The sequence below is a fragment of the Streptomyces sp. NPDC030222 genome, from assembly GCF_055573115.1.
Genome location: NZ_JBVICA010000023.1, coordinates 74,019 through 127,861 on the forward strand (window position 1 = coordinate 74,019; position 53,843 = coordinate 127,861).

General features: G+C 72.0%; 49 protein-coding genes and 1 pseudogene (1 of these 50 only partly in view). 32 read left to right on the forward strand and 18 right to left on the reverse strand.

The annotated features are described in order from the left end of the window. The 3 genes in view from ACZ4Z5_RS27620 to ACZ4Z5_RS27630 are tightly spaced (at most 29 nt apart) and all read right to left on the reverse strand, a layout consistent with a single transcriptional unit that may run on beyond the window. Window positions 1-190: the start of a nuclear transport factor 2 family protein gene (locus ACZ4Z5_RS27620; RefSeq protein ID WP_468267388.1), read on the reverse strand. It extends 281 nt beyond the left edge of the window; the window shows 190 of its 471 coding nt (coding positions 1-190); the start codon lies at window positions 188-190; its stop codon lies beyond the left edge, outside the window. Continuing rightward, on the reverse strand, window positions 187-1,047 hold the full coding sequence (gene folP / locus ACZ4Z5_RS27625) for a dihydropteroate synthase (protein ID WP_468267390.1): 861 nt from the start codon (window positions 1,045-1,047) through the stop codon (window positions 187-189). The genes ACZ4Z5_RS27620 and folP overlap by 4 nt, the downstream gene beginning before the upstream one ends. 29 nt (window positions 1,048-1,076) lie before the next feature. After that, window positions 1,077-2,915 carry a phosphatidylglycerol lysyltransferase domain-containing protein gene (locus ACZ4Z5_RS27630; protein ID WP_468267392.1) on the reverse strand — a complete coding sequence of 613 codons (1,839 nt, stop codon included), beginning with the start codon at window positions 2,913-2,915 and terminating at the stop codon, window positions 1,077-1,079. A 147-nt stretch (window positions 2,916-3,062) separates the two neighbouring features. On the opposite strand from ACZ4Z5_RS27630, the gene ACZ4Z5_RS27635 reads away from it, so the two are divergent. Then, window positions 3,063-4,184: an alpha/beta hydrolase gene (locus ACZ4Z5_RS27635; protein WP_468267394.1), complete on the forward strand. Its 1,122-nt coding sequence runs from the start codon at window positions 3,063-3,065 to the stop codon at window positions 4,182-4,184. Here ACZ4Z5_RS27635 and ACZ4Z5_RS27640 read toward each other — a convergent pair. Next, the gene (locus tag ACZ4Z5_RS27640) at window positions 4,171-5,310 is read right to left on the reverse strand and encodes an ABC transporter ATP-binding protein (protein ID WP_468267396.1); all 1,140 of its coding nucleotides are present in this window, start codon (window positions 5,308-5,310) and stop codon (window positions 4,171-4,173) included. The genes ACZ4Z5_RS27635 and ACZ4Z5_RS27640 overlap by 14 nt on opposite strands. Before the next feature lie 109 nt (window positions 5,311-5,419). Here ACZ4Z5_RS27640 and ACZ4Z5_RS27645 point away from each other — a divergent pair, with 109 nt between their 5' ends. From ACZ4Z5_RS27645 to ACZ4Z5_RS27660, 4 genes are all read left to right on the forward strand, one after another. Next, on the forward strand, window positions 5,420-6,115 hold the full coding sequence (locus ACZ4Z5_RS27645) for an ABC transporter permease (RefSeq protein WP_468267398.1): 696 nt from the start codon (window positions 5,420-5,422) through the stop codon (window positions 6,113-6,115). Window positions 6,116-6,118: 3 nt separating this feature from the next. After that, window positions 6,119-6,787 carry an ABC transporter permease gene (locus tag ACZ4Z5_RS27650; RefSeq protein WP_468267400.1) on the forward strand — a complete coding sequence of 223 codons (669 nt, stop codon included), beginning with the start codon at window positions 6,119-6,121 and terminating at the stop codon, window positions 6,785-6,787. Window positions 6,788-6,921: 134 nt separating this feature from the next. After that, complete coding sequence (locus ACZ4Z5_RS27655; RefSeq protein ID WP_468267402.1) at window positions 6,922-7,905, forward strand: ABC transporter substrate-binding protein; 984 nt, start codon at window positions 6,922-6,924, stop codon at window positions 7,903-7,905. Window positions 7,906-8,314: 409 nt separating this feature from the next. Continuing rightward, window positions 8,315-9,349: a hypothetical protein gene (locus tag ACZ4Z5_RS27660; RefSeq protein WP_468267404.1), complete on the forward strand. Its 1,035-nt coding sequence runs from the start codon at window positions 8,315-8,317 to the stop codon at window positions 9,347-9,349. Between the two features lie 99 nt (window positions 9,350-9,448). Here the strand turns inward: ACZ4Z5_RS27660 and ACZ4Z5_RS27665 are convergent, their stop codons facing one another. Both ACZ4Z5_RS27665 and ACZ4Z5_RS27670 read right to left on the reverse strand, forming a co-directional pair. Further along, window positions 9,449-10,591 carry an NADH-quinone oxidoreductase subunit D gene (locus ACZ4Z5_RS27665; RefSeq protein ID WP_468267406.1) on the reverse strand — a complete coding sequence of 381 codons (1,143 nt, stop codon included), beginning with the start codon at window positions 10,589-10,591 and terminating at the stop codon, window positions 9,449-9,451. 307 nt (window positions 10,592-10,898) lie between these two features. Next, window positions 10,899-11,891, reverse strand: coding sequence for an SAM-dependent methyltransferase (locus ACZ4Z5_RS27670; RefSeq protein ID WP_468267408.1), 993 nt, complete (start codon window positions 11,889-11,891; stop codon window positions 10,899-10,901). Between the two features lie 164 nt (window positions 11,892-12,055). On the opposite strand from ACZ4Z5_RS27670, the gene ACZ4Z5_RS27675 reads away from it, so the two are divergent. Both ACZ4Z5_RS27675 and ACZ4Z5_RS27680 read left to right on the forward strand, forming a co-directional pair. After that, entirely contained in the window at window positions 12,056-13,255 is a 1,200-nt protein-coding gene (locus tag ACZ4Z5_RS27675) for a sensor histidine kinase (protein WP_468267410.1), read from the forward strand. 33 nt (window positions 13,256-13,288) lie between these two features. Then, window positions 13,289-13,966, forward strand: a complete 678-nt coding sequence (locus ACZ4Z5_RS27680; RefSeq protein WP_468267412.1) for a response regulator — start codon at window positions 13,289-13,291, stop codon at window positions 13,964-13,966. 21 nt (window positions 13,967-13,987) lie between these two features. Here ACZ4Z5_RS27680 and ACZ4Z5_RS27685 read toward each other — a convergent pair. Further along, a pseudogene (locus tag ACZ4Z5_RS27685) lies at window positions 13,988-14,565 on the reverse strand (Uma2 family endonuclease). 155 nt (window positions 14,566-14,720) lie between these two features. Beyond that, window positions 14,721-15,884, reverse strand: a complete 1,164-nt coding sequence (locus ACZ4Z5_RS27690; protein WP_468267414.1) for a threonine aldolase family protein — start codon at window positions 15,882-15,884, stop codon at window positions 14,721-14,723. A gap of 116 nt (window positions 15,885-16,000) precedes the next feature. Between ACZ4Z5_RS27690 and ACZ4Z5_RS27695 the strand changes: the two genes are divergently transcribed. The 11 genes from ACZ4Z5_RS27695 (at window position 16,001) to ACZ4Z5_RS27745 (ending at window position 24,620) form a co-directional block, all read left to right on the forward strand. Beyond that, complete coding sequence (locus tag ACZ4Z5_RS27695; protein ID WP_468267416.1) at window positions 16,001-17,170, forward strand: Rossmann-like and DUF2520 domain-containing protein; 1,170 nt, start codon at window positions 16,001-16,003, stop codon at window positions 17,168-17,170. After that, window positions 17,167-18,180, forward strand: coding sequence for a pantoate--beta-alanine ligase (panC, locus tag ACZ4Z5_RS27700; RefSeq protein WP_468267418.1), 1,014 nt, complete (start codon window positions 17,167-17,169; stop codon window positions 18,178-18,180). The genes ACZ4Z5_RS27695 and panC overlap by 4 nt, the downstream gene beginning before the upstream one ends. Further along, window positions 18,177-19,991: an L-aspartate oxidase gene (locus ACZ4Z5_RS27705; protein ID WP_468267420.1), complete on the forward strand. Its 1,815-nt coding sequence runs from the start codon at window positions 18,177-18,179 to the stop codon at window positions 19,989-19,991. The genes panC and ACZ4Z5_RS27705 overlap by 4 nt, the downstream gene beginning before the upstream one ends. Before the next feature lie 2 nt (window positions 19,992-19,993). After that, a complete protein-coding gene (gene nadC, locus ACZ4Z5_RS27710; RefSeq protein ID WP_468267422.1) occupies window positions 19,994-21,025 on the forward strand; it encodes a carboxylating nicotinate-nucleotide diphosphorylase in 1,032 nt (343 codons plus the stop codon). Then, entirely contained in the window at window positions 21,025-21,822 is a 798-nt protein-coding gene (locus ACZ4Z5_RS27715; RefSeq protein ID WP_468267424.1) for a type III pantothenate kinase, read from the forward strand. Before nadC ends, ACZ4Z5_RS27715 begins: the two co-directional genes overlap by 1 nt. Before the next feature lie 28 nt (window positions 21,823-21,850). Next, window positions 21,851-22,051, forward strand: coding sequence for a hypothetical protein (locus tag ACZ4Z5_RS27720; protein ID WP_468267426.1), 201 nt, complete (start codon window positions 21,851-21,853; stop codon window positions 22,049-22,051). A 100-nt stretch (window positions 22,052-22,151) separates the two neighbouring features. Continuing rightward, the gene (locus ACZ4Z5_RS27725) at window positions 22,152-22,775 is read left to right on the forward strand and encodes a hypothetical protein (RefSeq protein WP_468267488.1); all 624 of its coding nucleotides are present in this window, start codon (window positions 22,152-22,154) and stop codon (window positions 22,773-22,775) included. A 14-nt stretch (window positions 22,776-22,789) separates the two neighbouring features. After that, the gene (locus tag ACZ4Z5_RS27730) at window positions 22,790-22,966 is read left to right on the forward strand and encodes a hypothetical protein (protein ID WP_468267428.1); all 177 of its coding nucleotides are present in this window, start codon (window positions 22,790-22,792) and stop codon (window positions 22,964-22,966) included. A gap of 131 nt (window positions 22,967-23,097) precedes the next feature. Then, entirely contained in the window at window positions 23,098-23,577 is a 480-nt protein-coding gene (locus ACZ4Z5_RS27735) for a BlaI/MecI/CopY family transcriptional regulator (protein ID WP_468267490.1), read from the forward strand. A 9-nt stretch (window positions 23,578-23,586) separates the two neighbouring features. Continuing rightward, window positions 23,587-24,129: an amino-acid N-acetyltransferase gene (locus ACZ4Z5_RS27740; RefSeq protein ID WP_468267430.1), complete on the forward strand. Its 543-nt coding sequence runs from the start codon at window positions 23,587-23,589 to the stop codon at window positions 24,127-24,129. A gap of 155 nt (window positions 24,130-24,284) precedes the next feature. Continuing rightward, window positions 24,285-24,620 (forward strand): histone-like nucleoid-structuring protein Lsr2, encoded by a 336-nt coding sequence (locus tag ACZ4Z5_RS27745; protein WP_468267432.1) that lies wholly within the window; start codon window positions 24,285-24,287, stop codon window positions 24,618-24,620. On the opposite strand, the gene ACZ4Z5_RS27750 is transcribed toward ACZ4Z5_RS27745, so the two are convergent. Continuing rightward, window positions 24,599-25,249 carry an SCO3374 family protein gene (locus tag ACZ4Z5_RS27750; protein ID WP_468267434.1) on the reverse strand — a complete coding sequence of 217 codons (651 nt, stop codon included), beginning with the start codon at window positions 25,247-25,249 and terminating at the stop codon, window positions 24,599-24,601. The genes ACZ4Z5_RS27745 and ACZ4Z5_RS27750 overlap by 22 nt on opposite strands. Before the next feature lie 452 nt (window positions 25,250-25,701). Here ACZ4Z5_RS27750 and ACZ4Z5_RS27755 point away from each other — a divergent pair, with 452 nt between their 5' ends. Then, entirely contained in the window at window positions 25,702-28,233 is a 2,532-nt protein-coding gene (locus ACZ4Z5_RS27755) for an ATP-dependent Clp protease ATP-binding subunit (protein ID WP_468267436.1), read from the forward strand. 855 nt (window positions 28,234-29,088) lie between these two features. Beyond that, complete coding sequence (locus ACZ4Z5_RS27760) at window positions 29,089-29,703, forward strand: M23 family metallopeptidase (RefSeq protein WP_468267438.1); 615 nt, start codon at window positions 29,089-29,091, stop codon at window positions 29,701-29,703. Here ACZ4Z5_RS27760 and ACZ4Z5_RS27765 read toward each other — a convergent pair. Then, window positions 29,673-30,275 carry a TetR/AcrR family transcriptional regulator gene (locus ACZ4Z5_RS27765; protein ID WP_468267440.1) on the reverse strand — a complete coding sequence of 201 codons (603 nt, stop codon included), beginning with the start codon at window positions 30,273-30,275 and terminating at the stop codon, window positions 29,673-29,675. The two genes, ACZ4Z5_RS27760 and ACZ4Z5_RS27765, sit on opposite strands and share 31 nt — an antisense overlap. 103 nt (window positions 30,276-30,378) lie before the next feature. On the opposite strand from ACZ4Z5_RS27765, the gene ACZ4Z5_RS27770 reads away from it, so the two are divergent. Beyond that, window positions 30,379-32,058 (forward strand): MDR family MFS transporter, encoded by a 1,680-nt coding sequence (locus ACZ4Z5_RS27770; protein WP_468267442.1) that lies wholly within the window; start codon window positions 30,379-30,381, stop codon window positions 32,056-32,058. Between the two features lie 222 nt (window positions 32,059-32,280). Here the strand turns inward: ACZ4Z5_RS27770 and cseC are convergent, their stop codons facing one another. From cseC to ACZ4Z5_RS27795, 5 genes are all read right to left on the reverse strand, one after another. After that, window positions 32,281-33,588 (reverse strand): two-component system sensor histidine kinase CseC, encoded by a 1,308-nt coding sequence (gene cseC / locus ACZ4Z5_RS27775; protein ID WP_468267444.1) that lies wholly within the window; start codon window positions 33,586-33,588, stop codon window positions 32,281-32,283. Then, on the reverse strand, window positions 33,585-34,283 hold the full coding sequence (cseB, locus tag ACZ4Z5_RS27780) for a two-component system response regulator CseB (protein ID WP_468267446.1): 699 nt from the start codon (window positions 34,281-34,283) through the stop codon (window positions 33,585-33,587). Before cseB ends, cseC begins: the two co-directional genes overlap by 4 nt. 10 nt (window positions 34,284-34,293) lie before the next feature. After that, entirely contained in the window at window positions 34,294-34,965 is a 672-nt protein-coding gene (locus tag ACZ4Z5_RS27785) for a hypothetical protein (protein ID WP_468267448.1), read from the reverse strand. Continuing rightward, window positions 34,953-35,501 (reverse strand): SigE family RNA polymerase sigma factor, encoded by a 549-nt coding sequence (locus tag ACZ4Z5_RS27790; protein WP_468267450.1) that lies wholly within the window; start codon window positions 35,499-35,501, stop codon window positions 34,953-34,955. The genes ACZ4Z5_RS27785 and ACZ4Z5_RS27790 overlap by 13 nt, the downstream gene beginning before the upstream one ends. A 144-nt stretch (window positions 35,502-35,645) precedes the next feature. Then, window positions 35,646-36,560: an HhH-GPD family protein gene (locus tag ACZ4Z5_RS27795; protein WP_468267452.1), complete on the reverse strand. Its 915-nt coding sequence runs from the start codon at window positions 36,558-36,560 to the stop codon at window positions 35,646-35,648. Window positions 36,561-37,130: 570 nt separating this feature from the next. On the opposite strand from ACZ4Z5_RS27795, the gene ACZ4Z5_RS27800 reads away from it, so the two are divergent. Further along, a complete protein-coding gene (locus ACZ4Z5_RS27800; protein ID WP_468267454.1) occupies window positions 37,131-37,937 on the forward strand; it encodes a hypothetical protein in 807 nt (268 codons plus the stop codon). A gap of 76 nt (window positions 37,938-38,013) precedes the next feature. On the opposite strand, the gene disA is transcribed toward ACZ4Z5_RS27800, so the two are convergent. After that, window positions 38,014-39,138, reverse strand: coding sequence for a DNA integrity scanning diadenylate cyclase DisA (gene disA, locus ACZ4Z5_RS27805; RefSeq protein ID WP_468267456.1), 1,125 nt, complete (start codon window positions 39,136-39,138; stop codon window positions 38,014-38,016). A gap of 112 nt (window positions 39,139-39,250) precedes the next feature. Then, the gene (gene radA / locus ACZ4Z5_RS27810; protein WP_468267458.1) at window positions 39,251-40,660 is read right to left on the reverse strand and encodes a DNA repair protein RadA; all 1,410 of its coding nucleotides are present in this window, start codon (window positions 40,658-40,660) and stop codon (window positions 39,251-39,253) included. A 216-nt stretch (window positions 40,661-40,876) separates the two neighbouring features. On the opposite strand from radA, the gene ACZ4Z5_RS27815 reads away from it, so the two are divergent. Then, entirely contained in the window at window positions 40,877-42,565 is a 1,689-nt protein-coding gene (locus ACZ4Z5_RS27815) for a BACON domain-containing protein (RefSeq protein ID WP_468267460.1), read from the forward strand. 367 nt (window positions 42,566-42,932) lie between these two features. Here ACZ4Z5_RS27815 and ACZ4Z5_RS27820 read toward each other — a convergent pair whose 3' ends face one another. Beyond that, complete coding sequence (locus tag ACZ4Z5_RS27820) at window positions 42,933-43,730, reverse strand: DUF3109 family protein (protein WP_468267492.1); 798 nt, start codon at window positions 43,728-43,730, stop codon at window positions 42,933-42,935. A 124-nt stretch (window positions 43,731-43,854) separates the two neighbouring features. Here ACZ4Z5_RS27820 and ACZ4Z5_RS27825 point away from each other — a divergent pair, with 124 nt between their 5' ends. The 9 genes from ACZ4Z5_RS27825 (at window position 43,855) to proC (ending at window position 53,468) form a co-directional block, all read left to right on the forward strand. Beyond that, complete coding sequence (locus ACZ4Z5_RS27825) at window positions 43,855-44,781, forward strand: Ppx/GppA family phosphatase (protein WP_468267462.1); 927 nt, start codon at window positions 43,855-43,857, stop codon at window positions 44,779-44,781. A gap of 696 nt (window positions 44,782-45,477) precedes the next feature. Further along, window positions 45,478-46,302, forward strand: coding sequence for a sugar phosphate isomerase/epimerase family protein (locus ACZ4Z5_RS27830; RefSeq protein WP_468267464.1), 825 nt, complete (start codon window positions 45,478-45,480; stop codon window positions 46,300-46,302). After that, complete coding sequence (locus tag ACZ4Z5_RS27835) at window positions 46,299-46,910, forward strand: TetR/AcrR family transcriptional regulator (protein WP_468267466.1); 612 nt, start codon at window positions 46,299-46,301, stop codon at window positions 46,908-46,910. The genes ACZ4Z5_RS27830 and ACZ4Z5_RS27835 overlap by 4 nt, the downstream gene beginning before the upstream one ends. A gap of 510 nt (window positions 46,911-47,420) precedes the next feature. Continuing rightward, window positions 47,421-49,271: a dihydroxy-acid dehydratase gene (ilvD, locus tag ACZ4Z5_RS27840; RefSeq protein WP_468267468.1), complete on the forward strand. Its 1,851-nt coding sequence runs from the start codon at window positions 47,421-47,423 to the stop codon at window positions 49,269-49,271. Window positions 49,272-49,413: 142 nt separating this feature from the next. Further along, complete coding sequence (locus tag ACZ4Z5_RS27845) at window positions 49,414-49,962, forward strand: hypothetical protein (protein ID WP_468267470.1); 549 nt, start codon at window positions 49,414-49,416, stop codon at window positions 49,960-49,962. Window positions 49,963-49,983: 21 nt separating this feature from the next. After that, a complete protein-coding gene (locus ACZ4Z5_RS27850; protein ID WP_468267472.1) occupies window positions 49,984-50,745 on the forward strand; it encodes a class I SAM-dependent methyltransferase in 762 nt (253 codons plus the stop codon). Window positions 50,746-50,819: 74 nt separating this feature from the next. Next, window positions 50,820-51,653 carry an ABC transporter ATP-binding protein gene (locus ACZ4Z5_RS27855; protein WP_468267474.1) on the forward strand — a complete coding sequence of 278 codons (834 nt, stop codon included), beginning with the start codon at window positions 50,820-50,822 and terminating at the stop codon, window positions 51,651-51,653. Continuing rightward, entirely contained in the window at window positions 51,650-52,426 is a 777-nt protein-coding gene (locus ACZ4Z5_RS27860) for an ABC transporter permease (protein ID WP_468267476.1), read from the forward strand. The genes ACZ4Z5_RS27855 and ACZ4Z5_RS27860 overlap by 4 nt, the downstream gene beginning before the upstream one ends. Before the next feature lie 232 nt (window positions 52,427-52,658). After that, window positions 52,659-53,468 (forward strand): pyrroline-5-carboxylate reductase, encoded by an 810-nt coding sequence (gene proC, locus ACZ4Z5_RS27865; RefSeq protein WP_468267478.1) that lies wholly within the window; start codon window positions 52,659-52,661, stop codon window positions 53,466-53,468. The last annotated feature ends 375 nt before the right edge of the window (window positions 53,469-53,843 follow it).

Here is a 53,843-nt window from a genome sequence, read left to right on the forward strand (position 1 = left end):
ACCGCAGGACCTCGCCGCGGCCCGAGAGCGCGGGCCAGCCGGGGTGGACGCAGGAGATGCCGTCGTCCAGCCACTGGTCCGAGATGCCTTCGAAGTCGCCCCGCTCCATCGCCTCGTAGAAGGCGGCGTTGGCCTGTTCGACGGCGGCGGCGTCGCCGGTGCCGCCGTGCCTGCCGGGGGTGCCGGTCACCGGGCTCCTTCGACGGCCCGTGCCACGCGCACGGCGTCGGCGGTCGCCCGTACCTCGTGGACGCGGACCGCCCAGGCGCCCGCCTGGGCGGCGAGGGCGGAGACCGCGGCGGTGGCGGCGTCGCGTTCCCGGGCCGGCGGCGGGGTGCCGCCGTCGGAGGCGAGCACGGCGCCGAGGAACCGCTTGCGGGAGGCGGCGACCAGCAGGGGGCGGCCGAACTGCCGCAGTTCGGCGAGGTGGGCGACGAGGGCGAGGTCGTGCTCGGCCTGCTTGGCGAAGCCGAGGCCCGGGTCGATGACGATGCGTTCGGGGGCGACGCCGCCCTCGACGACGGCGTCCATGCGGGCACGGAGTTCCGCGGTGACCTCGGCGACGACGTCGGTGTAGACGGCACGGCTGTTCATGTCCTGGCTGAACCCGCGCCAGTGCATGACCACGAAGGGGACACCCGCCGCGGCGACGACCGGCACCATACGGGGGTCGGCGAGGCCGCCGCTGACGTCGTTGACGAGCGAGGCACCGGCGGCGACGGCCTGCTCGGCGACCGTGGCCCGCATGGTGTCGACGGAGACGGTGACGCCTTCCGAGACGAGCCCGCGGACGACGGGCACGACCCTGCGCAGTTCCTCGTCCTCGTCGACGCGGGTGGCGCCCGGACGGGTGGACTCGCCGCCGACGTCGACGAGATCGGCGCCTTGGGCGACGAGGTCCAGGCCGTGCCCGATGGCGGCCTTGGTGTCGAACCAGCGGCCGCCGTCGGAGAAGGAGTCGGGCGTCACGTTCACCACGCCCATGACCGCACAGCGGTCCCATTCCGGCAGTCCCTCGACCGTGCCCCGTCCGCTCAACGTACTCATGCGTCCAGCCTAGGGGGTGGGCGGGACCGCTACGCCGCGCGGACCTCGTGCTCCGCGGCGGCCGGGCGGATGTGTGCGCAGGGCTGCGGCTGACGGGCCGCGCGGCGGCCGGCGAACGGGCGGGGCAGGGCGAGGTTCACGAAGCCCTCGGCCTGCATCGCGGCCAGGCCGATGCGCGGCAGGTCGCGGGTGTTGCGGAACACGACGAACCGCGGCTCCCAGCGGGGCCGGAACTTGGCGTTGAACTTGTACAGCGACTCGATCTGGAACCAGCGCGAGAGGAAGACCAGCAGCCCGCGCCACATCCGCAGCACCGGTCCCGCACCGAGCTTCTCGCCGCGGGCCAGGGCCGAGCGGAACATGGCGAAGTTCAGCGAGACACGGGTGATGCCGAGCTTGGGCGCCTGCTCGAGCGCGGCCACGATCAGCAGCTCGTTCATGCCGGGGTCGGCGGAGCGGTCGCGGCGCATCAGGTCGAGGGACACGCCGTCGGTGCCCCAGGGTACGAAGTGGAGGATGGCCTTCAGGTCGCCGTAGGGGCCGGGTTCGCCCTCGTCGGTCTTGTGGGCGGTGGCGATCAGCGCATCGCCGTCACCGGCCTCCCCGACCCGGCCGAGCGCCATGGAGAAGCCGCGCTCGGTGTCGGTGCCGCGCCATGCCTCGGCGGCCTGGCGCACCCGCTCCAGTTCGGCGTCGCCGAGGTCACGGACGCGCCGTACGCGGGTTTCGTAGCCATTGCGCTCGATGCGCTTGACCATCTGGCGTACGTTCCGCATCGCGCGTCCGGTCAGCGAGAAATCCGCGACGTCCACCACCGCCTCGTCGCCGAGTTCGAGGGCGTCGAGGCCGGTCTCGCGGGTCCAGACCTCGCCGCCGGTCTCGCTGCAGCCCATGACCGCGGGGGTCCAGGAGTGCGATGTGGCCTCGTCCATGAAACGCTCGATGGCGCCGGGCCAGGCCTCGACGTCGCCGATGGGGTCACCACTGGCGAGCATCACGCCGGAGACGACGCGGTAGCAGACGGCGGCCTTGCCGCTGGGGGAGAAGACGACGCCCTTGTCGCGGCGGAGCGCGAAGTAGCCGAGGGAGTCACGGGCGCCGTGCCGCTCCAGGAGCTCGCGCAGCCGGCGCTCGTCCTCCTCGGTGAGGCGGGCGGCCGGGTGCTCGGGCCGGAAGGCGAAGTAGACCGTGGTGACGGCGGTGAGCAGACCGAGGGCGCCGAGCGAGTAGCCGACGGTCCAGTCCACGCCACCGGTGTAGGCGATCGGGCCCTCGAAGCCGAACAGGCCGTAGAACACGTGCTCCAGACGGTGCGTCAGGCCGGGGCTGCCGACGATCCGGCTCGGGTGCGAGCTGACGACGACCAGGCCGAGGCCGATGGAACCGGCGCCCAGGACCACGAAGTTGGCCAGCGCCCGCCAGCGGCTGCGCGGGTCAGGCAGGGCCGCGAACTCCTTGCGGTGGTGCAGCAGGAGCGCGAACAGACCGAGGGAGATGAGCACGCCGATGACGGAGTGCCGGTAGGCGAACTGGGCGAGGGCGCCCGCCGGCAGCAGTACGACCGCAGCCCGCCAGGCCCGGCGCTTGCGGCGCTTGAGTCCGTGGGCGAGGAGCAGCAGCAGTACACCGGCGCTCAGCGACATCGCGGCCGCGAAGGGACCCAGGGTCCCGGGCAGCACCTCGGCCAGGGCGTGCATCCGGCTGTGCCGGAAGCGCGGGTAGACCGAGGCGGCGATGTCGAGGAGGCCCACGATCGTGCAGGCCGTGCCGACCAGGGCGGGAACCGTCTCGGGGCGAGGGCCGCGAAGGATGCGGCGTACCCGATCCGGAACCGATCGTGATTTGTCCCCATCTATCCTGTCAGACATCGCTTCCCATGGCTCCGCGAGAGATCCTTCGTCCGACGGCCGGTCCGGCCGCCGCGTCGGTCGATTTGCGTCTTCTAGGACGGCACTTCCGGGGGGCGGGTTCACTCGCTCTCAGGAAAATCTCACTGAATAGGTCTTGAACTCCTCATGGGTCTCACCAGTAACGCGGTTCTGGCGCTCTCCGTCGCCTCGGCAGTGGGGCTGTTCGCCGCGACCATCTGGCTCTGGCCGCGCCTCGGGCGGCGCGGCTGGCGAGCGGTGACCGTGCGGGTCGCGCTCATGCTGGCGGTGCAGCTGACGCTGTTCGCCTCGGTCGGTCTGGCTGCGAACCGCTCCTTCCTGTTCTACGGCTCGTGGGCCGATCTCCTCGGACAGCAGGAGGAGATGGGCGTGGTCGTGGACCACTCCGCCGGCAGCCGGCATGTGAAGGTCGTCGGCAAGCAGCAGCTCGACGTCCCGGGCGGCGCGGTGCCCTCGGCGGGCGGCCAGATCCAGAAAGTGGTCGTCGCCGGGGAGAAGTCCCGGATAACCAGCCCCGCCTACGTCTACCTGCCGCCGCAGTACTTCCAGAAGCAGTACGCGGACAGGACGTTCCCGGCGGCGGTGGTGCTCACCGGCTACCCCGGCACCGCGGAGAACCTCATCAAAGGGCTGAGGTACCCGAAGACCGCGTTCCTCCAGGCGAAGGAGGGCAAGATGCAGCCGATGGTGCTGGTCATGCTGCGGCCGACGGTGGCACCGCCCCGGGACACCGAGTGCGTGGACATCCCCGGCGGCCCGCAGACCGAGACCTTCTTCGCCCACGACCTGCCCAAGGCCGTCTCCGCGACCTACCGGGTCGGCACCAAGGCGCGCAACTGGGGCTTCATCGGCAACTCGACCGGCGGCTACTGCGCGCTGAAGATCGCCATGCACCACCCGAAGCAGTTCGCGGCGGGCGCCGGACTGTCCGCGTACTACAAGGCCGCCGAGGACCCGACGACCGGTGACCTCTTCCACGACAGGAAGGAGCTGCGCCAGCGGGCGAACCTGCTGTGGAGCCTGGATCACGGGCGGGCGGGCGCGACCTCGTTCCTGGTGACCAGCAGCAAGCAGGGCGAGCCCAATCTGCGCGGCACCGAGCAGTTCATCGAGAAGGTGAAGAAGGCGAAGGCGCCCACCCGGGTCTCGTCGATCATGCTGAACAGCGGCGGCCACAACTTCAACACCTGGCGCCGGGAGATCCCGCCGGCGCTGGTGTGGCTGAGCGGCCGGCTCAGCGCGAGCTGACCGATTCCACCTCGACCTGGTCGCGCGGCACCTCCAGGGCCTCGGCACCGACGGAGCGCCGCAGCGCCTCGTGGAGCCGGGCCGGGGTGAGGACCCCGCAGTACGCCCCGTCCCCGTCGGTCACCGCGATCCAGCCCGCGTCGTGCTGGAGCATGACGGCGAAGGCCTCCTTGAGGGAGGCGCCGAGCGTCAGCCGGGCACCCATCGGGCGGGCCTGCGCGCGTACCGGCCCTTTGCCTGCGGCCCGTTCGGCGGGGATCCAGCCGTGCGGGGTGCCGTCGGCGTCCAGGACCACCGCCCAGCGCCCGTCCGTCGCGGCGGGCAGGGTGCCGTCGAGGCACACGACGGGCGGGTGTTCCAGGTCACCGGTCTCGACGGGGGTGACGGCGAGCCGCCTCAGGCCGCGGTCGGCACCGACGAAATCGGCCACGTACGGGGTCGCGGGGGCGCCGAGCACGGCCGCGGGTGCGTCGAACTGCTCGATGGTGCCCTGGCCGTAGACCGCGATCCGGTCGCCGAGCCGGACCGCCTCCTCGATGTCGTGGGTGACGAACAGGACCGTCTTGCGGACCTGGGTCTGGAGCCGCAGGAACTCGCTCTGCAGCCGGTCCCGTACGACCGGGTCGACCGCTCCGAACGGTTCGTCCATCAGCAGCACGGGCGGGTCGGCGGCCAGGGCGCGGGCCACTCCGACGCGCTGCCGCTGGCCGCCCGAGAGCTGGTCCGGGTAGCGGTCGCCGTGGACGCGCGGGTCCAGGCCGACCAGGTCGAGCAGTTCCGCTGCGCGTTCACGTGCCCTGGCCCGCTGCCACCCGAGCAGCCGGGGGACGGTGACCGTGTTCTCCAGCACGGTCCGGTGCGGGAAGAGTCCGACCTGCTGGATGACGTAGCCGATGCGGCGGCGCAGCCGCACGGGGTCGATCTCCGCGATGTCCTGCCCGTCGACGAGGATCCGGCCTCCGGTGGGCTCGATGAGCCGGTTGACCATCTTCATCGTGGTGGTCTTGCCGCATCCCGACGGACCCACGAGGGTGACGAGTTCACCCTCCGCGACCTCGAAGGACAGGTCGTCCACGGCGGTGGTCCCGTCGGCGTACCGCTTGGTGACGTGCTCGAACCGGATCATGACTCCCTATTGTGAAGGGTGTTGTGTGAAGGCGGTGTCGTCGCCTTGCGACGGTTGCGGGCGAGCGCAGGCCGCCGGGTTAGTGTCGTGCGCGGACGGGGGTGAGCCGATGACGGGGCAGAACTGCCTGGTGACGAACGACTGGATCTGCGGGGAGTACCTGAGCTCCCGCAGCGGGGAGCTGGCCGAGGCGACCGTGCAGCACGTCTGGATCACGGGCGTCTCGGTGCTGATCGGACTGGCCGTCGCCTTCCCGCTGGCGTTGCTCGCGCGGCATCACCGGGTCTTCGCCGGGCCGGTGCTCGGCCTGACGACCGTGCTCTACACCGTTCCGTCGCTGGCCATGTTCTCGCTGCTGCTGCCCGTGTTCGGGCTGTCCGCGGCCCTGGTGATCACGGGACTGGTGCTGTACTCGCTGACGATCCTGGTCCGGAACATCCTGGCGGGGCTCGCGGCCGTCCCGCCGGACGCGCGGGAGGCGGCCCGCGGGATGGGGTACGGCGCGGGCCGCCTGCTGTGGGAGGTGGAGCTGCCGCTCGCGCTGCCCGCCCTGCTGGCCGGGGTGCGGATCGCCACGGTGTCGACGGTCGCGCTGACGACGGTGGGAGCCATCGTGGAGCGCGGCGGGCTCGGCAATCTGATCGCGGACGCGCTGCCGAGCCTGTTCCGGGCGCAGGTGCTGACCGCGTCGGTGCTGTGCGTCCTGCTGGCGCTGGCGGCCGATCTGCTGCTGCTCGGGCTGCAACGCCTGCTGACGCCGTGGACCCGGACCCGGGCCGCCCGGAGCCCGAAGGCGGTGGGCTGACCCATGGGTGCGATGACCGGCGCCTGGACGTGGCTGTCGACGGAGTCCAACTGGTCGGGGGAGAGCGGGGCGTGGCACCGGCTGGCCGAGCACCTGTACGTCAGCGGGGTGGCGTTCGCGGCGGCCTGCGCGATCGCGCTGCCGGTCGCGCTGTGGCTCGGGCACCTCGGCAAGGGCGGGGCGCTAGCCGTCAACCTCTCCAACACGGGCCGGGCGATACCGACGTTCGCGGTGCTGGCCCTGCTGATGCTGACGCCGCTGCGGACGCTGGGGGAGCTGCCGACGATCATCGCGCTGGTGCTGTTCGCCGTACCGCCGCTGCTGACCAACGCGTACACGGGGATGCGCGAGGTCGACCGGGCGGTGGTGGAGGCGGCCCGGGGCATGGGGATGTCGGGCGGTCAGCTGTTCCTGCGCGTCGAGCTGCCACTGGCGTACCCGCTGGTGATGACGGGGCTCCGGGCGGCGGCGGTGCAGGTCGTGGCGACGGCGACGCTGGCGGCGATGACCGGGGGCGGCGGTCTCGGCCGGATCATCACCGCCGGGTTCAACACCTACGACACCTCTCGGGTGGTGGCCGGGGCGCTGCTCGTCGCGCTGCTCGCGCTGCTGGTGGAGGGCGCGCTGGTGGCGGTGGAGCGGCTCTGCCGCCCACGAACCGGGCGGCCGTGATTCCCGGTGCAGGACGACCCGTATGTCCGCACCTGTTCCCTTTCCTCTGCCTCCTCCCTTCTCTCCCCTCTCCTCCCCTTTCCTTTTCCTCGCTACGGATGGTGAGTCGTATGAGTCCTTGGATGGTGCGTCACATGAGCAGGACCTCGCGGACAGCGGTCGCGGCCCTCGCGACGGTGGCCCTGGCCGGCTCGCTGGGCGGGTGCGGCGGCCAGAGCCTGGAGGCGAAGGAGAAGGAGGGCGGCGCGGCCTCCTCCGGGGGCGTTGGGGCGAAGGGCTCGCTGGTCGTGGGCGCCGCCGGGTTCACCGAATCCAAGGTGCTCGCGGAGCTGTACGCACAGGTGCTGGCCGAAGCCGGATACCGCACGTCCGTCACCACGGTCGCCAACCGCGAACTGTACGAGCCGGCACTGGAGAAGGGCGAGATCGACATCGTCCCCGAGTATGCGGCGACGCTCGCGGAATTCCTGAATGCCAAGGTCAACGGCTCGTCGGCGCCGCAGGACAAGCCCGTGGCGTCCAGTGACGCGACCGCCACGGTGGCCGCATTGTCGAAGCTCGCCGGACCGCGCGGACTGAAGGTGCTTCCCGCCGGAGAGGCCGTCGACCAGAACGCGTTCGCGGTCACGCGGGAATACGCCCGGAAGAACGGCCTGAGGACGCTTTCCGATCTCGGAAAGTCCAAGCTGGGGATCAGGATCGCGGCGGGCGACGAATGCGAGGTCCGCCCGTTCTGCGCGCCGGGTCTCAGGAAGACGTACGGCATCGACGTGACCGGCGTCGACCCCAAGGGGGTCGGCACCCCGCAGGCCAAGCAGGCCGTGAAGGACGGGGCCGACCAGCTGGTGCTGACCACGACCACGGACGCCACACTCGACGCCTTCGGGCTGGTGCTGCTGGAGGACGACAGGAAGCTCCAGAACGCCGACAACGTGCTTCCCGTGCTGAATGCCGAGGACGCCGGCGACCCTGCGGTCGCCGAGGCGCTCGGCAAGGTCACCAAGGTGCTGACCACGGCGGATCTCGTGGAACTGAACCGGAAGGTGGACGCCGAGCGTACGAAGCCGGCCGACGCCGCCGGGGAGTATCTGAGGTCCAAGGGCCTGATCGCGAAGTAGCCGGCCCGGTCGGGGCCTTCTCCGGGAAGTCCTGCTGGGAGTCTCCGGGGCCTTCCCCGGGAGTTCTGCGAGGAGCCCCCGGGCCTTGTCCGGGCCTTCTCCAGGCCTTCTCCAGGCCTTCTCCGGAGTCCTGCGGGGAGCCGTCCCGGGCCTTCTCCGGGCCTTCCCCGAGGCCTTGCGGGGAGAAGTCTTCCGGAGCCTTCTCCGGGAGTCCTCCGGCCGGTCTCCCCGGGCCTGCTCCGCAGTCTTCCCGGCTCCCTCCCGGAAGGTTCCCGGACCTCCCCGGGAACCCTTCCGGGCATGTCCGGGAACCTTTCGGGAAGACAGATGGCGAAAAGCAGGTCACCGGGCAGAAACAGATTGGCGAGGGGTACCCCATCTCGCGCCTACGCACGGTAAATTTCAGGCCATGCCACGTGGACGCCACCGCCATTCGCCCCCTCTGCACCGGCTTCTTCCGCCGTCGGCGGTCGCCGGCGTGTCGATCGTGTGCGCCGGCGGCGCCGTGTTCCTCTCGGAACCGGCGGTGCTCCGCGTCCTGGTCGCCGCCGCAGCAGCCGCAGCCGTCACCGGCGCCGTCCTCATGCGGAGTTGGGACCGCGCCGCAGGCCGCCGCGTCGCGGAGCTGACCCGTGCCCGGGCCAACGACCAGTGGAAGGCCGAGGAGCACCTCGCCGAGGTCGAGGCCGATCTCGAGGAGTCCCGGGAGATCCGTTCCCGGCTCGACACGAAACTCCGGGCCAAGCGCCGCGAACTCGCCGGGCTCCGGAACGAGCACGCCGCCCTGCTGCGCCGCTACGCGAACGCGGAGACCGGCCGGGCCAGCGCCCTCGAAGGCCGTCGCAGGCTCGCGATCGAGGCGTCCGGCCCCAAGGCGCTGCCGCCCGCAGGCGGCATCCCCTCGCCGGCGGCCTTCGCCGCCGCCGCGAAGGCCCTCTCGGACCTGAAGCGGAACGCCGCGGCCCAGCAGGCGCGCAGGACGGTCGAGGAGGCCCGCGCCCGCGATCTCGCGGACCGAGCCGTCGAGACGGAGGAACGTCAGGGCAAGCACACCGAGGCCGGCCGGCGTGCGGCGCACAGCCGCCCCGCGGCGGCGCTCGCGCCCGTTCCGGTGGCGTCGGCGGTGGTGCCGTACACCGCTCCCCGCCGCACCACCCCGCCCACCGGCAGCTTCGACTTCTTCGGCATGGAGAAGAAGGCGCCCGCCGCACTCGAAGCCGCCACCGGCGCGAAGACGGGCAAGCACACCAAGGCGGGTCGGGCGGCCAAGGCCACCGCGGCGCTGGAGGCCGCCCAGAACGAGGACCTCGCGGACGTCGTCGGCGAGGAGGCCCTGGCGCAGCAGACCGCCGGGAAGCACGTGGCGGGCGCGGTCATCGACCTGACCGCGCACGACGAGACCGAGCAGCTCGACGTGGCGGAGCTGCGCACCGCGATCTCGTAGCCCCTTCAGGAACGCACAGGAGCGGCCCCGGAGGTCCGGGCCCGCTCCTGTGCGTCGTGGGCCTGCGCCAGCGCTGCCGGCACGGCGCCGGCCCGCCCGTCACTTGTCGATGTCCCCGACCACGAAGAAGAACGACCCGAGGATCGCCACCATGTCGGCGACCAGCGTGCCGGGCAGCAACTCGGTCAGCGCCTGGATGTTGTTGTACGAGGCCGAGCGGAGCTTGAGCCGGTACGGCGTCTTCTCGCCCTTGGACACCAGGTAGTAGCCGTTGATGCCGAGCGGGTTCTCGGTCCATGCGTAGGTGTGGCCCTCGGGTGCCTTGAGCACCTTGGGCAGCCGCTGGTTGACCGGGCCGGGCGGCAGCTCGGCCAGGCGGTCCAGGCAGGCGTCCGCCAGCTCCAGCGAGTTGTGCGTCTGCTCCAGCAGGCACTCGAAGCGGGCCAGGCAGTCGCCCTCCTCGCGGGTGACGACCTTCAGTACGTCGCCCAGCTCGCCGTACGCGAGGTACGGCTCGTCGCGCCGCAGGTCGAAGTCGACGCCGGAGGCGCGGGCGATCGGCCCCGAAACCCCGAAGCCGTGCACCGTCCGCGCGGTCAGCACGCCGACGCCGCGGGTCCGGCCGCGGAAGATCTCGTTGCCGAGCACCAGCCGGTCGTACACGTCCATCCTGGAGCGGATCTCGGCGACCGCGTGCCGGGCGCGGCCCAGCCAGCCGAGCGGCAGGTCCTCCTTGAGGCCGCCGACCCGGTTGAACATGTAGTGCATCCGGCCGCCGGAGATCTCCTCCATCACGTGCTGGAGGTCCTCCCGCTCCCGGAATGCGTGGAAGATCGGGGTGATCCCGCCGAGCTCCAGGGGGTAGGAGCCGAGGAACATCAGGTGGTTCAGCACCCGGTTCAGCTCGGCGAGGAGCGTGCGCAGCCACACGGCGCGCTCGGGCACCTCCATGCCGAGCATCCGCTCGACGGCCATCACCACGCCCAGCTCGTTCGAGAACGCCGACAGCCAGTCGTGGCGGTTCGCGAGCATCACGATCTGCCGGTAGTCCCGCGCCTCGAAAAGCTTCTCGGCGCCGCGGTGCATGTATCCGATCACCGGTTCGGCGTGCTGGATCCGCTCTCCGTCCAGCACCAGGCGGAGGCGGAGCACGCCGTGCGTCGAGGGGTGCTGGGGGCCGATGTTCAGCACCATGTCGGTGCTCTCCGCCGCGCCGCCGATGCCGACCGTCGTCTCCGTCATGCGGTCAGTGTCCCATCCCGCTTCCCGGTGGTCGCAGCCCGTCCACCTGCCGGGCGGGCAAGCGGATGGGCCAGGTCCGGGTCGGGTCCGGGGGCGGTTCCAGGTCAGATCGGGTCTGGTCCGGGTCTGGTCCGGGTCGGGTCCGGGGCGGGGCTGGGGGGGCCAGGTCAGATCCGGTCGGGTCCGGGTCTGTCCGGGTCGGGTGCGAGTCGGGTCGGGCGGGGTCAGGGTCTGTCCGGGGGCGGTTCCAGGTCAGATCGGGTCAGGTCCGGGTCAGGTTCAGGCCCGGGTGCGGGTCAGGTCCAGGTCAGATCCGTCCCGGTTCCGCCGGGACGCGGTGCAGCAGCCAGCCGAAGTCGCCGAGCCCGCCGCGGGCGGTGAGCTCCGCCGCATCCCCGGCGGTGGCGAGGGCACGGACGTATCCGGCCGGGTCCGTGGAGGCCATGGCGAGGGGCGGGCGCCCACCCGTCACCCCGAGGCGGCGCAGCGCCTCGCGCTGGGTGATCAGCTCGGTTCCGCCGCGTCCGCCCACTCCGGCGCAGGCGGCCGCGCACGCGTCCAGCGCCACATGGGCGGTGATGTCGCAACTGCCGTCGGGCACCGGCGGCACCTCGCGGCCGCCGCGGAAGCCCGTGAGCGTGCCGAAGGGGGGCCGACCGTCCCGGGCGTGGGCGTAGTCCACGGCGACGGCGAGCCCCGCCCGCAGAGTGCCGACCGCCCGGGTCCACGCCTCGTCGCGCGGCAGCCCGATCTCGGCCCGCTCACCGGGGAACCCGGCCGGCGGCCACCAGCGGGCCAGCCAGTCCGCGTCGGCGCCGGTCACCGGGTCACCGAGACGCTCCGTACCGTCGGGGGCGACCAGGACGTAGCGGGGGAGGCCGTCCGCGTCGGTCTCGGCGACGTCGACCGGGACGTTGTCGAGCCATTCGTTCGCGAAGAGCAGCCCGGTGACCCCGGCCGGCGGCTCCGGGACCCAGGCGATGCGCGGATCGAGGCCGTCGGGCCGGGCCGCCCGCTCCACGGCGTACGCCCGTACCGCGAAACCGTCCGGGAGCGCCGCGAGCACCCCCGTCAGCAGTTCACCGCGGCCGGCGCCCATGTCCACCAGGACCGGTTCGTCCGTTCCGGTCTCCGCGGCCACCTCGGTCAGCAGCCGGGCCACGGCCGACGCGAACAACGGCGACGCGTGCACGGACGTGCGGAAGTGCCCGGCCGGCCCCTCCGGCCGCAGGTAGAAGCCGTCCGCCCCGTACAGCGCCGCCTCGGCCGCCTCGCGCCACCGGCGCCACTCACCACTCACGGCGCCCAGGCTAGGGGGTGTCCTGGACCGGCCTCCGGCGGAGGCCCGGCATCCTCGCCCCCCGCGCATCATCCGCCCGTCCACCTTGGGGAGTAGTCGCCCGTCCCATGGATGGGACCTCCGGTTGACCCCTGCACCTATCTGTTTTCCCTACGCTGGGTTACGTGCAGCATCTCTACGACTTCATCCGCAGACACCCGACGGGCGTCGACGGCTTCTGGGCCGTCCTGCTCTTCGGGTTCTCGATGCTGTGGGTGGTCCAATCGGACATCGGCACCGAGCCGCGGCCCGTCGCGGCCCTGCTGGTCCTTCTGCTCTGCCTCGTCGTCGCCCTTCGCCGCCGGTTCCCCCAGTGGATGCTGCTGCTCGCCGGGGCCGTGGGCGCCGCCCAGCTGGTGCTGGACATCAGGGTCAACCCGGCCGACTGGGCGATGCTGGTGATCATCTACACGGTCGCCGCCACCGAGAACCGCCGCTGGGTGTCGCGCCTCGCGCTGATCGGCGGGCTGTTCGCGGCCCCGCTGTCCCAGATCCGCTGGCATGAGCAGCCGATGAGCGTGGCCGGCCGGATCTTCGCCGTGATCATCCTGACCGTGCCGTTCGCGCTCGCCTGGGTGCTCGGCGACTCGATGCGCACCCGTCGCGCCTACTTCGCGGAGCTGGAGGAGCGGGCGGCCCGGCTGGAGAAGGAACGCGAGGCCCAGGCGAAGGTCGCGGTCGCCGCCGAACGCGCCCGCATCGCCCGCGAGCTGCACGACGTCGTCGCGCACAACGTGTCCGTGATGGTGGTCCAGGCGGACGGCGCCGCCTACGTGATGGACGCCGCACCCGAGCAGGCCAAGCAGGCGCTGGAGACGATCTCGACGACCGGCCGGCAGGCCCTGGCCGAGATGCGGCGGCTGCTCGGCGTGCTGCGCACCGGCGAGCACCAGGAGGCCGGGGAGTACGTCCCGCAGCCCGACGTCGAGCAGATCAAGGACCTCGTGGAGCAGGTGCGGTCCGCGGGCCTCACCATCGACTTCAAGATCGAGGGCACCCCCCGTCCGCTGCCCAGCGGCGTCGAGCTCACCGCCTACCGGATCGTGCAGGAAGCCCTCACCAACACCCGCAAGCACGGCGGCCCGGAGGTCGCCGCCAGCGTGCGGCTCGTCTACTTCGACGACGGCCTCGGCCTGCTCGTCGAGGACGACGGCCGCGGTGCCTCGCACGAGATGTACGAGGACGGGGGCGCCGACGGGAAGGGGCACGGCCTGATCGGCATGCGGGAGCGCGTCGGCATGGTCGGTGGAACGCTGGACGCCGGTCCCCGCTCCGGTGGAGGCTTCCGGATCAGTGCCCTGCTGCCGCTCAAGCCCGCCCCGTGACCCCGACCCCCGCTCAGGAAGGACCCACCCCCGATGTCGATCCGCGTGATGCTCGTCGACGACCAGGTGCTGCTGCGCACCGGTTTCCGCATGGTGCTCGCCGCCCAGCCGGACATGGAGGTCGTCGCCGAGGCCGGTGACGGCGTCGAGGCCATCGAGAACCTCCGGTCGGTCCCGGTCGACGTCGTTCTGATGGACGTCCGCATGCCCAAGCTGGACGGGGTCGAGGCGACCCGTCGCATCTGCTCCTCGCCGAGCCCGCCGAAGGTGCTCATCCTGACCACCTTCGACCTGGACGAGTACGCCTTCTCCGGGCTGAAGGCGGGTGCCAGCGGCTTCATGCTGAAGGACGTGCCGCCCGCCGAACTGCTCGCCGCGATCCGGTCCGTGCACAGCGGCGACGCCGTCGTGGCCCCCTCCACGACCCGCCGCCTCCTCGACCGCTTCGCCCCGATGCTGCCGTCCGGCGGCCGCGAGCCGGAGCACAAGCAGATCTCCGCTCTGACCGACCGCGAACGCGAGGTCATGCTCCTGGTCGCCCAGGGACTGTCGAACGGCGAGATCGCGGCCCGCCTGGTGCTGTCAGAGGCCACCGTGAAGACCCACGTGGGCCGGATCCTCACCAAGCTGGGCCTGCGCGACCGGGTACAGGTCGTCGTCCTCGCGTACGAGTCGGGGCTGGTGCGCGCCGGGGGCGGCGGACTCGGCTGACGGCGACCGTGCGGCCGGCGGCTACCGCCCGCCGTCCTCCGCCTCGCGGGCCCACTCGACGAGCGGCGCGGTGTCGAGGGCGAAGCCCACGGGACCGGGCAGCTCGACCGTCTTGCCGAAGGCGACCGTGTGACGCTCCTGGTACGTGCCGTCCTCGGGCTCGCTGTGGACGGTGACCTCGTGGGCCTCCCGGTCGACCAGCAGGTACACGGGGATGCCGGACTCGGCGTAGGCCCGTGGCTTCTCGATGCGGTCGCGCTGGTCGGTGTCGTGGTCCCGCGAGGTGATCTCGACGGTCATGAGGACGCCGTCGGGGTCGGCCCATTCGCCGGCGGCGAGGAAGTGACCGGTGGGAGCGAGGGTGCCGTCCGGGCGGGCCCGGCCCTTCCGGTAGGTCTCCACCCTCAGCCCTGTCCGGTGTGGAGGTCGAGTGAGGGGCGGTGCTGCAAGCGCTGCCGTACGAGCCACATGATGATCGTTTCGTGAAGCCCGTCGGGCACTGCCTTGACCCTCGGCTTTCCGTCGATGAACTCCAGGCGCAGGCCCTCGGTCCCTCGCGCCGTGTCGGCTGCGAGGGTCTCGAACTGCTCCAGGTCCATCTGGGCGTCGGTGCACGGCAGGTGGTCCACGGCAGTCAAGGGTGCCTCCTCAAGCCTCGGAATGCCAGGCTGGCCAGGGGGCCGAGGGCGCCATGCCCCGTTCAACCCCCCGGTCGTCTGTGCGAATCGAAGCGAGTCCGGTCCGCGCGGCCGGCTCAGGAACGCAGCAGGCGGACGAACTCGGCCGTCGCCCCGCGCACGTCGTCGGCGGACCATTCCAGCGCCGGTGCCGCCACCGTCACCTCGGTCGTCGTGAGGCCCGGCGGGAGCGCGCCCCCGGGGGCCCACCAGCGGCGGAACAGCGCCGTCCCGGTCTCCTCGGCCTGACGGACGGCGGTCTCGCTCAGCTTGTCGGGCGGGAACGGCAGCCACACCTGGAACTGATGGGTGTGCGGCGGCTCCGGGTGGACGCGGAACCAGGGCACGCCCGCCTCGGCGAAACCCGCGGCCATCGCCGCCGCGACCGTCTTCGCCTGGGCGACGTACGAGGGGAGGCGGGGCAGCTCCCGCTCCAGGCCGAGCAGGGCCGAGAGCGCGGCCGGGTACTGCTGGAACAGCCGGCCGCCGTACCGGTGGCGCCAGATCCGGGCCTCCTCCACCAGGGACGCGGAACCCGCCAGCGCAGCCCCGGACATGCCGCCCAGCGACTTGTAGAACGAGACGTACACGCTGTCCGCGAGCGCCGCGATCTCGTCGAGCCCCCGGCCGAGGTGCGCGGTGCACTCCCACAGGCGTGCGCCGTCGAAGTGCACCGCCGCGTCCTGCTCCCGCGCGGCTTCCACGACTTCGGTCAGTTCGTCCCAGGTGGGCAGCACGAACCCGGCGTCGCGCAGCGGAAGCTCCAGCATGAGCGTTCCGAACGGTTCGCCGAGCCCGCGCACCTCGTCGGCCGTGGGCGTCCGCGGCTCCTGCGTCGGATGGACCGTGCGCAGTCCGCTCACCGTGCCGAGCGCGCCGCCCTCGTGCACCTCCGGGTGTGCCAGCGGATGCAGGGCCACCACCGGGTTCCCGGTGCGGCCGGCCCAGCAGCGCAGGGCCACCTGCTGGGCCATGGTGCCGCTGGGGAAGAACGCCGCGTCCTCCGTGCCCAGCAGCGCGGCGACCCGTTCCTCCAGTGTGGCCACGACCCCGTCGCCGTACACGTCGGCCGTGCCGTCGAGGTCGTACACGTCCGCGGCGTCCGCGGCCAGGGAGGACAGCAGCCCGCCGACCGTGGCGTCCATCGCGGGCCGGTACAGGATCCGTTCCGCCTTCCGCCAGGCGTCGGTCCTGCGCCGCCGCTCCCGCTGTTCCTGGTCGATTTCCGTGCTTCCGGTCATCGACCGATCATCGCCCACAGCCTGTGGACGGTCACCGGGGAGGACGAAGCGCTGGCGTAGCATGACGAGGAATCGTCCGGTACCCCTGCGGACTGGAACGGGAAGGCCGCCGCCGCGTGAACGCATCAGCACCCAAGGAGCCCCTCGACGCGAGGGACCGCCCCGCCCGCCTCACGGTCGGGGTCGTCGGCGCGGGCCGGGTCGGACCCGCGCTCGCCGCATCGCTGCAGCTCGCCGGGCACCGCCCGGTCGCCGTCTCCGCGGTGTCCGACGCATCCCTGCGCCGCGCCGCCGCCCTGCTGCCCGATGTGCCCGTCGTGACGCCCGCCGAGGTGCTGGAGCGCGCCGAGCTGGTCCTGCTGACCGTCCCGGACGACGTGCTGCCGGGTCTGGTGCAGGGTCTCGCCGAGACGGGCGCGATCCGGCCGGGCACGCTGATCGTGCACACCTCCGGGCGGTACGGTGTGGGCGTCCTGGAGCCCGCCCTGCGGGCCGGGGCCCTGCCGCTGGCGCTGCACCCCGTGATGACGTTCACCGGCACCACCGTCGACGTGCAGCGGCTCGCCGGCTGCTCCTTCGGCGTGACCGCGCCCGAGGAGCTGCGGCTGGCCGCCGAGGCACTGGTCATCGAGATGGGCGGCGAACCGGAGTGGATCGCCGAGGAGGCCCGCCCGCTGTACCACGCGGCCCTCGCCCTCGGCGCGAACCACCTGGTCACGCTGGTCAACCAGTCCATGGAGCTGCTGCGCGCCGCCGGGGTCACGGCACCGGACCGGATGCTCGGCCCCCTCCTCGGCGCCGCGCTCGACAACGCGCTCCGCTCGGGCGACGCCGCCCTGACGGGGCCGGTCGCCCGTGGTGACGCTGGCACGGTCGCCGCGCACGTCGCCGAGCTGCGCAAGCACGCCCCGCACACGGTCGCCGGCTATCTGGCGATGGCCAGGACCACCGCCGACCGCGCGCTGGCGCACGGAATGCTCAGGCCGGAGCTGGCGGAGGACCTGCTGGGCGTCCTCGCCGCCGAGGCCCGCACCGACGGCCTCCCGACCGACGACGACGGCGACGGTCTCCCGACCGACGGCGACGGTGTCCCGACCGACGGCGACGGTGTCCCGACCGACGGCGACGGTGTCCCGACCGCCCCCGGCGGCCGCCCGGAGTCTCCGGCGGACGGCGGCCACGACGGCTCCGCGGCCGGTGGCGAAGACCGGTCCGGTGGCCGGCGCGAGAGCCCGTACGAGGGGCCCGGCGGCGACGGGCGGCGCGACGACGGAGGAGACCGATGAGTCACGGATTCGAACTGGTTCCGACCCGCGACGATCTGCGGTACGTGCTGGACCGCAACGCCGGGACCGGTGCCACCGCCGTCGTCATGACCATGGGCGCGCTGCACGAAGGCCACGCCTCGCTGATCCGCGCCGCACGGTCGCACGTCGGCCGGAAGGGCTTCGTCGTCGTCACGGTGTTCGTCAACCCCCTGCAGTTCGGCGCCGGCGAGGACCTCGACCGCTACCCCCGCACCCTGGACGCCGACCTCGCCGTCGCCGAACGCAGCGGCACGGACGTCGTGTTCGCCCCGGCCGTCGACGAGGTCTACCCCGGCGGCGAGCCCCAGGTCCGCATCACCGCGGGGCCGATGGGCGACGTGCTGGAGGGAGCCTCCCGCCCGGGGCACTTCGACGGCATGCTGACCGTGGTGGCCAAGCTGCTCCACCTCACCCAGCCCGACGTGGCGTTCTTCGGGCAGAAGGACGCCCAGCAGCTCGCGCTGATCCGGCGGATGGTCCGTGACCTGAACTTCCCCGTCGAGATCGTCGGAGTGCCGACCGTACGCGAGGACGACGGCCTGGCCCTGTCCAGCCGCAACCGCTACCTCTCGTCCGCCGAGCGGCGCACCGCGCTCGCCCTGTCCCGGGCACTGTTCGCGGCCCGCGACCGGCTCGCCGCGCAGGAGGCGCTGCACGCCCGTGCCGAGACCATGGCGGCCGCGGGCCCCGGCCGCGCCGCCGCGCTCACCGCCCTCGGCGAGTCCCGCGCAGCGGCCGACGCCCACGCCGTGGCTGCGGCCGGTCCGTGCGGTCCGGAGGCGGTGCGGGCGGCGGCCCGCGCGGTCCTCGACGAGGCGGGCCGGGCCGACCCCCCGCTCGCACTCGACTATCTGGCCCTCGTCGACCCGGCAGACTTCGGTGAGGCCCCCGACGGCTTCACCGGCGAGGCGGTCCTCGCCGTCGCCGCCCGGGTGGGTACCACCCGCCTGATCGACAACATCCCGCTGACCTTCGGAGCTCCCCAGTGACCGGAATACGGCTCAAGGCCCCCGCGCCCGGCTGGGCCGTCGACGCCGACGTGGTGGTCATCGGCTCCGGCGTCGCCGGACTGACCACGGCGCTGCGCTGCACCGCCGCGGGCCTGCGGACCGTCGTGGTCACCAAGGCGCTCCTGGACGACGGATCGACCCGCTGGGCCCAGGGCGGCATCGCCGCCGCCCTGGGCGAGGGCGACAGCCCCGAGCAGCACCTCGACGACACCCTCGTCGCCGGCGCCGGGCTGTGCGACGAGACGGCCGTGCGCACCCTGGTCACCGAGGGACCCGACGCGGTGCGCCGGCTGATCGCGGCGGGCGCGACGTTCGACACCGACGAGGCCGGTGAGATCGAGCTCACCCGTGAGGGCGGGCACCACCGCCGCCGTATCGCCCACGCGGGCGGGGACGCGACGGGTGCCGAGATCTCCCGCGCCCTGGTCGACGCGATCCGTGCCGCCGGGGTCCGCACCGTGGAGCACGCTCTGGTCCTCGACCTGCTCACGGACGCCGAGGGCCGCACCGCGGGTGTGACCCTCCACGTCATGGGCGAGGGGCAGCACGACGGCGTCGGCGCGGTCCACGCCCCGGCGGTCGTGCTCGCGACCGGCGGCATGGGCCAGGTCTTCTCCGCCACCACCAATCCGTCCGTCTCCACGGGTGACGGCGTGGCCCTCGCGCTGCGCGCCGGAGCCGAGGTCTCCGACCTGGAGTTCGTCCAGTTCCACCCGACCGTGCTGTTCCTCGGTCCGGACGCCGAGGGCCAGCAGCCGCTGGTGTCGGAGGCGGTGCGCGGCGAGGGCGCCCACCTCGTCGACGCCGACGGCGTGCGCTTCATGCTCGACCAGCACGAACTGGCCGAGCTCGCGCCCCGTGACATCGTCGCCAAGGGCATCATGCGGCGGATGCGCGAGCAGGGCACCGAGCACATGTACCTGGACGCCCGGCACTTCGGCGCGGAGATGTGGGAGAACCGGTTCCCCACCATCCTGGCCGCCTGCCGAGCCCACGGCATCGACCCGGTGACCCAGCCCGTCCCGGTCGCCCCGGCGGCCCACTACGCCTCCGGCGGCGTCCGTACCGACCTGCACGGCCGGACCACCGTCCCCGGCCTCTACGCGTGCGGCGAGGTGGCCTGCACCGGGGTCCACGGCGCCAACCGGCTCGCCTCCAACTCCCTCCTGGAAGGCCTGGTCTTCGCCGAGCGCATCGCCGGCGACATCGCCGCCCACCGCCCGGCCCCGACCGCACCGGTGGCGCCGGAGGCCACGGTGGAACTGCCTCTGCTGGACCCGGCCGTACGGCTGGAGATCCAGCGGACCATGACCACCGGGGCGGGCGTCCTGCGCTCGGCCGAGAGCCTCGCCGAGGCCGCGGACCGGCTGGAGCACGTCCACGCCACCGCCCGTACCGGCGACGCCGCCGACGACCGGTACGGCAGCAAGGCGGCAGAGCCGGGTGTCGAGGCCTGGGAGACCACCAACCTCCTGTGCGTCGCCCGCGTCCTGGTCGCCGCGGCCCGTGAGCGCGAGGAGACGCGCGGCTGCCACTGGCGCGAGGACCGGCCCGACCGTGACGACACCGCCTGGCGCCGCCACCTCGTCGTCCGGCTGAACCCGGACCGCAGTCTGGACGTGACCGCCACCGAGTCCGCGGACTTCCCGCCGACACTGCTCGGTGCCGCCTCCGTCGCGTGCCCGCCCGTCGTCTCCGCGGCCCCCGCGGCCGTCCCCGCAGTACCCGCCGAAGCCGAAAACCACGAAGCCCGGCCCGCCGAAGCCGCAGAACCCCCCAGGGAGCCGTAACCGTGAGCACGCCCGACGAACAGCGTCCCGAGCCAGTGGACGTCCCGCTGATCCAGATCGGCGCCCCCGCCGCCCCCGGAGGCGGCTGCGGCGACGGCTGCGGCTGCGCCGGCGGCGAGGAGTACCTGGAGTGCGGCCTCGACCCCGCGCTCGCCCAGCTGCTCGTCGACGCCGGCCTCGACCCCGTCCAGGTCGAGGACATCGCACACCTCGCCATCGAGGAGGACCTCGACGGCGGCGTCGACGTGACGACCGTGGCGACGATCCCCGAGGACGCCGTAGCCACCGGCGACTTCACGGCCCGGGACGCGGGCACCGTCGCCGGTCTGCGGATCGCCGAGGCCGTCCTGTCCATCGTGTGCACCCAGGAGTTCGAGGTCGAGCGGCACGTCGAGGACGGCGACCGGGTCGAGCCCGGCCAGAAGCTGCTCTCCGTCACCGCCCGCACCCGGGACCTGCTCACCGGCGAGCGCAGCGCGCTCAACATCCTCTGCCGGCTCTCCGGCATTGCGACCGCCACCCGTGCCTGGGCGGACGTCCTGGAGGGCACCAAGGCCAAGGTGCGCGACACCCGCAAGACCACGGTCGGCCTGCGCGCCCTGGAGAAGTACGCGGTGCGCTGCGGCGGCGGAGTCAACCACCGCATGTCCCTGTCGGACGCCGCGCTGGTCAAGGACAACCACGTGGTCGGCGCCGGAGGCGTCGCGGAGGCCTTCAAGCGGGTGCGGGAGCAGTTCCCGGACGTCCCGATCGAGGTCGAGGTGGACACTCTCCACCAGGCCCGCGAGGTGATGGACGCCGGGGCCGACCTGATCCTGCTGGACAACTTCACGCCGATGGAGACCGCGGAGGCCGTGATCCTCAACCAGGAGCACAACCAGGGCCGCGCGATCCTGGAGTCCTCCGGCCGGCTCACCCTGGAGAACGCCCGGGCCTACGCCGAGACCGGTGTCGACTACCTCGCGGTGGGCGCGCTCACGCACTCCTCCCCGATCCTGGACATCGGCCTCGATCTGCGTGAGGTCGAAGGCTGATGCTGCTCACCATCGACGTCGGCAACACCCACACCGTCCTCGGTCTCTTCGACGGGGGCGAGATCGTCGAGCACTGGCGGATCTCCACCGATCCGCGGCGCACCGCCGACGAGATGGCCGTCCTGCTCCAGGGCCTCATGGGCATGCACCCCCTGCTGGGCGAGGAGCTGGGCGACAACATCGACGGCATCGCGATCTGCTCGACCGTCCCGTCGGTGCTCCACGAGCTGCGCGAGGTGACCCGCCGCTACTACGGCGACGTGCCCGCGGTCCTCGTCGAGCCCGGCATCAAGACGGGTGTGCCGATCCTGATGGACAACCCCAAGGAAGTCGGCGCCGACCGCATCATCAACGCGGTCGCGGCGGTCGAGCTGTACGGCGGGCCGGCGATCGTCGTGGACTTCGGTACGGCGACGACGTTCGACGCGGTCAGCGCGCGCGGCGAGTACACGGGCGGTGTGATCGCCCCCGGCATCGAGATCTCGGTCGAGGCGCTGGGCGTCAAGGGCGCCCAGCTCCGCAAGATCGAGCTGGCCCGCCCCCGCGCGGTGATCGGCAAGAACACCGTGGAGGCGATGCAGGCGGGCATCGTGTTCGGCTTCGCCGGCCAGGTCGACGGCGTGGTCAGCCGTATGGCCCGGGAGCTGGCCGACGACCCCGAGGACGTGACGGTCATCGCCACGGGCGGCCTCGCCCCGATGGTGCTCGGCGAGTCCTCGGTGATCGACGAGCACGAGCCGTGGCTGACCCTGATCGGCCTGCGCCTGGTCTACGAGCGGAACGTCTCCCGTATGTGACGTCCCGTCGGCCCGGTACGCTGCCGCGATGTCCTCCTCCGACGCGCTGTCACGGGCCTTGTCCGACACGGGTGGTGCGGTGGAGCAGCTCGTCGTGAACCGGATGGCGGCGGCCTCCGGCAGGGAGCCGTGGCAGGAGTTCCCGGCGCTCGACGCCGTCTTCGAAGGGATCGCCGCCGACGCCGATACCCGCCTGGCCTTCCAGTCCGCCTGTCCGGTCTCGGGCTGAGCGGGGACGCGGCACGCCCGCATTCTCAGACGTAAACCATTTTTGTCCGATTAGCGCGTATCGTCGGCCCATGCCCACGCCCTACGGACCTCCCGGTGGCATGGCGTTCAGCGCAGACGAGCTGCGTGTGCTCCGACGCGCCCTCGCCATCGCCCTCCATCCCGATTCCGCCCGCGACGAGGACGTCCAGGACCTCCTCCGTCTGTCCGCCTCCGTGGACGAGGCCGCCAGTGAGGCGGGCCGCATGCGCGCCTTCCTGCTGGCCGACCTCGCCCGCTACCGGGCTGCGCTGCCCGGTGCCGCGACCGGTTATCTCGCACTCCTCCGGGAAGCCGTGGCGGCCGGTCACCCGCCGGAGCGCACTGATCTCGCCGCTCTGCACACCCTGCGGGCCCATCCGGTCGCGGTCTCCCTGCTGGACCGCTGCCGGGCGCTCGCGGAGCGGTCCGCGCGGACCGGCGCGGCGGGGGAGGCGGAACGGGGGGCGGACGCACCGGCCCCGGGCCGGGTGCGGCTGACGGCCCTGCCGGGCGGCCTCGCGGCGGCGGACGATCCGGGCAAGGAGCGCCGGGAGCCCAAGGAGCCGCAGCGGCCTGCCGAGCGTCCGAGCCCCGCGGAGCCCGCCCGGTCGCCCCGCCCCGACCGGCCGATCCCGACGCCCGGGGAGGTCTTCCCCCCGCGGCGCCGGCCGGTGCCCCCTTCGGCCCGCCGCGTGGCGGGGTAGCTAGTCTGGTCGGCATGGACTACGTATCCGCGCTGCTTCCCCCGGTGGTGATGGCGGCCTTCTTCACGGCCCTCATCGTGACGATCGTCAAGACCCAGGGCGGGTCGAACAAGGCCAAGGAGGACGCGGCCGTGGACGCGGCGCTCGCCAGGGCCGAAGCCGGCCAGGCGCCGCGGGCCGAGAGCGCCTGACGGACCCGACCGCTCCACTTCAGGGCGTGCGCCGCATTCCGCGTCGTACGCCCTTTTTGCTGCCCGATACGGTGAATAGCCACTATGGTGCTGTTGTGCCGCGCCAATTGGGAGAGCTGGAAGACGCCGTGATGACGCGCGTCTGGCAGTGGAACCGTCCGGTCACGGTCCGGGAAGTGCTGGAAGACCTTCAGCAGGAACGGTCCATCGCTTACACGACCGTGATGACGGTAATGGACAATCTCCATCAGAAGGGCTGGGTGCGCCGGGAAGTCGAGGGGCGCGCCTATCGATATACGGCGGTCTCAACGCGTGCCGCCTACGCCGCGGCCCTGATGAACGAGGCATGGGCCCAGAGCGACAGTCCGGCCGCGGCCCTGGTCGCCTTCTTCGGCATGATGTCGCCCGAGCAGCGGGAGTCCCTCCAGGACGCCATCCGGATCGTTCAGCACGACAGTGCGGAAGCCTCCGCACCCGCCGCCCCCGCAGCAGCGGAAGCCGGGCCGGAAGGGCGGACGGAAGGCAGTGCGGAAGCGCAGGCGGAAGCGCAGGCGGAAGGGCCGGCCGAAGCACGAGAGGGCGATGCGCGCGGTTCCGCACAGGGGCGATAGCGTCCAGACATGCCGTCGCAGCTTCCCGGCCTTCACAATGCCGCCGCAAATGCCGTCACCGTACGCCGCGCCAGGACCACGGATGTCCCCGTGCTGCGCCGTCTGCTCGACGCCTACGTACCCGACGGCATCCTGCTCGACAAAGCGACCGTGACGCTATACGAGGACATCCAGGAGTTCTGGGTCGCGGAACGCGACGGGGATGCCAGGATCGTCGGGTGCGGTGCGCTGCACGTGATGTGGGAGGATCTCGCGGAAGTGCGCACTCTCGCGGTGGACTCCGCCTTCAAGGGCGCCGGGATCGGTCACCTGCTGCTTGAACAGTTGCTGCACACGGCCCGCTGGCTCGGTGTCCGCCGGGTTTTCTGTCTGACCTTCGAAGTCGACTTCTTCGCGAAGCACGGCTTCGTCGAGATCGGGGAGACTCCGGTCGACACCGATGTCTACAGCGAGCTGCTGCGTTCCTATGACGAGGGCGTCGCGGAGTTCCTCGGACTCGAACGAGTGAAGCCGAACACCTTGGGCAACAGCCGGATGCTGCTGCACCTGTGAACGCGGAACAGCCACGGGTAGCGGCCGGAACCCTATGTCCGAATCGCGTACGTTTCCCGCACGGGCCCGCTCCTGAACCTCTACCGAGGGTTTGTGTTTTTCCGAGAAAAGCGGTTTCCTTTCCGCGTACTGCATTTTCGATGAAAGGGAATCCGGTGGCACAGAAGGTTCAGGTCCTTCTTGTCGACGACCTCGACGGCGGCGAGGCGGACGAGACGGTGACGTTCGCTCTGGATGGCAAGACGTACGAGATCGACCTCACCACCGCCAACGCGGACAAGCTGCGCGAGTCCCTCGCGGAGTACGTGAAGGCCGCGCGCCGGACGGGCGGACGTGCCGCTGCCGCCCGGGGCAAGGCCCGGACTTCTGCCGGGGCCGGCCCGGACACGGCGAAGATCCGCGCGTGGGCCAAGGAGAACGGCTACAACGTGAATGACCGCGGCCGTGTGCCGGCGGACATCAAGGAGGCCTACGAGAAGGCCAACGGCTGATCCGCCGTTCTTTCCACGGCCCCCTGCCCCCGGTGTGAGCGCACACCCAGCAGGCGGGCGCGGTGGCATTCGGTTGCCGCCGTGTCCACGAGCCGTACGAGACCGGGGGCGTCCGCAGACCCCCCGAGCCCGGCGACGTCGCACCCGGACGGCGACCACGGGGCAAGGGCCGGCAGCACCGGTTCGATCTCGCTTCCCGGCTCGGGGGGCCGCAGCCATACGGACACGGCGGCCCCCCGGGACGCCGGGACCGGATGTCCGGGCGGCACCGGCGCGGTGATCGTCCCGCCGGCCCCGACCGCCGTCAGGTCCAGGGCGATTCCGCCCCACTGCAGCCAGTCGAGCAGCCCCGGCAGCTCCTCGGCTGTTCCCGCGGCCACCAGCAGCCCCAGCCGCCGCCCCCTCAGAACCACCGGTCCGGTCCGGTCGCCCAGGCGCCGCAGCGCTGCCATTCCCGCGACCGCGGGCACTTCGAGCACGTCGAACCGCACCCCGGTCCGCAGTCGTGCGGGCGGACCCTCCACGGCTGCCCAGCCGAGCTCCTGCTCGTACCACTGTGCGAACTCTCCGCCGGGCATGGCGGCTTCCCCGTCGGACGGAGTGCGCGGTGCGGGAACGGTGACGGCCATGTCCGGGAGAACTGCTCCACTCCCACCGAGGTCACGTTCCGCGCCTGGAACGATGCATTCCGTCGATGTGTGCGGGGCGTGTGGAGGCATTCGCGGGCGCAAGGGTGTTCGCCCGTAGCGGAGGGAACCGGGGTGTGCCGCATGGAGTGTCAGTACATACGGGTAAGACATCCCTAGTGGGGAGGGGCGACACGCGGGTCCGGGGCGTCTCACGTTCGCCATCGGCGTACTGATGGCGGGGGTAACCGCCTGGCCTGCGGGAACATCGTCTCGCACCATCGGGTTAGGGCTGTTGTCGGCTGTTCGGGCAGCAATGCTCGCTCCTTTACGGGGGTGATCCGGACGGGTGTCGGCAGTTGGAATGAGCGGTCCCCGCTTGCGGGACTAAGCTGCGGAAGGACAGGGAGGGGATCGACCCCTAACTGACTGACCGCTCTGAGGAGCGATTAACGATGTTCGAGAGGTTCACCGACCGCGCGCGGCGGGTTGTCGTCCTGGCTCAGGAAGAAGCCCGGATGCTCAACCACAACTACATCGGCACCGAGCACATCCTCCTGGGCTTGATCCACGAGGGTGAGGGTGTCGCCGCTAAGGCCCTGGAGAGCCTCGGCATTTCGCTCGAGGCGGTCCGCCAGCAGGTGGAGGAGATCATCGGCCAGGGCCAGCAGGCCCCGTCCGGGCACATCCCCTTCACCCCCCGTGCCAAGAAGGTCCTGGAGCTGTCGCTCCGCGAGGCCCTCCAGCTGGGCCACAACTACATCGGCACCGAGCACATCCTGCTCGGCCTGATCCGCGAGGGCGAGGGTGTCGCCGCCCAGGTCCTCGTGAAGCTCGGCGCCGACCTGAACCGGGTGCGCCAGCAGGTCATCCAGCTGCTCTCCGGCTACTCCGGCGGCAAGGAGGCGGCCACGGCAGGCGGTCCGGCCGAGGGCACCCCCTCGACCTCGCTCGTCCTGGACCAGTTCGGCCGCAACCTCACGCAGGCCGCCCGCGAGTCCAAGCTCGACCCGGTCATCGGGCGCGAGAAGGAGATCGAGCGGGTCATGCAGGTGCTGTCCCGCCGCACCAAGAACAACCCGGTCCTCATCGGCGAGCCCGGCGTCGGCAAGACGGCGGTCGTCGAGGGACTGGCGCAGGCCATCGTCAAGGGCGAGGTGCCCGAGACCCTCAAGGACAAGCACCTCTACACCCTCGACCTCGGTGCCCTGGTCGCCGGCTCCCGGTACCGCGGTGACTTCGAGGAGCGACTGAAGAAGGTCCTCAAGGAGATCCGCACCCGCGGCGACATCATCCTGTTCATCGACGAGCTGCACACCCTGGTCGGCGCGGGCGCCGCCGAGGGCGCCATCGACGCCGCGTCGATCCTGAAGCCGATGCTCGCCCGCGGTGAGCTCCAGACCATCGGTGCCACCACGCTCGACGAGTACCGCAAGCACCTCGAGAAGGACGCCGCGCTGGAGCGCCGCTTCCAGCCGATCCAGGTCGCGGAGCCCTCGCTGCCGCACACCATCGAGATCCTCAAGGGCCTGCGCGACCGCTACGAGGCGCACCACCGCGTCTCCATCACGGACGAGGCGCTGGTCCAGGCCGCCACCCTGGCCGACCGCTACATCTCGGACCGCTTCCTGCCGGACAAGGCGATCGACCTGATCGACGAGGCCGGTTCCAGGATGCGCATCCGCCGGATGACCGCGCCGCCGGACCTGCGCGAGTTCGACGAGAAGATCGCCGGTGTCCGCCGCGACAAGGAGTCCGCGATCGACGCGCAGGACTTCGAGAAGGCCGCATCCCTGCGCGACAAGGAGAAGCAGCTCCTGGCCGCCAAGGCCAAGCGGGAGAAGGAGTGGAAGGCCGGCGACATGGACGTCGTCGCCGAGGTCGACGGCGAGCTGATCGCCGAGGTCCTGGCCACCGCCACGGGCATCCCGGTCTTCAAGCTCACCGAGGAGGAGTCCTCCCGGCTGCTGCGCATGGAGGACGAGCTCCACAAGCGCGTCATCGGCCAGAAGGACGCCATCAAGGCCCTGTCCCAGGCGATCCGGCGTACCCGCGCCGGTCTGAAGGACCCGAAGCGCCCCGGTGGCTCGTTCATCTTCGCCGGCCCGTCCGGCGTCGGAAAGACCGAGCTTTCCAAGACGCTCGCGGAATTCCTCTTCGGCGACGAGGACGCGCTCATCTCCCTCGACATGTCGGAGTTCAGCGAGAAGCACACGGTTTCGCGTCTCTTCGGATCCCCGCCCGGTTACGTGGGTTACGAAGAGGGCGGCCAGCTGACCGAGAAGGTCCGCCGCAAGCCGTTCTCCGTCGTCCTCTTCGACGAGGTGGAGAAGGCCCACCCCGATATCTTCAATTCCCTTCTCCAGATCCTGGAGGACGGTCGCCTGACCGACTCCCAGGGCCGGGTCGTGGACTTCAAGAACACGGTCATCATCATGACGACCAACCTCGGGACCCGGGACATTTCCAAGGGCTTCAACCTGGGCTTCGCCGCCCAGGGCGACGTCAAGACCGGCTACGAGCGCATGAAGGCGAAGGTCAACGAAGAGCTGAAGCAGCACTTCCGGCCCGAGTTCCTGAACCGTGTCGACGACACGGTGGTGTTCCACCAGCTGTCCCAGGACGACATCATCCAGATCGTCGACCTGATGATCGCCAAGGTGGACGAGCGCCTCAAGGACCGCGACATGGGCATCGAGCTCAGCCAGGACGCGAAGCTCCTGCTCGCGAAGAAGGGCTACGACCCGGTCCTGGGTGCCCGCCCGCTGCGCCGGACCATCCAGCGCGAGATCGAGGACATCCTCTCCGAGAAGATCCTCTTCGGTGAGCTGCGCCCCGGTCACATCGTGGTCGTGGACACCGAGGGCGAGGGTGAGGCCAAGAAGTTCACCTTCCGCGGCGAGGAGAAGTCGGCCCTGCCCGACGTTCCCCCGATCGAGTCCACCGCCGGTGGCAGCACCGGACCGAACCTGAGCAAGGACGCGTAAGCGCCCGCCAGGGAGCCTGACAGGGGCTGCCCCGGACCGTCCGATGACGGTCCGGGGCAGCCCCTTTTGTGCCCCCGGCCGGGCCGGTGCCTTTTGTGTGCCTGGGCGGTTTCCATGGGCGGGCACCGCCGGCGGCGGACGTCGCCGGGCCCGTCGTGCGCGGCGGGCCCGGCCCTGCCCTTTGAGGTCTCTGCGGGCCTCGGGCGGACTCTGAGGGGGCTGTGTGGGCACCACCGGTCCAGCCGTGCTGCCCCCGGCTCCGGGGGCGGCACGGCGCCTCCGACGGCCGGGCGTTCCGTCCCACGGCTCTCGGGATGTCCGACGCTGTCGCCGCCCGGCTCCGCTGATCGCTGGTTCTGCCGATGCCGGGCTCCGCTGATGGGCGGTGCCCTGGTGAGCCGACCGCCGTGCCGGGCGTCCTTCGGGGTGCCCGGGCGGGCCGCCTGGGAGTGTCCGGGCGGCTCGGTCCGGGATGCCCCGGCGGGCTGTTCGAGGGGGCGCGACGGCATGCCCGGGCGGGTCGTTTCGATGGGCCTCGACGTCACGCCCAAGCGGGTTCGAGGGCACGACGGGCATGCCCTGCGCAGTTCCGGGACCTCCTCGTGGTTGCTCGCCAAAGGTCCCTGGCCGTAGGGCCTTTGGTCCCACCGGCGGTGACACGCCGCACGTGGCCCACGTCACGTACTAAAAGGCTTAGGGGGAAGGTGCCGTGGTAAAAGGGTCGATCGCTCTGGATCGTACGTGTTTGTGTAGTAGATGGGGTGTTTGAGCGATTTGCACGGTTCGGGTTACCAAGGTGTGGCCAGCCCGGCGCACCACGTGCCAGGTCACTTCATCCCGGAGGTACACCCCCGAATGTCGAAGCGCATCTCGTTCCGCAGCTCCAAGTCGTCGACCCGCACCCGTGCCGTCGTGGCCGTTGCCGGCATCGGTGTTTCGGCGGTCCTGGGGACCGGCGTGGCGTCCGCTGCGACGGGGGCCGCCGGTGTCGCTCCCGCGGCGGCGACCACCGCCACCGCCGCGAAGACCGGCAAGCTCGCCAAGGCCGCCGGCTCCTGGGTCCGCCCCGTCTCCGGATACACCCTGTCCGCGAGCTTCGCCCAGGCGGGCGGCATGTGGTCGCAGAAGCACTCCGGCCAGGACTTCGCCGTCCCGGTCGGCACCCCGGTGAAGGCCGCCTCCAAGGGCGTCGTCGTCAAGGCCGGCCCGAACGGCGGCGGTGACGGCCCCGCGTACGGCAACGCGATCGTGATCAAGCACGGCGGCACGACCTACACGCAGTACGCCCACTTGTCGAAGATCAACGTTCGCGTCGGCCAGTCCGTGAACGTCGGCCAGACCATCGCCCTCTCCGGCAACACCGGCAACTCCAGCGGCCCGCACCTGCACTTCGAGGTCCGCACCACCCCGAACTACGGCTCCGCGATCAACCCGGCGGCCTACCTGCGTTCGGTGGGCGTGTCCCTCTGACCCTTCCGGTGCGCCTGGGTCACCAGATCGATGGCGACTTCGAGGACGGCTTCGCGCTTCTCCTCGGGGTCGCCTTCGATGTTCTGCATGAAGAACATGCCGGCGTGCATCGAGAACAGCGCGCTGATGCAGCGGACCCGGTCGGCCATCGTGGAATCGGGTTCCTGGACCAGCTGGGTCATCGTGACCATGCGCTCCTTGAAGGTCTCGCCGATGCTGAGCTCGCGCACGGTGGCCTGGTTCTCCTGCATGAAGCGGAAGAGCGGGGACGCGCCGACAAGCGCCGCGTGGTAGCGGCGGAGGATCTCTTTCTTGGTCTCCAGGGTGCGGGGCTGGGTGTGCCCCCACTCGATCAGCTCGTCGATGGGCCGGGTGAGGTCCTGGAAGAGGCTGATCAGGATGTCTTCCTTGGTCTTGAAGTGGTAGTACAGCGCCGCCTTGGTGACGTCCAGGCGCTCGGCGATCTCCCGCAGTGAGGTCTTCTCGTACCCCTGCTCGGCGAAGAGTTCCAGGGCGACGTCCTGGATGCGCTGACGGGTGTCCCCGCGGCGCGGCTGCTGCCTGCTGTTCACATCCTGCTCCCGGAAAACTTACTTGACGCCCGGCAAGTTGGCGGGCTACGGTCCCCAAGTCTATTGACTTGCCGGGCGGCAAGTAAGTACCAGGGGAGTGGGTATGCCAGCGGACAGGACAGCGACGGTCGCCCAGAGCGGACAACCGGGCGAGCAGAAACGGCCCCCGGCCGACGCCGGACCGGCCATCGGGACCGAGAAGGGGACGGTCGCCGCCGATGCCGGAGCCCCGGAAGCCCGCGGCGTCCGGGTGGTGCTGCTGGCCCTCATGATCGCGATGCTGCTCGCGATGCTCGACAACATGATCATCGGTACCGCGATGCCGACGATCGTCGGTGAGCTCGGCGGTCTGGAACACCTGTCCTGGGTGGTCACCGCCTACACCCTCGCGACCGCCGCCTCCACCCCCATCTGGGGCAAGCTCGGCGACATGTACGGCCGCAAGGGCGTCTTCCTCGCCTCGATCGTGGTCTTCCTGGCGGGCTCGGCCCTCAGCGGCATGGCCCAGGACATGGGCCAGCTGATCGGCTTCCGCGCCGTGCAGGGCCTCGGCGCCGGCGGTCTCATGGTCGGCGTCATGGCGATCATCGGTGACCTCATTCCGCCCCGCGACCGCGGCAAGTACCAGGGCATGATGGCCGGCGTCATGGCCCTCGCCATGATCGGCGGACCCCTCGTCGGCGGCGGCATCACCGACCACTGGGGCTGGCGCTGGAGCTTCTACATCAACCTGCCGCTCGGTGCGGTCGCCCTCGCCATGCTCGTGACCGTGCTCCATCTGCCGAAGACGAAGCGCCCGAAGGCCCGCATCGACTACCTGGGTGCCGCCCTGCTGACCGTCGGTATCACCGCGATCGTGCTGGTCACCACCTGGGGCGGTACGGAGTACACCTGGGGCTCCGCCGAGATCCTGGGGCTCATCGCGGTCGGTGTGCTCGCGCTCGCCGCCTTCCTGTTCGTCGAGACCCGGGCCGCCGAGCCGATCATGCCGCTGCACATCTTCCGCAGCCGCAACTTCACCCTCATGTCGGTGATCGGCTTCCTGACCGGCTTCGTCATGTTCGGCGCCGTGCTCTTCCTGCCGCTCTACCAGCAGTCCGTCCAGGGCGCCTCGGCGACCAACTCCGGTCTGCTGCTGCTCCCGATGCTGCTGTCGATGATGGCCGTCTCGCTGATCGCCGGCCGGGTCACCACCAACAGCGGCAAGTACAAGGTCTTCCCGATCGCCGGCGGTGCGCTCATGGTCGTGGGCCTGTTCCTGCTGGCGCAGATGGACACCGGCACCTCCCGGCTCACCTCCGGCCTCTACATGGCGGTGCTCGGCGCCGGCATGGGCTTCCTGATGCAGATCACCATGCTGGTGGCGCAGAACAGCGTCGAGATGAAGGACATGGGTGTGGCGTCCTCCTCGACCACCCTGTTCCGCACGCTCGGCAGCTCCTTCGGTGTCTCGATCATGGGAGCGCTGTTCACCTCCCGCGTCCAGGACGAGATGACCGCGCGCGGCGGGGACGCGGCGGCCGGAGCCACCCAGCAGTCCGCCCAGCTCGACGCCGCGAGCCTGGCGAAGCTCCCGGAAGCGGTTCGTGAGGCCTACCAGTTCGCCGTCTCCTCCGGCACGCACGCGGCGTTCCTGCTCGGCTCGGCCATCGCGGTGATCGCCTTCGTCGCGGCCTTCTTCGTCAAGGAGGTCCCGCTGCGGGGTGCCGGTCCCGCCCCCGCGGAGAAGGCCGCCTCCGCTGAGGCCACCACCACGGAGAAGGCCGCCCCCGCCGCCGGCTGACCGCGTCGGCCCCGTCAGCAACCTTGGACTCCCGCCCCCGCGCAGCAGCGCGGGGGCCGTTGTCAGCGGCGCGTGCCGGGAAAGCGGTCGGCAAGGGCGTGATCGGAGCGGGCGCGTTCCGCACGGACGACTGCCGCGGCGACTACGAGACCCTCAAGGCCCGGGCGTCGTGTCCACCCCCTGTGGCCTCGTCGTATTCAGCGTCGTATTCAGCACCCGGACTCAGGCCGTATCGAGCATCGGAAAGCTCCCCGTGTTCGTCGGCGCGTGCTCCGGGAGCCACAGCACGGCGATCGCGCCCCCGCTGCCGCCGCCCCTGGCCGCGCCCGACGGGGGTGCGGCATTGCGGAAGGTGAGCCGTGCGCCCAGGACGCGTGCCTGTCCCACCGCGATGGTGAGGCCGAGACCGTGCCCGTGCCCCCGGTCCTTGCTGCCGGTACGGAACCGGCTCGGGCCTTCGAGCAGCAGCTCCTCCGGGAAGCCGGGGCCGTGGTCGCGCACCCGCACCACCCGGCCCTCGACGATGACCTCGACACCCGGCTTGCCGTGCTTCGCCGCGTTGCCGAGGAGGTTGCCGATGATCCGCTCCAGCCGGCGCGGGTCGGTGTTCACCCATGCCTCGTGCACCACCCGCACCGTGGCCTCGGGGGCCAGCACCTGCACCCTGCGGGTGACGAACTCGCCGAGGGCGATCTCCTGGAGCTCGGCCCGCTCCGACGCACCGTCGAGCCGTGCCACTTCCAGGACGTCCTCCACCAGCGTGCGCAGCGCCTGGGCGCGGTTGTGCACCAGCTCCGTGGGCCGGCCCGGCGGCAGCAGTTCGGCCGCAGTCAGCAGCCCCGTGACCGGGGTGCGCAGCTCGTGCGCGATATCCGCGGTGACCCGGCGCTCCGCCTCGATGCGCTGCTGCAGTGCGTCCGCCATGGCGTCCACCGCGCGCGCCAGGTCGTCCGTCTCGTCCTGCACGAAGCCGCCGACGGCGTCCCTGACCCGAACGTCCGTGTTGCCCTGGGCGACCCGGCCCGCCGCCGCGGCCGCCTTGCGCAGCCGGTGCGACAACTGACCGCCGATCAGGATGCCCAGCGCGCAGCCGAAGAAGACGACCGACACCGAACCGATGATCAGTGCCCGGTCCAGGTCCTTCAGGACGCCGGCGTTGCGGTCGGTGAACCGTTTGTGGAGCGACAGCGAGCCGTTGCTGACGGGCACCGCCGCCCAGACGTCCGGTGCTCCGTCCGCCCGTTCCTCCACATGGGTGGCCCGACGCCCCCGCTCGATCTTCTCCTTCAGCTCCGGGGGGAGCGCGGGATCGTTGAGCTTGCTGCCGAACAGCGGCTCCTTGGTGCGCTCGTAGATGCTCCTGGCGAACATCACCCGGTCGAGCTGTACGTCGCGGGCGTTGTCGAGCATCGACACCCGGGCTGCGTTGTGCACGACAAGACTGAGGGCGACTGCGACGAGTGCGCCGACGGCCGCGATCGCGATGGCGATCTTCCAGCGGACACCGGTGCGCAGAACCGGCGGCCTCATGCCTTGAGCTTGTAGCCGAAGCCGCGGACGGTTTCGATCCTGTCCTGACCGATCTTGGCGCGGAGCCGCTGCACATGGACGTCCACGACCCGGGTGTCTCCGCCCCAGCCGTAGTCCCACACGCGTTCCAGCAGCTTGTCACGGGAGAGCACGGTCCCCGGAGCGGACGAGAACTCCAGCAGCAGCCGCATCTCGGTGGGTGTCAGGGACACCGGGGCGCCGTCCTTGCGGACCTCCATGCCCTCGGTGTCGACCTCCAGCCCGCCGAAGGTGAGCACACCGCCGACCGGTTGCTCGTCCCGGTCGGCGGAGCCTGCGCCGCTCGCGTGACCGAAGCGGCGCAGCACTGCACGGATCCTGGCGACCAGCACCGCACCGTCGAACGGCTTGGTGACGTAGTCGTCGGCCCCGGCCTCCAGACCGAGGACGACGTCGATCGAGTCGGCCCGCGCCGACAGCATGATCACCGGGACGTTCGACTCGTCACGGATCCGGCGGCACAGGCTCACCCCGTCCAGACCCGGCACCATCACGTCGAGGAGCGCGATGTCCGGACGGTCCGCGCGGAACGCCTCCAGGCCCGACAGGCCGTCGGGCATCGCCGTGACGGTGAAGCCGTCACGTTCCAGGGCGAGTTGCGTCGCCTCCCGGATGACGTCGTCGTCCTCGACGAACAGGACATGTGTCTCGGCCATCCCGCTGCTCTCAGTTCTCCACCGGGGCGGCGGCGTCGGGACCCTGGTTCCCGTTACCGACCGCCTTGCTGTAGTCGTTGTGCACCTTGTCCTCCACCCGGAAGGCCGTGCCCGACCAGCCGTAGGTGATCACGTCCTCGCCGGAGGGATACGCCACGGCGTCCTCCTTGGCGTACACCTGCAGGGTGACGACGAGGTCGCCGCGGTCGATCTCCGCGTAGACCGGCGGCTCCTCCGCCGAGAAGACGTTCTCGTACGCGTCACCGTTGCGCCGGTACACATACGCCCCGATGCCCACGCCGTCGGCGCAGGTCATCACGTTGACGACCACGTCCTCGACCGTGCCGCCGGTCAGCCTCCCGTACGACACGTCGACCGGGTAGTCGTCGCCGGCGCACGGCTTCAGGGCGTCCTTGACCTCCGCGCCGACCTTGGGGTCGTCCCGGAGCAGAGCCACCGCGTCGACCCGGTCGGCGGCCCGCTCCGGGGCCGAGGCGCCGGAGCCGGCACCGGGCGAGGACTGTACGACCTTGTCGCTGTGCGCGGGACCCTCGTCACGGATGCCCGTGCCGCCCGCGTCGCACCCGGCGACCAACAGGGCGAAGGCGGCGACCCCGGCCACCGCCGTTGTCCCCGCCGTCCACGAGATCGTGTCCGAGCCCCTGGTGCCTAGGCCGCGCAACGCTCCCGCCTTCCGTGCTCCGAGCGCTCCAGCGCGCGGGCATCCACCTCGCGGCTCTCCAGCTCCTGCCGGAGCCGGGCCAATGCCCGGTGCAGCGTGCTCTTGACCGTACCGGCCGACATACCGAGGGCGGCGGCCGTCTCCTCCGTGCTCATCTGCTCCCAGTGTCGCAGCACGACCACGCTGCGCTGCTTGGGTGCCAGAACCTTCAGCACGTCCATCAGCAGGGCACGGTCCGCACGCTGGTCGGCGCCGTCCTCGACGCTCGCGTCCGGCAGTTCCTCGGTGGGCACCTCTTCGAGCTTGCGGGCGCGCCACCACTCGGTGCGCGTGTTGATCATCACGCGTCGCAGATAGGCGTCCGCGAGGTTCTTGTCGGCTATGCCGTCCCACCGGCCGTACGTCCTGACCAGCGCGGTCTGCAACAGGTCCTGTGCGTCGACCGGGTCGGGGACGAGGCGCCGGGCACTGCGCAGGAGCGCGTCCTGCCGGGTGCGTACGTACTCCTCGAACTCCAACACCTTGCCGTGCGCCATGACCAACCGCCTCCGACCCCGTTTCCGTTCCTCTTCGGCGAAGAAACTACGGAGCGGTTGTCACGAGGCTGTCCGCGGAAGCCGTAGGAGGACGCACGGCTACCCATCGGTTGTGTAACAGCGGACCCGGCGGAGGTTTCGGGTTCAGGCCAGCGGGAGACGGAAGGTGCCGTTCGCGAGCGGCTCCACGAGCCCGTCCGCGACCAGCCCGTCCAGCGCCCGGGCACGCTGCACCGGATCGCCCCACACGGCGTCGAGTGCCGCCCGCGGTACGGGATGCAGTGCCTCGCGCAGCACGGCGAGCAGTTTGCCGCGCACCTGACGGTCCGTACCGGCGTACGTCTGGCCGCGCCGCGCCGGACCCTCGTGAGCCGGTTTGCCCGCCAGCCGCCACGCGCACTGCGCGGCGATCGGGCAGCGCCCGCAGTCCTCGCTCCGCGCGGTGCAGACCAGTGCGCCCAGCTCCATCGATGCTGCGGCCCAGCGCGCGGCCGTGGCGTCGTCCTCGGGCAGCAGCGCCCGCGCGAGCCTCCGCTCGGCCGCGGTCGTGGCGTTCGGCGGGTACTGCACACCGGTCACCGCGCGGGCGAACACCCTGCGCACGTTCGTGTCGAGTACGGCGTGCCGCTGCCCGTACGCGAACGACGCCACCGCGGCTGCCGTGTACTCGCCGATGCCCGGCAGGGCCAGCAACTGCCCGTGGTCGCTGGGCACATCGCCGCCGTGCCGTTCCGCTATGGCCGTCGCCGCGGCGTGCAGCCGCAGCGCGCGCCGCGGATAGCCGAGCCGGCCCCAGGCGCGCACCGCCTCACCCGGCGGCTCCGCGGCCAGGTCCGCCGGCCGCGGCCAGCGCTCCAGCCACTGCTCGTACACCGGCAGCACCCGGCTCACGGGCGTCTGCTGAAGCATGAACTCACTCACCATCACGCCCCAGGCCCCCGCGTCCGGCCGACGCCAGGGCAGGTCCCGGGCGTGCCCCGCGAACCAGTCGATGACGGGTTCGTGCAGCACCTCGGGAGCGGGGGACGGGGAGGCGGGGGATGCAGTCGTCGCAGTCATGGCACCTCCGATCCTGGCACGGATTCGTCCCACGGACGGCAGGGGCGCGGCGTGCCGCACCGGATCGTGCGCCGGGATCGTGCGCTGGCAACCGTCGGCGACCGCCGGGCGCGGTCGCGAGGGCGGGGCGGGAGCGGGGTCTCCGTGGCACCCGCGTGGCGCGGGGAGGGGGCCGCCGGGACCGGGGCGCGGCTTCGGCGTGGTGTGTCGGGCGGCGCGTCGCCCGGCTGCCGTGGGCCGCTGCCTGCCGTGAGCCGTATGGGGCCGGTACCGATGGGCTGTCGCGGGTGCGACCGCGAGCGCGGGCGAGGCGAGTACGCCGGCCGTCTTCGCGTCGTCCGCGGTGGCGCCGACCGTCTTCGCGTCGTCCGCGGTGGCGCCGACCGCCTTCGCGTCGTCCGCGGTGGCGCCGACCGCCTTCGCGTCCCGGTGACGCACAGTACGGATCAGGGCCACTGCGTCACCCTGGGCACATGAACTCCCCCTGGCCGGGCCGATGATCCGCAAAAGATGGCGTACGAGCGGCTCCGGTGACCTGAGTTGGACCGGATCTCTCGTACAGTTCGGTGCGTGGGATCTCTGCGCAATCCGGTCGGGCCGCTTCCCTCCTCCATCTACTGGCGACGGAGGGCAGTTGCGCTGTCCGTCCTGGCGGTGCTCGCGCTGGTCGTCGCGTGGGTCGTCGGTTCGAAGGGCGACGGCGACACCATCGAGGACGCCAAGGGATCGGGCCCCGCGACGTCGATCACTCCCGGGCCGTCCCGGTCCGGACCCGCGATCGGCACCGGTCCCGGCGGGCGTGACGAGTCCGGCGCCGACGCAGGGGCGGACGCCGGTACCGGCGACGACAGCGGCGACGGCACGGGTGCGGGGACCGACGCGGGCACCGGTGCGGACTCCGGCTCGGTTACGTCCGGTACGGGCGGCTCGGGGAAGGGCACGGGTCGCGCCGGCCGCCCCGTCGCCGCCGGATCACGACTGCCCGACTGCGCACCGGGCGCCGTCCAGCTGTCCCTGCGGAGCACCGAGCTGCAGTACGCGCCCGATGGCCGCCCGAAGTTCGAGCTGGCCGCGAGGAACACGTCCGGGGTCACGTGCAAGGCGGACTTCGGCCCGAAGGCGGCGGTGTTCTCGATCACCGAGGCCGGCGGTCATGTCTGGTCGTCTGCCGACTGCCCGAAGAACGCCGGGAGTCTGCTGCTGGAGGTGCCGGCCGGTTCGACCATCACACACACCGTGGAGTGGGACCGCCGGCGGAGCGCGCCGCAGTGTGCGACCCCGCCTCCGGGCCAGGCCGGTCCCGGCACCTACCTGGTCGAGGTGAAGATGCCGGCGCACTCGGTGGCGCGGGCGTCCTTCGTGCTCGCCAAGGACTGATCCGTCCGGTCGGACACGGGGCCGACCAGCCGCCGGCGAGGGCGGCGGCAGTGAGCGCGGCGAGGCCGGTCAGAGGTCAGACGTAGCGCTCCAGGATCGACGACTCGGCCAGCCGGGACAGCCCCTCCCGGACGCTGCGCGCACGGGCCTCGCCGACACCCTCGACGGCCATGAGGTCGTCGACACTGGCGGCGAGCAGCTTCTGCAGACTGCCGAAGTGCTCGACGAGCCGCTCGATGACGGCGCCGGGGAGGCGCGGGACCTTCGCGAGGAGCCGGTAACCGCGCGGCGACACCGCGGAGTCCAGGGTCTCGGGAGAGCCGCTGTAGCCCAAGGAGCGGGCGACGATTGGGAGTTCGAGCAGCTCGGCATGGGTGAGCGAGTCCAGGTCCGAGAGGGCCTCGTCGACCGTGCGGGTCCGCTTCCCCGACGGCTGGGGGACGTAGTCGCGGAGCACGAGTTCGCGCTCCGGTTCGACGCCCGCGATCAACTCGTCCAGTTGGAGCGCGAGGAGTCGGCCGTCCGTACCCAACTCGACGACGTACTCGGCGATTTCCGTGGCGATGCGGCGCACCATCTCCAGGCGCTGCGCCACCGCCGTCACGTCCCGGACCGTGACCAGGTCCTCGATCTCCAGGGCGGAGAGGGTGCCGGCGACCTCGTCGAGCCGGAGCTTGTACCGCTCCAGGGTGGCGAGCGCCTGGTTCGCCCGGGAGAGGATCGCGGCCGACTCCTCCAGTACGCGGCGTTCGCCGTCCACGTACAGCGCGATGAGCCGCATCGACTGGGACACGGACACCACGGGGAAGCCGCACTGCTTGGACACCCGGTCCGCGGTGCGGTGCCGGGTGCCGGTCTCCTCGGTCGGGATGGACGCGTCCGGGACCAACTGCACGCCGGCGCGGTGGATCTTGGAGATGTCCTTGTCGAGGACCAGCGCGCCGTCGAGCTTGCACAGCTCGCGCAGCCGGGTCGCGGTGAACTCCACGTCGATGACGAAGCCGCCGGTGCACATCCCCTCGACCGACTTGTCCATGCCGAGGACGATCAGTCCGCCGGTGTTGCCGCGCAGGATGCGCTCGAGACCGTCACGAAGCGCCGTGCCGGGCGCGACCGCGCTCAGCGCGGCACGCATCAGCGCTTCGTTACCGGTGCCCTGCCCGGACTTTCCGGGTGCTGCTGCCCGGTCGCTGGCTGCCACTGCACTCCTCCGGTCGCAGGTTTGCGATGCCCTTCGTGGCCTCCAGGCCGTGTTCCGGTCGGCCTCGTGGCCCGCGTGCCGGTCGTACGGACGGGCGAGACCTGCGCAAAGTCTACCGGCGCGCGTCCTCCTCCTGGGGGGCCTGTCCGCGAGAGCGGCGGGGAAGGACCCTCAGCGCGTCCCCCATGTCGGCGACCTCGATCACCTTCATCCCGGGAGGGACCTTGCCCGGATCACCCGGCACCAGGGCATGGGTGAAGCCCAGCCGGTGCGCCTCGGCGAGCCGGCGCTGGACTCCGGTCACCCGCCTGACCTCGCCCGCGAGGCCCACTTCGCCGATCGCGACGAGGTTCTTCGGCAGCGGGGTGTCGCTGGCCGCGCTGGCCAGCGCCAGGGCGATCGCGAGGTCCGCGGCCGGCTCGGAGAGCTTCACCCCGCCGACCGTCGCGCTGTAGATGTCCCGCTTCCCGAGCGCGCTGATCCGGCCACGCTGCTCCAGCACCGCCAGCATCATCGACACCCGGGACGTCTCCAGCCCCGACGTGGTGCGCCGGGGCGAGGGGATCTGGGAGTCGACGGTGAGCGCCTGCACCTCGGCGACCAGAGGCCGGCGGCCCTCCAGGGTGACGGTCAGACAGGTGCCCGGGACCGGTTCGGCACGGCGGGTGAGGAACAGGCCGGACGGGTCGGCGAGGCCGGTGATCCCCTCGTCGTGCAGCTCGAAGCAGCCGACCTCGTCCGTGGCTCCGTACCGGTTCTTCACGCCCCGCACCAGCCGCAGCCGGGCGTGCCGGTCGCCCTCGAAGTGCAGCACCACATCCACCAGGTGCTCCAGCAGCCGCGGTCCCGCGATCGCCCCGTCCTTGGTGACGTGGCCCACGAGCAGCGTGGACATGCCGCGCTCCTTGGAGGCCCTGATCAGTGCCCCCGCCACCTCGCGGACCTGGGCCATGCCGCCGGGCGCACCGTCGATCTCGGGCGAGGCGACGGTCTGCACGGAGTCCAGGATCAGCAGGGACGGCTTGACCGCGTCCAGATGACCGAGCACCGCCGACAGGTCCGTCTCGGCCGCGAGATAGAGGTGGTCGTTCAGCGCGTTGATCCGGTCGGCGCGCAGCCGCACCTGGCTCGCGGACTCCTCGCCCGTGACGTAGAGGGTGCGGTGCTCGTCGCTCGCCGCCTTCGCGGCGACGTCCAGCAGCAGCGTGGACTTGCCGACGCCGGGCTCGCCGGCGAGCAGCACCACCGCGCCCGGCACCAGTCCGCCGCCCAGCACCCGGTCCAGCTCGTCCACCCCTGTGGAACGGGCCGTGGCCTGCCGGCCGTCGACCTGCCCGATGGGCAGCGCGGCGGTGGAGACGCGTCCGGCGGCGGTCGTCCGGACGGCGGGCGCCCCGAACTCCTCGACCGTGCCCCACGCCTGGCACTCGGGGCAACGGCCGAGCCACTTGGCGGTCGTCCAGCCGCACTCGGTGCAGCGGTAGGACGGCCGGTCCTTCGCGGATTTGGTACGGGGAGCCATGGCGTCACCGTATCGGTGCCCACTGACAACGGTGGGCCGGTCCCCGGTCCGCCCTCCGGCACGGAGCCCATGGACGGGAGGACGGAGTCCATAGAGGGGTCCGACGACCGTGCGCCACCCCGCTGTCCCCTTTCGAGGGATACGTTCACCCGTAAGCATTAAATGCGGCCAACCGGTACGAAGGGTCGTGCAATCGGCCCCTACGGTCACCGGGTGATGAGCAGCAGGCCGGAACACCCCATGCACTCGAACGGCGCACACCGGGAGCAGCGCCGGGCGTCCCGTACCGTCGCGCAGCAGCCGCCGGCGCGCTACGAGCCGTACCTGGACGGGCTGTTCACCTACTGCCTCTCCGTCCTGTGCGAGCACGACGAGGCGACGGCCGTGCTCGGCGACGTCCTGGCCATCGCCGAGCGGAACCACGGCCGGTGTCCCGGCGGCGAAGCGGAGCGCAGGGCCTGGCTGTACGCGCTCGCCCGCTGGTCGTGTCTGCGGCGGCTGGGGGAGCGCAAACGGGAGCGCCAGGTGGCGCACGCCCTCCGGCGAGGCCCCGGGGACGCGCCCTCTGCGCCCGCCTCCTGCTCGCAGGCCGGCCGCCGGGTGCCGGCCGGGAAGCCGCCCCTCTCCGAGGAGGCCATGGCGCAGCGCCGCGCTGAACTGTCCCGGCTGGCCTGGCCGGAGGCCGCCGGCACCACGCCCGAACAGCGCGAATCCCTCGAACTCGCCGTACGGCACCAGCTGGGCCGGGGCGAGGTCGCAGCTGTCCTCGGCCTGACGCCCGCGGCCGCCCGTGAGCTGCTCGCCTCGGCCGCCTGCGAGGTCGAGCGGACCCGGGCCGCGCTCGCCGTCGTGGAGACCGGCAACTGCCCGACCGTCGCGCGGCTCACCGCCGACCACCAGGTCCTGGTGTCCGCCGCGCTGCGCCAGGAACTCGTACGGCACGTCGACGACTGCCCGCGCTGCCGGCGCACCGCGGAGCGCGTCGGCGCGTCCGGCCCGTGGCCCGGCTCCACGGTGACCCCGGCGGCGCTGCCGCTGGTCGAGGCGTCCCGGGCCGCCGTGTACATGGCGATGCTGCACGTGCCCAGGGCCCGGGCCGCGGCCCCGCGCTTCGATCGCAGCGGTTTCCCGATGGACCCCAAGGACCACGCCGCCCGCCGCGACCGCATGCGTGCCCGCGCGGTCACCACGACGGTGGTGGCGACCGTCGTCGCGGCTCCCGTGCTCGCCCTCTGGGCGGCGTACCGGGGAGCACCGATGACCGGCGAGGGGCACGACGGCACGTCCGTGACGGCGAGCGACGCGGAGGTGTCGGCGGACCGCTCGGGCGACCGCTCCTACGACCGGTACGAGAACGCGGGCAGCGCCCGCAGCTCGGACGGCCCCGCCCCAGGCGGCGGCCCCGGCATCTCGGTCGAGGTCATCAGCTCCGGCACCGCGCAGCCCGCCCGGTCCGGTGACACGGGCCCGGGCCGGCTCGCCGTCACCGCCCGGTCCGCCGGGAACGCCACGGCCGTCACGCTGACCGCCTCCGGCGGCGCCCCGGTGTCCTGGACCGTCTGGACGGACGCCCCCTGGCTCCGGACGAGCCGCTCGTCCGGCACCCTCGCCCCGGGCGAGTCCGTCACGGTGTACGTCACCGTGGACCCCTCCCGGGAGCCCTCGGGGCCGTGGACCGCCCGCATCGGCATCGAGCCGTCGGGTGCAGCGGTGCGGATCACGGGGCGTGGAGCGGCACCGGCCCCGACCCCGCCCCGGCCGACACCGCCGCCCTCCCCGGAGCCGACGCCCACGCCGACCGAGCCGCCGCCCTCGACACCTCCCCCGGCCGACCCCACGCCGACACCCACGGACCCGGGCACCCCCGCCCCGACCGAGCCCCCGGGCGAGGTCCCGGAGGGCTGACGGTGGGCTGACGGGGTCGACGAGGTCCCCGGGGGCTGACGGAGGAGCTGACAGCGCTGGCGCGGCCCCGGAGGGCTGACGGTGGGCCGACGCGTCGCCCCGTTCACTCGCCGGTTTCGCGGCGTGTCTGCGGAGGCCCTCGGCCGCGTCGGTCCGCGCCGCCACGCACCCCGTGGGCACGCCGGGAGCACCCGACCGTACGAGCGGGTGCGCCGCAAGAGGCCGCGCCCTCGGAGCCCCCGCCGCTCCCCCGCCGGGACAGGCGGGGCCCCGCCGCTCAGGGCCTCCGGCAAGCGCGCGGCGTCCCTCGGGGGCGCGCCGCGCGCAGTGCGTCCTGCACGACCTCAGGACGGGTCGACCGGGTGTCTCAGGACGGGTCCGCCGGGTCCGCCGGGTGCGGGGCCAGCAGCGGCAGCCGCGAGGCGAGGCGCTGCTCGCACAGCTGCACCAGCTGCTCGTAGCCCTCCTTGCCCATCAGCTCGGTGAGCTCCGCGCGGTACGAGACGTAGACCGGCTCGCCCGCGCCGTGCGCCGAGGTCGCGCTGGTGCACCACCAGTGCAGGTCATGACCGCCCGGGCCCCAGCCGCGCCGGTCGTACTCGCCGATGCTGATCCGCAGCACCCGCGTGTCGTCCGGCCGGTCGATCCAGTCGTACGAGCGCCGCACCGGCAGCTGCCAGCACACGTCCGGCTTGGTCTCCAGCGGCTCCCGGCCCTCGCGCAGCGCCAGGATGTGCAGCGCACAGCCCGCGCCGCCCGCGAACCCCGGACGGTTCTGGAAGATGCAGGAGCCATTCCACCTGCGGGTCTGCCGTTCGCCGTCCTCCTCGTCGATCTGCACCCAGCCGCTCCGGGTGCCGACGTCGTGGAACTGCCACTCGTCCGGGGTCAGCCGCGCCACGTGCTCCGCGACCCGCTGCTCGTCCTCCTCGTCCGAGAAGTGCGCGCCCAGCGTGCAGCACCCGTCGTCGGCCCGGCCCGCCTGGATGCCCTGGCAGCCGCTGCCGAAGATGCAGTTCCAGCGGGACGTGAGCCAGGTCAGGTCGCAACGGAACAGCTGCTCGTCGTCCGCCGGGTCGGGGAATTCCACCCAGGCCCGTGCGAAGTCCAGTCCGACCTCGTCGGAGACGGCGATCCTCACGGCGTCGTCGACGGGGGAGGACATGGACTGGCCGGGCAGCCTGGACTGCTCCGGTGCGTTCGCGGGATTCGCGCTTTTGCCCTGCTTCGCCTTTTTCGTCTTTGGCACAAGGCAAGGGTATGCGGGAGGGCGCAGTAGCGTTCCGCTTATGAGACTCGGAGTCCTCGACGTGGGATCGAACACGATTCACCTGCTGGTGGTGGACGCGCACCCCGGCGCGCGCCCCCTGCCGGCGCACTCGCACAAGGAGGAACTGCGGCTCGCGGAACTCCTCGACGACACCGGGGCCATCGGCGAGCACGGCGTCGACCGCCTGATCGGCACCATCAGGAGCGCCCTCGAAGCCGCCGAGGACAAGGGCGTCGAGGAGGTCCTCCCGTTCGCCACCTCGGCGGTGCGCGAGGCGACCAACGCGGACCAGGTCCTGGCCCGGGTGCGGGACGAGACCGGCGTAGACCTGACCGTCCTCACCGGCAGCGAGGAGGCGCGGCTCACCTTCCTCGCCGCCCGCCGCTGGTTCGGCTGGTCCGCCGGCCGACTCCTCGTCCTCGACATCGGCGGCGGCTCCCTGGAGGTCGCCTACGGCATCGACGAGGAACCCGACGCGGCGGCCTCCCTGCCGCTGGGCGCCGGTCGGCTCACCCTGGGCTGGCTGCCCGGCGACCCGCCCGCGCCGGCCGATGTGAAGGCACTGCGCCGCCACGCCCGCGCGGAGATCGCCCGCACGGTCGGGGAATTCAGCCGCCTGGGCACCCCCGACCATGTCGTGGCCACCTCCAAGACCTTCAAACAGCTCGCGCGGATCGCGGGTGCCGCCCGCTCCGCCGAGGGCCTGTACATCGAGCGCACGCTGTCCCGCGAAGCGCTGGAGGAGTGGGTCCCCAAGCTGGCCGGTATGAACGCCGCCCAGCGCTCCCAGCTCCCCGGTGTCTCCGAGGGCCGTGCCCGGCAGCTCCTCGCCGGTGCGCTCGTCGCCGAGGGCGCGATGGACCTGTTCGGCGTCGACGAGCTGGAGATCTGCCCCTGGGCGCTCCGCGAGGGCGTGATCCTCCGCCGCCTGGACCACCTGCCGTAGGACGCCCGGGTCGCCGCGTGGCCCCACGGACGGGGCCACGCGGGCGCCGGGCTCCGGCTCGCGGCCCGTTCTCGCGCCCCGGTGCACGCGGGCGCCCGGATCCGCTCCCCCGGGGGGCTCGGCTGCTGCCGTCGGGGTCCGGTCCTTCCCACGGGGGTCGGCCCCTCGCGGGTGCACCCGGACCTCTCTTGGGCGCTCGGCGTGTCGTGCCGGAGTCCGGCCGGGCGGCAGACCGCTCCGGTCGGAGTGCGTATCTCACCCGGGGCACCCGGCGCCGGGCTCCGGTGCGCACACGTCCCGGCTCCCTCCCGGCAGGAGCCCGACCGGCTCCCGCTCCCGCGGGTGTCCGGCCCCTCGCGTCGGGGTTCGGCCTCTTCTTGTGGGAGGCGATTGGCTGCGGTCGGAGTCGGCCCCCGTAGGCGCTCGGCCCGTGCGACGGTTCGTACCCTCCTCCATGAGGCGCCCGGCCCCTACACGGGCCGCCCGGCCCCGCCCGTCGGCGTCCCGGCCACCTCCCGGGGGAGCCGCCACGTCTGTGCCCCGGGGACGCCTCTGCGCGGCCGCACGGGGCCGACGCCGCCGCGGCCCGGGAGTGTCCCGGGGGTGTCCCCGGGGGTGTCCTACACGTCACACTGCCGGCGCCGGACCACGGGGTTCCCGGGTACGGGCCGCACGACGGCCCGTACGCTGTCCCTCGTGGCAGAACCAGTGGTGCGCATCCCGGACGCGAAGGTCGCACTGTCGACGGCCTCTGTGTACCCGGAGTCGACGGCGACGGCCTTCGAGATCGCCGCGCGGCTCGGCTACGACGGCGTCGAGGTCATGGTGTGGACCGATCCGGTCAGCCAGGACATCGAGGCACTGCGGCGCCTCTCGGACTACCACGGCGTTCCGATCCTCGCCGTCCACGCCCCGTGCCTCCTGATCACCCAGCGCGTGTGGTCCACGGACCCCTGGACGAAGCTCCAGCGGGCCAGGGCCGCCGCCGAGAAGCTGGGCGCCTCGACCGTCGTCGTGCACCCGCCGTTCCGCTGGCAGCGGCAGTACGCCCGGGACTTCGTCACGGGCATCTGGCGGATGGCCCACGAGACGGACGTCCGGTTCGCCGTCGAGAACATGTATCCCTGGCGCTACCGGGACCGCGAGATGCTCGCCTACGCCCCGGACTGGGACGTCACCAAGGACGACTACCGGCACTTCACGGTCGACCTCTCGCACACCGCCACCGCCCGGACCGACACCCTGGCGATGGTCGACCGTATGGGCGACCGGCTCGCGCATGTGCACCTCGCCGACGGCAAGGGGTCGGCGAAGGACGAGCACCTGGTGCCGGGCCGCGGCAGTCAGCCCTGTGCCGAGCTGCTCGAACGTCTCGCCCTCACGGGATTCGACGGGCACGTGGTGATCGAGGTCAACACCCGGCGGGCCATGTCCGCGGCCGAGCGCGAGGCCGACCTCGCGGAAGCGCTGGCGTTCACCCGACTGCACCTCGCGTCCTCCCTGCGGGTGCCGCGGACGTGACGGGAGAGGAACCCCGGCGCCGGGGCAGGCCGCCCCGCCGGAAGGCGGACGCCGGGCCGGGCACCCGGGAGCGCATCCTGGAGGCAGCCCGCAAGGAATTCGCCGAGCGCGGCTACGACAAGACGTCGGTGCGCGGCATCGCCAAGTCGGCTGGTGTGGACCCGGCCCTGGTCCACCACTACTTCGGCACCAAGGACGAGATGTTCGCGGCCGCCATCGAGGTGTCGTTCGAAGCGGACCTCGTCGTCCCGTCGGTGCTCGGACAGGGACCGGAAGGGATCGGCGAGCGGCTCGCCCGCTACTTCCTCGGCGTGTGGGAGAACCCGGCGACCCGCGCGCCGCTGCTGGCGATCGTCCGGTCGGCGATGACCCACGAGGCCGCGGCGGCCGTACTCCGGGGCTTCGTACTGCGCCGGATCCTGGAGCGGATCGTCGCCGAGCTCGACGTCCCGAACCCGAGGTTCCGGGCCGAGCTCGCCGCCTCGCACATGATCGGCATCGCGATCGTGCGCTATGTGATCCGTGTCGAGCCCATGGCGTCCGTGCCGCCGGACGAGATCGTCGAGATGGTCGCACCGACGCTCCAGCGGTACCTGACGGGGGCCTGACCGGCCCGGACCCGGCAGGAGCCACAAGAGCCCCCGACCCGGCAAGTTCATGCGCGATCCGGCAGCCGCGCCCGGAGGTACGGCCGGGCAGCCGCGCGCAGAGGCACGACCGTGCAGCCGCGTGAGGCGACATGGCCGCGCAGTTGCCCGCGGAGGCATGACCGGGCCGCGCACGGACGCACGACCAGGTAGCCGGCCCACACGGTCGTGACCGTCGCCCACCCGGACCCGGCCGCCGGACGCACGGACAGGACGGACCGGCGGGTACGCAGACGCGGGGTACCCGACCGTGACCGTCCCCCGCGCGACACGACCTCGGGCGCGTCCCCCGCCAACAAGACCGCCGACGCGCCCCCGCCCGACACGCGCGGCACACCCGCAGGCGTGACCGTAAGGTGAGTGCCCCGTCCCGCCCTGTGGACGAACCGTCTCTGCCTGGGAGACGGGGCGTACGCTCGGAGAAAGCCCCGTCTTCTTCGTCGAGGACGCCGACCCGAGGAGCGAGCGACGATGCCCGAGCTGAGGTCCCGCACTGTCACCCACGGCCGCAACATGGCGGGCGCCCGCGCCCTTATGCGGGCGTCGGGCGTAGCGAGCGAGGACATCGGCAAGCCGATCATCGCCGTCGCCAACTCCTTCACGGAGTTCGTGCCCGGTCACACCCACCTGGCGCCGGTCGGCCGGATCGTCTCCGACGCGATCCGTGCGGCGGGCGCGGTGCCGCGCGAGTTCAACACCATCGCCGTCGACGACGGCATCGCCATGGGCCACGGCGGCATGCTCTACTCCCTGCCGTCCCGCGACCTGATCGCGGACTCGGTCGAGTACATGGTCGAGGCGCACTGCGCGGACGCGCTGATCTGCATCTCCAACTGCGACAAGATCACCCCGGGAATGCTGATGGCCGCGATGCGCCTCAACATCCCGGCGATCTTCGTCTCCGGCGGCCCGATGGAGGCCGGCCAGGCCACCCTCGTGGACGGTACGGTCCGCAAGCTCGACCTGATCAACGCCATCGTCGACGCCGTCAACGAGAACGTGTCGGACGAGGACGTCCTCCGCATCGAGGAGAACGCCTGTCCCACCTGCGGCTCGTGTTCCGGCATGTTCACCGCCAACTCGATGAACTGCCTCACCGAGGCGATCGGCCTGTCGCTGCCCGGCAACGGCTCGGTCCTCGCCACGCACACCGCCCGCCGCGCCCTCTACGAGAACGCCGGCCGCACGGTCGTGGAGATCACCAAGCGCTACTACGAGCAGGGCGACGAGTCCGTCCTGCCACGCAACATCGCCACCCGCGCGGCGTTCGAGAACGCCATGGCGCTGGACATCGCGATGGGCGGCTCCACCAACACGATCCTGCACCTGCTCGCCGCCGCCCAGGAGGCCGAGCTCGACTACGACCTGAAGGACATCGACGCGGTCTCCCGTCGCGTCCCCTGCCTCGCCAAGGTCGCCCCGAACGTCGCCCCCGGCGGCACGTACTACATGGAGGACGTGCACCGGGCCGGCGGCATCCCCGCCATCCTCGGCGAGCTGTACCGCGGCGGACTCCTCAACGAGGACGTGCACACGGTCCACTCCGCGTCCCTCGCCGAATGGCTGAAGACCTGGGACGTGCGCGGAGGCTCCCCGTCCGCCGAGGCCGTCGAGCTCTGGCACGCCGCTCCGGGCTGCGTCCGCTCCGCGACGGCGTTCTCCCAGTCCGAGCGCTGGGAGTCCCTGGACCTGGACGCCGAGAACGGCTGCATCCGCTCCGTGGAGCACGCCTACTCCAAGGACGGCGGTCTCGCCGTCCTCAAGGGGAACATCGCGGTGGACGGCTGCGTGGTGAAGACCGCCGGGGTCGACGAGTCGATCTGGACGTTCGAGGGCCCGGCCGTCGTCTGCGAGTCGCAGGAGGAGGCCGTCGACAAGATCCTCTCCAAGGTCGTGAAGGAGGGCGACGTCGTCGTCATCCGCTACGAGGGCCCCAAGGGCGGCCCCGGCATGCAGGAGATGCTCTACCCGACGTCCTTCCTGAAGGGCCGCGGCCTCGGAAAGGCCTGCGCGCTCATCACCGACGGACGCTTCTCCGGCGGCACCTCCGGTCTGTCCATCGGGCACGCCTCCCCGGAGGCCGCGTCCGGCGGCACGATCGCGCTGGTCGAGGACGGCGACCGGATCCGCATCGACATCCCCAACCGGTCCATCGAGCTCCTCGTCGACGACGCCACGCTCGCGGCCCGGCGCGAGGCCCTCGGCGGGGCGTACGCCCCGAAGAACCGCGAGCGCAAGGTCTCCGCGGCCCTCCGCGCCTACGCCGCGATGGCCACCAGCGCCGACAAGGGCGCGGTCCGCGACGTGTCGAAGCTGGGCTGACGTGTCGAAGCCGGACTGACGTGCCGAAGCCACGCCCACCGGAGGCCCCCGCACCGGCCTCCGGTGACCCGGCCGGGACCGTACCCGGCCGGGTCACCGGTGCCGGGCCGGCAACCGGATGCGGACGGGGATAATCGACCTCGTGAGCGAGAGCAACAGCGGCGCCAAGCGCGAGACCGATGCCACCGGCGGCACGGCCGCCCCTGCCGGTCCGCAGCCCGAACCCCTGCGGTTCTTCGGCACCACCTGGGTGCACCACGACAACGGCTACCGCTGGCGGCGCGCCGCCGTCTCCGCCGGCTCGCTCGCCGCCGCGGCGGCCGGCTGCCTCGTGCTGAACTTCGCCTACGAGGGGCTGCGGATCGCCGACGTCGGCAGCTTCGTCGACATTCTGGTCGTCGTCATGTTCGCCATCTGCAGCGCGATCGCCTTCCGCAAGACCTGGGAGGGCTTCACCCGCCGGCCCACCGACCCCGCCCGTGAGGAGTCGCTCCGCAGCCTCAAGGCGATCGGCTTCATCGGCTCCCTGCTCGCCTACTTCCTCCGCTCGCTCACCGAGGCACCGGGCGAGAAGCTGCACCGCACCGAGTACGAGACGGCCCTCGCCCGCTACGAGCGCCGCCGGAACTCCCGCACCGGCAACCCGGGCGCGCGCCGCGGCCCGGGACGGAATCCCAAGCGCAGGAAGTAACTCCCCGATGAGGATGGGTGCATGACTACGCGTGCCCTCTCCTTCGACCAGGTCGCCTCGCAGTACGCCGAGGCCCGCCCCGGCTATCCCGACGAACTCCTCGACGTCGTCGAGGAACTCTCCGGCCGTACCCTCGACGGTGCCCGCGTCATCGACGTCGGCGCAGGGACCGGGATCGCCACTGCGCTGCTGAAGGCGCGCGGTGCCCGGCCGGTCGCCGTGGAGCCCGGCCCCGGCATGGGCGCGCAGCTGCGCCGCACCCTCCCGGACGTACCGCTCCTTCGCGCCGTCGGTGACGCCCTGCCACTCGCCGACGGCTGCGCGGACCTGGTGACCTACGCCCAGGCCTGGCACTGGACCGATCCCGCCCGGTCCGTTCCCGATGCCCTGCGCGTGCTGCGGCCGGGCGGCACGCTCGCCCTGTGGTGGAACGTCTCCGACTCCGACGTCGCATGGGTGGCCGAACAGGACGCCCGGCTCGCCCGGTACTTCTGCGGGAGGAAGCTGGAGCGGGAGAGCGTCACCCGGACCGCCCCGAGGATCATCCGCGAGGGTGATCCGGCCCTCACGCCCGTCCACCGGCGCCTCCATTGGACGCGCCGCGTCCCGCTCGACACCCACCTCGCGAACCTCGGAAGCCACTCGGCCTTCGTCGTGATCGGCCGGGAGGCCGCCGAGGCCGTCCTCGCGGCCGAGCACGACCACCTGCTGGGGCTCTTTCCCGACGGGGTCGTGGAGGAGGCCTACGCCGTGGACTTCACCGTCGTTCGCAAGCCCGCCTGAGGCACGGCACGGCACCGGAGGAGCTTCTTCCACACGTCTTGACGCGTCATGGACGCGCGCCCATTATTCAACGCATGATGAATTCCGCTCCCGCGTCCCCGACGTCCGAGGGGCCCGCCATCGAGGCCCGTGGCCTCACCGTCGTCCGCGGCACCCGCACCGTCCTCCGCGGGCTCGACTTCGTCGTGCCGCGCGGCAGGATCACCGGCCTCCTGGGCCCCTCCGGATGCGGCAAGTCCACGCTCATGCGCGCGATCGTGGGCACCCAGGCCAGGGTCTCCGGCACCCTCGACGTGCTCGGCCGCCCCGCAGGCACGGCATCGCTCCGCCCCCGCATCGGATACGTCACCCAGGCGCCGTCCGTGTACGACGACCTGACGGTCCGGCAGAACCTCGACTACTTCGCCGCGATCCTCGACCCCGGCCGCGCCGCCGCGGACCGCCGCCGCGCCCACGTCGCCCGCGCCATAGCCGACGTCGACCTCGACTCCCACGCCGACGCCCTCGCCGGTGCGCTCTCCGGCGGCCAGCGCAGCCGGGTCTCCCTCGCCGTCGCGCTCCTCGGTGCCCCCGAACTCCTCGTCCTCGACGAACCGACCGTCGGACTCGACCCCGTACTCCGCCGCGACCTGTGGAACCTCTTCCACTCGCTCGCCGACGAGCGCGGCGTGACACTCCTCGTCTCCTCGCACGTCATGGACGAGGCCGAGCGCTGCCACAGCCTGCTGCTCATGAGGAACGGCGAGATCCTCGCCGAGGACACCCCCGACGCCCTGCGCACCCGTACGGACTCCACCACCGTCGAAGCGGCCTTCCTCCACCTCGTGGACCAGGCGGACGCCCACGCCCTGGCCCGGCTCCAGGACCGGACCCAGCTCACCACCCCGGCCGAGGAGGCCCGCCCATGACCGTCCAGCCGGCCCCGGTCACCGCCCCCGCCGCCCTGTCCGTCCCCAGGACCCTCGCCACCAGCGCCCGCGTCCTGCGGCAGCTCCGCCACGACCCCCGCACCATCGCGCTGATGCTCCTGGTGCCCTGCCTGATGATCTTCCTGCTTCGCTACGTCTTCGACGGCAGCCCGCAGACCTTCGACGCCGTCGGCGCGTCACTGCTCGGCATCTTCCCGCTGGTCACGATGTTCCTCGTCACCTCCATCGCCACCCTGCGCGAACGCACCTCGGGCACCCTGGAACGCCTCCTCGCCATGCCGCTGGGCAAGGGCGACCTCATCGCGGGCTACGCCCTCGCCTTCGGCACCCTCGCCGTCGTGCAGTCCGCGCTCGCCACCGGCCTGTCCCTGTGGGTGCTCGGCCTCGACGTCACCGGCTCGCCCTGGCTGCTGCTGCTCGTCGCCCTGCTGGACGCCCTCCTCGGCACGGCCCTCGGCCTGTTCGTGTCGGCCTTCGCGGCATCGGAGTTCCAGGCCGTCCAGTTCATGCCCGCGGTGATCTTCCCCCAACTGCTGCTGTGCGGACTGTTCACCCCGCGCGACCAGATGCACCCGGTCCTGGAAGCCGTGTCCGACGTCCTCCCCATGTCGTACGCGGTCGACGGCATGAACGAAGTCCTTCGGCACACCGACGTCACCGCGGAGTTCATCCGGGACGCCCTCGTCGTCGCCGGCTGCGCACTCCTCGTCCTCGCACTCGGGGCGGCCACCCTCCGCCGCCGGACCCCCTGAGAACCCGACCCGGCACGACCGGGCTGCTCCACCGGGCCGCCGGCCCCGCACGGCCGTCCGCCCACGCGCCGACCGCTCCTCGGACACATCCGACGCCCCCACCCCGCCGGTGCGAGGATGTTCCTGTCCACGGACACCACGTCCACGGACAGCGACGACCGCACATCCGCACCGCACCGCACTGCACGGCACCCGGGCAGTGCACACGCACCGCACCGGCGAGGTGACCCGCATGACCCAGACAGTCGCAGTCCTCGGCACCGGAAAGATCGGCGAGGCCCTGCTCAGCGGCATGATCCGGGCCGGCTGGCCGGTGGCCTCCCTGCTGGTCACCGCCCGTCGCGCCGAGCGTGCCGCCGAACTGCGCACGCGCTACGGTGTCGAGGCCGTCACCAACGCCGAGGCCGCCAAGCGCGCCGACACCCTCATCCTGGCCGTGAAGCCGCAGGACATGGGCACCCTCCTCGACGAGCTCGGCCCGCACATCACCGCCGACCGACTCGTGATCAGCGCCGCCGCCGGCATTCCGACCGCCTTCATCGAGGAACGGCTCGCCGCGGACACCCCCGTGGTCCGCGTCATGCCCAACACCCCCGTCCTCGTCGACGAAGGCATGTCCGTCATCTCCGCAGGAAGCCACGCCACCGCCGAACACCTCGCCCACACCGAGGAGATCTTCGGCGGCGTCGGCAAGACCCTGCGAGTCCCCGAATCCCAGCAGGACGCCGCGACCGCCCTCTCCGGCTCCGGACCCGCGTACTTCTACTACCTCGTCGAAGCCATGACCGACGCGGGCATCCTCCTCGGACTGCCCCGCGCCCAGGCCCATGACCTCATCGTCCAGGCCGCGATCGGCGCCGCCGTGATGCTCCGCGACAGCGGCGAACACCCGGTCAAGCTCCGCGAAGCCGTGACCTCTCCCGCCGGCACGACCATCAGCGCCATCCGCGAGCTGGAGAACCACGGCGTCCGCGCCGCCCTGATCGCCGCCCTGGAAGCGGCCCGCGACCGCAGCCGCGAACTCGCCTCCGGCAACGGCTGACGGCAAGCGCGGGCACCGCGGCCGGGTGCCACCGCGCCCCGGCCGCCGTACCCGCCAGGGAGGGGTTGACATGGGTTCGGCCGACGCGTAACGTACTGCGGGTTGTCCGACGTGAGCGCCGACTTCGGTCGGTCCCCGGACAGCCATTCCGCAACAACCACTTCAGCGAGCGACCTCTTGTCGCATCGCTTCCGTGTGTTTTTGCGAAATGAGGAATCCGCGTTCGAAAGGGCGCGGGCCCGATTGGCTTTCGAGCCCGGGATTCCGCTAAAGTCTCACTCGTCGGAACGGCCCAACAGCCGGGAAGACAAGCCCCGCTGACTGGGAATCAGGCCCGAAAGGATCTGATAGAGTCGGAAAAGCCGAAAGGGAAAG

What these genes read in the sequence shown, in the direction of transcription:
- ACZ4Z5_RS27640 (WP_468267396.1), bottom strand. Translation starts at nt 5,310, where the DNA reads ATGATCCGGTTCGAGCACGTCACCAAGCGGTACGCCGACGGGACCACC.
- ACZ4Z5_RS27730 (WP_468267428.1), top strand. Translation starts at nt 22,790, where the DNA reads ATGGACTACGTATCCGCGCTGCTTCCCCCGGTGGTGATGGCGGCCTTC.
- ACZ4Z5_RS27855 (WP_468267474.1), top strand. Translation starts at nt 50,820, where the DNA reads ATGATGAATTCCGCTCCCGCGTCCCCGACGTCCGAGGGGCCCGCCATC.
- ACZ4Z5_RS27825 (WP_468267462.1), top strand. Translation starts at nt 43,855, where the DNA reads ATGAGACTCGGAGTCCTCGACGTGGGATCGAACACGATTCACCTGCTG.
- ACZ4Z5_RS27760 (WP_468267438.1), top strand. Translation starts at nt 29,089, where the DNA reads ATGTCGAAGCGCATCTCGTTCCGCAGCTCCAAGTCGTCGACCCGCACC.
- ACZ4Z5_RS27635 (WP_468267394.1), top strand. Translation starts at nt 3,063, where the DNA reads ATGGGTCTCACCAGTAACGCGGTTCTGGCGCTCTCCGTCGCCTCGGCA.
- ACZ4Z5_RS27660 (WP_468267404.1), top strand. Translation starts at nt 8,315, where the DNA reads ATGCCACGTGGACGCCACCGCCATTCGCCCCCTCTGCACCGGCTTCTT.
- ACZ4Z5_RS27740 (WP_468267430.1), top strand. Translation starts at nt 23,587, where the DNA reads ATGCCGTCGCAGCTTCCCGGCCTTCACAATGCCGCCGCAAATGCCGTC.
- proC (WP_468267478.1), top strand. Translation starts at nt 52,659, where the DNA reads ATGACCCAGACAGTCGCAGTCCTCGGCACCGGAAAGATCGGCGAGGCC.
- ilvD (WP_468267468.1), top strand. Translation starts at nt 47,421, where the DNA reads ATGCCCGAGCTGAGGTCCCGCACTGTCACCCACGGCCGCAACATGGCG.
- folP (WP_468267390.1), bottom strand. Translation starts at nt 1,047, where the DNA reads ATGAGTACGTTGAGCGGACGGGGCACGGTCGAGGGACTGCCGGAATGG.
- ACZ4Z5_RS27850 (WP_468267472.1), top strand. Translation starts at nt 49,984, where the DNA reads ATGACTACGCGTGCCCTCTCCTTCGACCAGGTCGCCTCGCAGTACGCC.
- ACZ4Z5_RS27630 (WP_468267392.1), bottom strand. Translation starts at nt 2,915, where the DNA reads ATGTCTGACAGGATAGATGGGGACAAATCACGATCGGTTCCGGATCGG.
- ACZ4Z5_RS27790 (WP_468267450.1), bottom strand. Translation starts at nt 35,501, where the DNA reads ATGGCGCACGGCAAGGTGTTGGAGTTCGAGGAGTACGTACGCACCCGG.
- ACZ4Z5_RS27655 (WP_468267402.1), top strand. Translation starts at nt 6,922, where the DNA reads ATGAGCAGGACCTCGCGGACAGCGGTCGCGGCCCTCGCGACGGTGGCC.
- ACZ4Z5_RS27720 (WP_468267426.1), top strand. Translation starts at nt 21,851, where the DNA reads ATGTCCTCCTCCGACGCGCTGTCACGGGCCTTGTCCGACACGGGTGGT.
- ACZ4Z5_RS27735 (WP_468267490.1), top strand. Translation starts at nt 23,098, where the DNA reads ATGACGCGCGTCTGGCAGTGGAACCGTCCGGTCACGGTCCGGGAAGTG.
- ACZ4Z5_RS27715 (WP_468267424.1), top strand. Translation starts at nt 21,025, where the DNA reads ATGCTGCTCACCATCGACGTCGGCAACACCCACACCGTCCTCGGTCTC.
- ACZ4Z5_RS27770 (WP_468267442.1), top strand. Translation starts at nt 30,379, where the DNA reads ATGCCAGCGGACAGGACAGCGACGGTCGCCCAGAGCGGACAACCGGGC.
- ACZ4Z5_RS27645 (WP_468267398.1), top strand. Translation starts at nt 5,420, where the DNA reads ATGACGGGGCAGAACTGCCTGGTGACGAACGACTGGATCTGCGGGGAG.
- ACZ4Z5_RS27755 (WP_468267436.1), top strand. Translation starts at nt 25,702, where the DNA reads ATGTTCGAGAGGTTCACCGACCGCGCGCGGCGGGTTGTCGTCCTGGCT.
- ACZ4Z5_RS27860 (WP_468267476.1), top strand. Translation starts at nt 51,650, where the DNA reads ATGACCGTCCAGCCGGCCCCGGTCACCGCCCCCGCCGCCCTGTCCGTC.
- panC (WP_468267418.1), top strand. Translation starts at nt 17,167, where the DNA reads ATGAGTCACGGATTCGAACTGGTTCCGACCCGCGACGATCTGCGGTAC.
- ACZ4Z5_RS27725 (WP_468267488.1), top strand. Translation starts at nt 22,152, where the DNA reads ATGGCGTTCAGCGCAGACGAGCTGCGTGTGCTCCGACGCGCCCTCGCC.
- ACZ4Z5_RS27795 (WP_468267452.1), bottom strand. Translation starts at nt 36,560, where the DNA reads ATGACTGCGACGACTGCATCCCCCGCCTCCCCGTCCCCCGCTCCCGAG.
- ACZ4Z5_RS27650 (WP_468267400.1), top strand. Translation starts at nt 6,119, where the DNA reads ATGGGTGCGATGACCGGCGCCTGGACGTGGCTGTCGACGGAGTCCAAC.
- ACZ4Z5_RS27750 (WP_468267434.1), bottom strand. Translation starts at nt 25,249, where the DNA reads ATGGCCGTCACCGTTCCCGCACCGCGCACTCCGTCCGACGGGGAAGCC.
- ACZ4Z5_RS27690 (WP_468267414.1), bottom strand. Translation starts at nt 15,884, where the DNA reads ATGACCGGAAGCACGGAAATCGACCAGGAACAGCGGGAGCGGCGGCGC.
- ACZ4Z5_RS27820 (WP_468267492.1), bottom strand. Translation starts at nt 43,730, where the DNA reads ATGTCCTCCCCCGTCGACGACGCCGTGAGGATCGCCGTCTCCGACGAG.
- ACZ4Z5_RS27665 (WP_468267406.1), bottom strand. Translation starts at nt 10,591, where the DNA reads ATGACGGAGACGACGGTCGGCATCGGCGGCGCGGCGGAGAGCACCGAC.
- radA (WP_468267458.1), bottom strand. Translation starts at nt 40,660, where the DNA reads ATGGCTCCCCGTACCAAATCCGCGAAGGACCGGCCGTCCTACCGCTGC.
- cseC (WP_468267444.1), bottom strand. Translation starts at nt 33,588, where the DNA reads ATGAGGCCGCCGGTTCTGCGCACCGGTGTCCGCTGGAAGATCGCCATC.
- cseB (WP_468267446.1), bottom strand. Translation starts at nt 34,283, where the DNA reads ATGGCCGAGACACATGTCCTGTTCGTCGAGGACGACGACGTCATCCGG.
- ACZ4Z5_RS27680 (WP_468267412.1), top strand. Translation starts at nt 13,289, where the DNA reads ATGTCGATCCGCGTGATGCTCGTCGACGACCAGGTGCTGCTGCGCACC.
- ACZ4Z5_RS27815 (WP_468267460.1), top strand. Translation starts at nt 40,877, where the DNA reads ATGAGCAGCAGGCCGGAACACCCCATGCACTCGAACGGCGCACACCGG.